Consider the following 56107-nt stretch of genomic DNA (forward strand, 5'->3'; position numbering starts at 1 on the left):
TGAAGGCGGTGCCGCGGATGTCGCGCATCTCGGACAGTTTTTCGCCCTTGGCGGCGCGGTGGGCGATTTCCACCAGCGCGCGCTCGGCGTTGCCGAATAGCAGGATGTCCGCCTTGGACGTGATCAGCACCGACTGGCGCACTTTGTCGCTCCAATAGTCGTAATGGGCGATGCGGCGCAAGCTGGCCTCGATCGAGCCTATCATCACGCCTATGCCCGGATAGGCCTCGCGGCAGCGCTGGGCATACACGGTGACGGCGCGGTCCGGGCGCTTGTTCGGCGCCGCATGCGGCGTGTAGGCGTCGTCCGAGCGCGGCTTGCGGTCCGCGGTGTAGCGGTTGATCATCGAGTCCATATTGCCGGCGGTGACGCCGAAGAACAGATTGGGCCGGCCCAGTTCGCGGAACGCGTCCGCGCTGTGCCAATCCGGCTGGGCGATGATGCCCACGCGGAAACCCTGCGCCTCCAGCAAGCGGCCCACCAGCGCCATGCCGAAGCTCGGATGGTCGATGTAGCAATCCCCGGTGACCAGGATGATGTCGCAGGAGTCCCAACCCAGTTGGTCCATCTCGGCGCGGGTCATCGGCAGGAACGGGGCGGTGCCGAAACGGCTGGCCCAGTACTTGCGGTAGGAATCGATCGGTTTGGCGGCTTGCGGAGTAGTCATGCGTTCACGTCTATTTCTGGCAGCCGGCCATTATGCCTCAATCCGGTAAAAAAATCTGCATAAACAATTGTTTATTGTCATGAATCGCCTGGCTGCTTGTAGGGGTTTTGCGAGTCGGGAATTTTCAGGCAAATCAAGGCGCTGACGAGGCTGTCCTGGCGGCGGGCTGCCTTTGTCATAGATTTGGGTGTACCCTTTCGCCTTTAATCGGCGCAAAGGGTCCGCGGCAAGGCTGCCATGGTTGCCGTCGTTGAGTATGGATAGGGGGAGTTTATGGTCGAGCGTATCGTCAGCGTGAGGGGCGGAGAGCAGGGCTTGGTGCAGAAACTGGAGGTGGGCGCCGTGCTGCATGTGCCGGATTTCGGCTTCAGTCTCAACGCTGCGGAACAGGCCTTGCTCAACCCGTCCATCGCCGATCCCAAGCGCAAGAACATCAGCCTGGAACCGGATAACGGCGCCCTGCACGGCGTGCAGGGCGGAGACGGCACTCAGCAAGCAGTGCGCGCCTTGATTTCGCGTTATCAGCAAGCGGCGGTGCAGTTGTTGGCGCAAGTGCTGCCGGAGTATCAGGGCAAGACGCGGGCCGCGCCCACCAGTCTGCGGCTGGTGCGGGTGGAAGACCGCAAAACGTCCTGGCGCAAGGATGATAGCCGTTTGCATGTGGATGCCTTCCCGTCCCGCCCCACCTATGGCGAGCGCATACTGCGCGTGTTCTGCAACATCAATCCGGCGGGCGAGCCGCGGGTGTGGCGGGTGGGCGAGCCGTTTGAGGACATGGCGAAGACAATGCTGCCGCGCGTGCCCAGGCAATGGCCCGGCTCGGCCGCGCTGCTGGCGGCGCTGAAAATCACCAAGCGCAAACGCAGCGCCTACGACCACATCATGCTGCACCTGCACGACGCGATGAAGGCCGACCTGGCGTACCAGCGCGATTGTCCGCAGCAAACCGTGCCGTTCGCGCCGGGCGGTGCCTGGATCTGCTTTTCCGACCATGCTTCGCACGCCGTGATGTCCGGGCAATTCATGCTGGAGCAGACCTTGTGGCTGCCGCTTGAGAAAATGGATGATCAGGGCAAGTCGCCGCTGCGGCAGTTGGAAAAGCTGACGGGGCGGGCGCTGGTTTGAGCGCACCACCTGTCCTTTAGGATGGGTTTGGTGAGGCGTCGTTTCATTGCAAAATACTGAAATTCTTTAGCCGGCGCTTCGCTGAAGCGCCGTTTTCATGGTTCCTCGTCGTTAGCCGATATAGAAATGGGTGCCCACGCATGAACTCCCCGCAAGCCACTCCCCATTCCACGCCGTCCTCGCAACGCTTGCCAAACTGGCGCTCGGCCGGGAAGGCGCCTAACGCCCCCATTCAGGGACGGTCAGTATTTTTGCTGCCGCTGGATCCGCCGCGGCATGGCGAGGCGCTGTTCAAGCTGTTTGCCAATGATGAGGCGCATTGGGCGCATCTGCCATACGGGCCGTTTGCCGATGAAGAAAGCTTCATGTCCTGGCTGGCGCTGACCGTATCCGCCGCCGATACCGCGCTTTATGCCGTGTTCAAGAAGGATTCCAACCAGGTGCTGGGTTTCCTGGGCTATCGGCAGATCGTTCAGGCGCACGGGACGGTGGAGATTGGGCATGTCAATTTTTCTCAGGCGCTGCGTCAAACCCGGATGGCGAGCGAGGCCATGTATTTATTGCTGAAAACCGCTTTTGAATTGGGCTATCGCCGCTGCGAATGGCGTTGCGACTCCCGCAACGCCGCGTCCGTCAAGGCCGCGCGCCGTTTGGGTTTTCAGTTTGAAGGCATGCTGCGCCAGGCCATGGTGGTGAAGGGGCGCAATCGAGATACGCTGCTGTTCTCGATGCTGGACGGCGAGTGGGATGGTCTTTGCCAGGCCTACGAGGCCTATTTGGCTGATGACAACTTCGATGCGGAAGGACGGCAGTTGCAGTCATTGGGCCGCTTTATGGCTGCGGAGCGCGCATTGGCGTGAGCGTGTGGAAGGGGCGCCGCCCGAGTCTATGGGTTTGAGCCCGCGAAGGCGGGCTTGGCCTGCAAATGACGCGAATCCGCCGGCTCGCGGAAAATGCTGGAAAAATCGGTTACAATGGCCGATTCGCTATCCTTACCCACAGCCAGAACATGAGCACGGAAAACAACGCGCCGGTTGTCAACAACTTCATTCGCAGCATCATCGACGAGGACTTGGCCACGGGCCGCCGCAGCTCGGTGGTGACGCGCTTCCCGCCGGAGCCGAACGGCTTCGCCCACATCGGCCATGCCAAGGCCATCTGCATCAACTTCGGCCTGGCTGAGGATTACCAAGGCCAGTGCAATCTGCGCATGGACGATACCAATCCGGAGAAAGAGTCGGACGAGTTCGTCGAGGCGTTCAAGCAAGACATCAGCTGGCTGGGCTTCAAGTGGAACGGCGAAGTCCGTTTCGCTTCGGACTATTTCGACCGTCTGTACGATTACGCCGTCGAACTGATCCAGGCCGGCAAAGCCTACGTGGATGACCTGTCCGCCGAGGAAATGCGCCAGTACCGCGGCAGCCTGACCGAGCCGGGCAAGAACAGCCCGTACCGCGACCGCACGCCGGAAGAGAACCTGGACCTGTTCACCCGGATGCGCAATGGCGAATTCCCGGACGGCAGCAAGACGCTGCGTCTGAAGATCGATATGGCTTCGCCCAACATCAATCTGCGCGATCCGGCCATCTACCGCATCCGCCGCGTGCATCATCACCGCACCGGCGACAAGTGGTGCATCTACCCGATGTACGACTACACCCATTGCATCTCCGACGCCATCGAGGGCATCACCCATTCGCTGTGCTCGCTGGAGTTCGAAGACCACCGCCCGCTGTACGACTGGGTGCTGGACAACATCAGCATCGATCACCATCCGCAGCAGATCGAATTCTCGCGTCTGGAGCTGTTGTACGCGCTGACTTCCAAGCGCAAGCTGCAGGCGCTGGTGAACGATGGCGTGGTGACGGGCTGGGACGATCCGCGCATGCCCACCATCGCCGGCATGCGCCGCCGCGGCTACAGCCCGGCCGGCATCAAGTTGTTCGCCCAGCGCATCGGCGTGTCGAAGAGCGAAAACATCATCGACATGACCATTCTGGAAGGCGCGGTGCGCGAGACGCTGGAAAACGACTCGCCGCGCGTGATGGCCGTGGTCAATCCGATCAAAGTGACGCTGACCAACTACGACGCCGCCGTCACCGCCAGCCGCAGCGCGCCGTTCCATCCGCATCATCCGGAGTTCGGCGAGCGCGACGTGCCGATCGCTCGCGAGATCTGGATCGAGCGCGACGACTTCGCCGAAGTGCCGCCGCCGAAGTGGCAGCGCCTGACCGCCGGCGGCGAAGTGCGCCTGCGCTACTCCTACGTGATCAAGTGCGAGGAAGTGGTCAAGGACGCCAATGGCGAGATCGTCGAGCTGAAGTGCTCGATCGACCACGATACCCTGGGCAAGAATCCGGAAGGCCGCAAGGTCAAGGGCGTGATCCATTGGGTATCGGCCGAGCACGCCATCCAGGCCGATGTGCGCTGGTATGATCGCCTGTTCACCGAGTCGCGCCCCGATGCGGTGCGCGGCGAGGATGGCGAATATGTCGACTTCCGCCAGTTCCTGAACCCGGAATCGTTGAAGCTGGTACCGGCCTATGTGGAGGCTTCGGTGCTGCAGGCCGCGCCGGAAACGCGCTTCCAGTTCGAGCGTTTGGGTTACTTCGTGACCGACCGTTACGAGCACCAGCCCGGCGTCAAGGCGGTGTTCAACCGCACCGTGGGCCTGAAGGACAGCTGGAAGTAGGCTGTTTGGCCATCCATCAATGGCGAACCTTCGGGTTCGCCATTTTTGCGTGCAAAGGCGGCTGTGCCGGCCGCCCGGAACAAGGAGAAAAAATGCACATCGCGCTCAAGTCCGTTTCCCTGTCGCTGCTGGCCGCGGGCCTGCTGACCGCCTGCACTACGCCGCCAGGCAAGAACAACTACCTCGACAAGACCTACAAGATCACCATCCTGCACACCAACGACCATCACGGCCGCTTCTGGCCCAACGCCGACGGCGAGTATGGCCTGGCGGCGCAGAAGACCGTGGTGGACAAGGTGCGCGCCGAGGTGAAGGCGGAGGGCGGCTACACCTTGTTGTTGTCCGGCGGCGACGTCAACACCGGCGTGCCGGAGTCCGACCTGCAGGACGCGGAGCCGGATTTTCGCGCGATGAGCCGCATCGGCTACGACGCGATGGCGGTGGGCAACCACGAGTTCGACAAGCCGGTGCCGGTGCTGATGAAGCAGCGCGGCTGGGCGAGCTTCCCCATGTTGTCGGCCAATATCTACCAGGACGGCCACCGGATGTTCGATCCCTACACCATCTTCAATCTGGGCGGGGTCAAGGTGGCGGTGCTGGGCCTGACCACGGACGATACGGCCAAGATGGTCAATCCGGCGCAAATCCAGGGCATCGAGTTCAAGAGCCCGATCGCGGAGGCTGCCAAACTGGTGCCGGAATTGCGCCAGAAGGCCGACATCGTCATCGCCGCCACCCATATGGGCCACTATCCGGACGGCCAGCACGGCGTCAACGCGCCGGGCGACGTGGAGATGGCGCGCGCGGTCAAGGGCATCGATCTGATCGTCGGCGGCCACAGCCAGAACCCGGTGTGCATGAAGGCGGAAAACGTGCGCGACGACGCCTATGTGCCGGGCCAGCCTTGCGCGCCGGACCGCCAGAACGGCGCCTGGATCGTGCAGGCGCACGAGTGGGGCAAGTATGTGGGCCGCGCGGATTTCGAATTCAACAACGGCAAGTTCAAGCTGGTGAAGTACCAGCTGATTCCGGTCAATCTGAAAAAAACCGCCGCCACGGCGGATGGCAAGACCGAAAAAGTACCGTATACCGAGCTGATTCCGGAGGACGGCAAGCTCCGGACCTTCCTCAAGGCTTACCAGGATAAAGGCCAGCAAGAACTGGGCGTCGAGGTAGGCGAGCTGTCCGCCAAGCTGGAGGGCGACCGCGCGGTGGTGCGCAGCCACCCCACCAATCTGGGCGTGTTCGTCGGCATGGCCATGATGGACAAGACCAAGGCCGACTTCGCGGTGATCAATTCCGGCGGCATCCGCGATTCGCTGCCGGCCGGTCCCGTCAGCTACCGCGACGTGCTCAAGGTATTCCCGTTCGGCAGCACGCTGGTGTATGTCGATCTGCCGGGCAGCGAGGCGCTGGATTACTTGAAAGCCGCTGCCAGGATGACGCCGGGCGCCGGCGCCTTCGCCCAGTTTGCCGGGGTGAGGCTGAAGGTAGAGCAGGGCGAGCTGCGGCAGGCGCTGATAGGCGGCCAGCCGATTGATCCGTCCAAGACCTACCGCATGGCGATCAACAGCTTCATGGCGGCGGGCGGCGACGGTTATCCCAAGCTGAACCAGCATCCGGGCTACGTCAACACCGGCTTTGTCGATGCCGAAATCCTGAAGGACTTTGTCGCCCAGCATTCTCCCATCCCGGCGGCTCGCTACGCGCCGGGCGACGCGGTGCAACGGCGTTAACCTCGGCTGTCGAGGCCGTTCATGCAGCCCCGCCTTGGCGGGGCTTTGTTTTTCCTGCCGATGGGTCTGTTTGCGTGTGTAGTGCCGACGCTACTTTTGCGCCGGTTTGCCGCCGGTCAAGGAAGCATTTCTTGTCGCGGCTAACCGGCTTGAGGCGACTCTCGCGCCGGTGGTATGGTGGTGGTGTTAGCAGCGTAGGCATGCTGTCTGGTTCTTGCGCTGCCCGGACTGTCCACTATTTCAGGTTGCGATCATGACCAAGCCAAGAGCCGTATATCTGCAATCCGGCGGACCCACCGCCGTTCTGAACGCTTCCGCCCAGGGCGCCATCGAGACCGCGCGCCGTCTGGGCCTGTCCCTGTATGCCGCCTTTGACGGGCTGGCAGGCCTGCTGGAAGGGCGCCTGTGCGATACCGACGGCGTGTCCGACACCGCCATCGCGCAATTGGCCTTCATGCCTGGCGGCAGCTTCGGCGTCAGCCGCCGCATGATAGGCACGTTCGAAGAAGCGCCGGAAGACTGGCTGCGCCTGCGCGACGTGCTGGCCAAGCACGACATCCACTATTTGCTGATCAATGGCGGCAACGGTTCGCTGGGTTGCGCCGAGCGGCTGGTCGATTTTGAAAAGCATACCGGCTATAAGCTGGGCGTGATCGGCGTGCCCAAAACCATTGACAACGACTTGGTCGGCACTGACAACAGCCCGGGCTACGGCTCGTCCGCCAAGTTCCTGGCCAGCGCCATGCGCGAGGTGGGCCTGGATATGACCAGCATGGGCTGGGGCCGCGTCTTCATCATGGAAACCATGGGCCGCCATACCGGCTGGCTGGCCGCCGCTTGCGCCGCGTCTTCGCGCAGCCCGCAGGAAGCGCCGCATCTCCTGTTGCTGCCGGAGGTGCCGTTCGACGAGCAGCGCTTCCTCGCCGCGCTGGATGCCAGTCTGGCGAAGTATGGCCAGTGCGCCATCTCGGTGGCCGAGGGCATCACCGGCAAGGACGGCCGTTTTGTCGCCGAGGCCAAGAAGTCGGAAACCTACGGCCACGAGCAACTAGGCGGCGCCGGGCACTGGCTGGCGCAGCTGATCCTGCGCGAGCGCGGCATTTCCGCCCACGTGGCGCAAGTGGATTATCTGCAGCGCGCCGGCGGCCACCTGGCTTCCACTACCGACGTCCGCCAGGCCTATGTGATGGGCGAGCGCGCGGTAGAGTGGCTGCTGGCCGGCAAGACCGGCTTGATGGCCGGCATCAAGCGCCTGAATGACCACCCTTACTGTTGGGACGTGGTCGAGGTGCCGCTGTCGGAAGTCGGCGACAAGGAAAAGCGGCTGCCGCCGGAATTCATCGGCGAGGATGGTTTCAGCGTCACCCAGGCCTTCCTCGATTACGTCAAGCCGCTGATGGAGGGCGAGCGCATCCCGCCGTTCAAGGACGGTCTGCCGGACTACCGCCCCATCGCCTGGCCCAAGGTATAAGGCAGTTTGATGTCGCCAACCGCCGGCTTTGCCGGCGGTTTTGCTTTGCGGCTGCAGCGCGCGCCGCGCATCTGTTACAATCACCCTCTTTTTGACCGATCACAATAGGTTTCAGACATGCTCAGCTTGTACAACACACTGACCCGCCAGAAGGAAGCGTTCAAACCCATCGAACCCGGCAAAGTGCGCATGTACGTCTGCGGCATGACCGTCTACGACCTCTGTCACATCGGCCACGCGCGCATGCTGGCCGCCTTCGACGTGATCTACCGTTGGCTGAAAGCCTCCGGCTACGACGTCACCTATGTGCGCAACATCACCGACATCGAAGACAAGATCATCAAGCGCGCGCTGGAGCGCGGCATCACGCCGGAGCAGCTGGTGGAAGAAACCATCGCCGACATGCACCAGGATGCCGCCGCGCTGGGCCTGCTGCCGCCGACCTACGAGCCGCGCGCCACGCATCATGTCGGCGGCATGGTCGCGCTGATCGAACAGCTGATCGCCAATGGCAAGGCCTACCCGGCCGCCAACGGCGACGTTTACTACGCCGTACGCGAGTTTGAAGGCTACGGCAAGCTGTCCGGCCGCACGTTGGACAAGCTGCGCGCCGGCGAGCGCGTGGAAGTGGACCCGAACAAGCGCGATCCGTTGGACTTCGTGTTGTGGAAGGCGGCCAAGCCGGGCGAGCCGTCGTGGGACAGCCCGTGGGGCAAGGGCCGTCCGGGCTGGCACATCGAGTGCTCGGTGATGAGCTGCCACCATCTGGGCGAGCATTTCGACATCCACGGCGGCGGCGAAGACCTGCAGTTCCCGCACCATGAAAACGAAATCGCCCAGTCCGAGGGCGCCCACGGCCATCAGTACGTCAATTACTGGCTGCACAACGGCTTCATCAATGTAGACGGCGAGAAGATGTCCAAAAGCCTGGGCAATTTCTTCACCATCCGCGACGTGTTGCAGCACTTCGACGGCGAAGTGATCCGCTTCTTCATCGTGCGCAGCCACTACCGCAGTCCGGTCAACTACACCGACAGCATCCTGAACGACGCCAAGCAGGGCTTGACCCGTCTGTATACCGCTCTGCGCGGCATCGAATTGCCGGCATCGCAGGGCATTGATTGGAACAACGCCTATGCCGCCCGCTTCAAGGCGGCGATGGACGATGACTTCAATTCTTCCGAGGCCGTGGCCGTGCTGTTTGATTTGGCCGGCGAGGTCAACAAGAGCCGCGATCCGCAACAGGCGCGACTGCTGAAGGATCTGGCCGGCGTGCTGGGCCTGCTGGCGCGCGATCCGGATGCTTTCCTGAAGGGCGGCGTCAGCGAGGGCGAACTCTCCGCCGAGCAAGTGGAGGCGCTGATCCAGGCCCGCAAGGATGCCCGCGCGGCCAAGAACTGGGCCGAGTCCGACCGCATCCGCGACGAGCTGACCGCCAAGGGCATTGTGCTGGAAGACAGCGCCGCCGGCACCACCTGGCGCCGCGCCTGACCGTTATTTGCCCCGCTTGGCTTGTCAAGGGCGGGCAAACGGCGGATAATGCCGCGTTTAGCAAGCAGTACAGGCAAAACCCCTGTACCCGATTAGAAAGGTAGAGAGATGAAAACCGATATTCACCCGAACTACAAAGAACTGTCCGTTACCTGCTCCTGCGGCAACCAGTTCGTGACCAAGTCCACCATGTCCAAGGACGCCTTCTCCATCGAAGTGTGCTCCAGCTGCCACCCGTTCTACACCGGCAAGCAAAAGATCGTGGACACCGCTGGTCGCGTGGACAAGTTCAACCAGAAGTTCGGCAGCTTCTTCAAGCGCTAATATCAGCGCTTGTCGTACGAAGTATCCGAAAGAGGCAGCTGCGGCTGCCTTTTTTTGTTTGCGGCCATCAAACCTTAGGGCTTGACCCATGAAGCTACTGCACATTGTCTACTTGTCCCACGGCGGCAAGAAGTATCACGACCAGACTCGCTTCTCCATATTGACCCTATTGCATCTGCTATTGCTTCAGCAGCGGAGCGATATCCGCATCGTGGTATACACCGATGACCCCGCCGCTGTGCCTGTACACGAGCTGATTCTGGTAAAACCGCTGACGGTTGGGCCGTTGCGCGAATTCAGGGGAGAATTCGATTATGTTCACCGTATCAAATTGATGGTGATGCAGCAGGCTTGCCGCGAGCTGGGCACGGCCTTGATGTATGTCGATTGCGATACCCGCTGGCTGAGCCTGCCAGACAAGGTGTTTGACGCGTTGCGCGCTGGTGGGACCTGCTGCATGCATGTTCGTGAGGGCGAGCTGAGCGACGCTTTCTTTCCGGCCTACCGTGCCGCGGTGCAGCAATACCAAGAAGCGCTGGCTCGGCGTGGCGTCTCCCAGCTGGATCCTCTGGAGATGTGGAACTCCGGCGTGATAGGCACGCCTGCCGGCGCAGACGATTTCTACGCCAGCGCGCTGGCGGTGAGCGACTATCTGCTTCCCAGGCTGTCTCCGCGCAATTGGACCGAACAGTTCGCGTTGTCGCTGGCGGCCTGCAGCCGCTACGCCATGATGGAACTGGGCGCGCCGCTGCATCATTACTGGAACTACAGTTATGAGGCGCCTATCTATCTGAACGAACTGTTTGGCGCGATGGATGCCGGCTGGCCGGTGGCTCGTCAGGCTGAGTACTGCTTCCGAGTGGAGTGGGACGAGCAGCGGCTGAAGCAATTGCAGGCTGCGCCTGAGCACAAGCAGCAGCGCCGCCGCAATAAGTGGCGTGGTTCCATCGCCAAACGCAAGATAGACCTGCGCGTTCTGCTAGCCCGCCTGAGTGGCAGGCTGACGAGCCGCTAACCAAAACGAGACATGCTGACTTATTCCGCTCAGGCCAGCCAGCTGGCCAAGCCGACCGAAAAACCCTGGGTGCTGCTCCTGCTGTGCTTCATCTGGCTGTGGCCGGGTATTCTGGGGCACGATCCGTGGAAGCCGGACGAGCCGTATGTGCTGGCGGTTGTCCAAGGCATGCTGAACAGCGGCAACTGGCTGCTGCCAACGCTGCAGGGCGCGCCTTATCTGGATAATCCGCCGCTTTACTATTGGCTGGCTGCGGGCTGCGTCAAGCTGTTTTCGCCATGGCTGCTGCCGGCGCATGACGCCGCCCGCCTGTCCACGCCGCTGTTGATGGCGCTGGCCTTGTTGCTGGCGGGCATGGCCGGCCGCGACCTGATTGGCCGCCGCCATGGCCGCAGCGTGGTGATGATCCTGATCGGCTGCTTGGGCCTGGTCGAATCCGGCCATCAACTGACGCCGGTCATTGTCAGTTTTACCGGTTTTGCCGCCGCCTTCTACGCCTTGTCGCTGACGCTTCGCTCGCCAGGCCTGGCCGGCGCGCTGCTCGGCGCGGCCAGTGTCGCCACCTTCCTGGGCGGTAGTCTCACGGACCTGATGCTGATCTGGCTGACCGCGCTGATGTTGCCGGCGTTCAGCGCCTGGCGCTGCAAGAACTATGCGCTGACGCTGCTGCTGGCGCTGATGGTGGCGCTGCCCGCCATCTTGGTATGGCCGATGTTGTTGTTGCGCGAGTACCCAACCGTCTTCGCCGATTGGTGGGCCAATTACTGCTTGGGTCAGACCAGCGGCTTCAAGCACATCAGGATGTTCCACGATTTCGGCTACTACACCGTCAACGTGTTGTGGTTCGCTTTCCCGGCTTGGCCGCTGGCCTTGTGGACCCTGTACCGCCAGCGTCAGCCGCTCGCGCCCAAGCTGCAGTTGCCGCTGCTGTTCGCCTTGATGATCGCGCTGTTGCTGACGCTGTCCGACCGAGCCAGCATTACCGACGCCATGCCGCTGCTATTGCCGCTGTCCATCCTGGCGGCAGTGGAGTTGGATACGCTGCGCCGCGGCGCGGCGGCCTTCCTGAATTGGTTCGCGCTGATGACCTTCGGCCTGTTCGGTCTTTTGGTATGGCTGGGTTGGGCGGCGATGAACTACGGCTGGCCGGCCGGCTTGGCCGGACGCGCCCAGTATTTCAGTCCGTTCTACCAGCCGCATGTGTCATGGTGGCATGCGGTGGGCGCGCTGGTCGCCACGCTGGTCTGGCTGTGGGCGCTGACCCGGCCCCATTTGCGCGGCCGCCAGGCCATCACCAACTGGGCCGCTGGCCTGACGCTGCTGTGGGGTCTGGGCATGACTTTGTGGCTGCCCTGGTTTGACGCCGCCAAGAGTTACCGCCCGGTGGTGCAGAGCATGTTGCGCAAGCTGCCGGCTGGCGGGGTGTCGTGCGTCGCCACGGAGAGCCATAATAGCTTGGCCCTGATCAGCTGGCGCTACTACGCCGGTATGGATCTGCTGCCTTTCCCGGCAGGCGAAACGCCGCCGTGCGATTACTGGCTGGTCGTCCGGGACAAGCAGCAAGGCATGGCCGAGCCGGGGTGGCAGGTGTTATGGACCGGCCACCGTCCGCGTGAGGAGAATATGACTTTTGCGTTGCTGCAGCGCCTGCCGACGGCGGAACCGCCCAAGTAAGAGTCTGTTTATGATCGTTTTACGGGCAGTTGGCCTGCCGGCCGGGCTGCCCTACTGGACCTTTTTCTGCCGGCATATGGCTTTGTCAAACGTCACTGACTGCGAGTGACACTGCGGCGGGCCGTTTTTCGCGCCCGGCATCCGGCAGGAGATGGCCGCTGCCGCAAAAAGAGCCTGGGCAGGCTCTAAAAACCGCCATTGCAATGAAAGCCGCTCCGGATGCATGCCGGAGCGGCTTTTTTTCATCGGGATGGACGGCTAGGCGGCTATCCCGGCTTCGGCTGATCCGGCGGCGCATGTCCGGCATAGCGTCGCATGCCTTCCACCAGCGCGTCGAACGCGGCCTTGCAGGCGCGGTTGTGACGCAGGTCCTCATGCATGGTGATCCAGGTTTCCATCCGCAGCGCGTAGCGCTCGGGCAGGATGCGCCGCAAGCCGTCGCGCCGGGCCAGCGGGAGCTGGCAGAAGCCGATGCCGGCGCCGGCTCGCAGCAACGCCAGCTGAGCCAGATCGCTGTCGCTTCGCAGGCTGAATCCTTCCCGCGATAGGCCGGGCATCCGCTTGGCCGCCTCTCTTTGAAAGGCAGTGGGCTGGTCGAAACCGATCAGGCTGTGCCTGTCCAGATCTTCCACGGCGGCCGGTTCGCCATGCTCAGCCAGATAGCCCGGCGCGGCGAACAGGCCGACCTCGATGACGCCGACCGGGCGGGCGATCAGCTGCGCCTGCTGCGGAGGCGTCATGCGCACGGCGATGTCCGCCTCCCGCTGCAGCAGATCCTGCGCGCGGTTGCTCAGTACCAGTTCTATCGCCAGCGCGGGATGGCTGCGGCGCAGCTCGGCCAGCATCGGCGGCAGCACCTCGGCGCCCACCACCTCGCTGGCGGAGATCCTCACCACGCCGCGCGGCGAGTCCCCCTGGCTGGAGGCCATGCGCTCCAGCGCCGCCGCATGGCTGGCCATGGCTTCGGCATGCGGGCGCAGCGCCCGCGCCGCATCCGTCGGCAGCAGCCCGCCCTGAGAGCGGGTGAACAGCGAGATGCCCAGCGCGGCTTCCAGCGCGTCGATATGGCGGCCTAGCGTGGGTTGGGCCTGGCCCAGCGCGCGCGCCGCCGCGGATAGCGATCCCTCCCGCAGCACGGCGAGGAAGGAGCGGTAAAGTTGCCAGTCTATCGTCGTTTCCATGCATAAATGTATGGAATACATGCCATTTTAGTCAATTCCGTATTGATCGATGCCGCCATAAGATGGACTCACTGATACGAACCAAGGAGCAAAATCATGACGACGCGACAAACGGCACTGGTGGTGGGAGCGGCAGGCGGCATAGGCGGGGAGGTGGCGCGCCAGCTGCGCGATGCAGGCTGGGAGGTGCGCGGCCTGGTGCGCAGCCTGGAGCAGCCCGTGCAGATGCGCGATGGCATCGTCTGGATCCGGGGCGACGCGATGCGGCCGGACGACGTGGCGAAGGCGGCCGAGGGGTGCGCGGTGATCGTCCATGCGGTGAATCCTCCCGGCTACAAACGTTGGGCCGAGCTGGTGCTGCCGATGCTGGACAGCACCATCGCCGCGGCGAAGCGCGAGGGAGCCGCCATCGTGCTGCCGGGAACGGTGTACAACTACGGGCCGGAAGCCTTCCCTATCCTCAGGGAAAACTCGCCGCAGCACCCGCTGACGCACAAGGGCGCGATCCGGGTGGAAATGGAAGCCCGGCTGCGCGCCCACGCGGCCGGCGGCGGCAGGGTGTTGATCGTGCGCGCCGGGGATTTTTTCGGCCCCAGGGCTGGCAACAATTGGTTCTCGCAAGGCTTGATCCAGCCCGGCAAGGCGATCCGCCGCATCCAGAACCCGGCCGCGCCCGGCGTTGGGCATCAATGGGCCTACCTGCCGGACGTGGCGCGCAACATGGTCGAGCTGCTGTCGCGGCGCGAATCGTTGGAACCGTTCGCCGTTTTTCATCTGGGCGGCCATTGGGATGCGGACGGCACGCAAATGGCGCAGGCCATCCGCCGCGCGCTGCAACGGCATGGGGTCAATGCCAAGGTGGGCGCTTTCCCTTGGTGGCTGATCCGGCTGATCGCGCCGTTCAATACCACGCTGCGGGAAATGATGGAAATGCGCTACCTGTGGCGCAAGCCGGTGCGGATGGACAATGGCAAGCTGCTCGGCGTGTTGGGGAGGGAAAGGGTGACGCCGTTGGACGAGGCTGTGGAGGCGACGCTGAAGGGCTTGGGCTGCCTTCCGGGGTGACTGCGCGAGGCGGCGGCACCTGTGGCGGACATTAATCGAAGGTGGATCATGTCCGCCCAGGAACCGTGTTTAGAGCCGCTAAACCTGAGCCAAGGCGAGCCGACGCAGACGTGCTTGAGTACGGCAAGGAGGAGCAATGCAGGATCAGGGGTTTTGTTCACGGCTCTTATGATCAAAAACCGGCGTGTGGCTCCAAAAAATCAACCGTATCTCGCTTTGGCGGGCCGCTTCTTCATTCTTCTTGCAAGACCGCGAGAATATGGGCCTTTTGCTCATCGGAAACCGGCAGGACCGAGATCAGTTTTTCCTTGGCGACGCCTGGAATGTGCTGGGCGATATTGCCGATGTCGAAAGGCAGGGCGGGATTGTCCGGGTTTTGCATCAGATGCCGCGCGCAGTCGATGGCGATTTGCGCGATATGCGTGCGCGGCTTGTCTACTCCCCGGATAAGCTGGCTGATCATTTGCGGTAGTTGCCAGACATCCGCCAGTTGCAGGGTCAGTTGCCGGAACGTGAATCCCGCGGTGTTCAACTGGGCAAGGCCTGTTCTGCTGGCGCGCCCGGCTTCGAACTCCGCGATAGCCTCTATCGGCAATTCCGGCGCGAAATGCCAGAGCAGCAACTCGCCTGTTTCGGAAAGGAGCGTGGCCAGGGAAATTTCTTCGGGAGAGGTGTCTGAGCGGAAATTCGACCACGCCCGGGCGATGCCGGACGCCATGACGGCGGTTGAAACCGCGTTTCTCCAGCCTGGGTGATCCACTTCCACCACCGGGCTATGGGCGATCAGAGTATACAATTCATCGCTGCCCAGCTGGAGGATGGTCGCCAGCGGGGTGGTGGTTTCTTTGCCTAGCCGTCTGGAACGATGCCGTTCGGCCTCTATCAGTAATTTGAGGGCCAGATACGGATCGTCTTGCACCCTTTCGGCGAGTTCTTTGGGCGCGAATTCCGGCGCGTCCTGGCCTTGGGATTTCAGCGACTGGAAAAAATCACGGGTCGCGGAGAGCACAGGTATATCCCTGTCTTTCAGATAAGCCGCCCAATGTTCCATACCCCAGCTGCGCTGGTACCGACTCAACATGTTTATCCGCTCCGAAAACCGCCGCTTTCCGCTTTCTTGTACTGCTGGTGAATATTGTGGGTATTTCTGCGCCTGTTGCGACTCGGAAATTACCTTGCCCTTCTTTTCATGATAATTCAGTTCGCCGCACTTATGGGCGGAAACCTCCGTATATTGTGTCGAAGCGGTCATCGCCATGCTGTTTTCAGGTTTTGGAATCTGGCGTTTTTGGGGGCGATATATCCGTTGCCCGCGTAAAAAAACGAGGACAAAAGTCCTCGTTTGTTCAGACCGATTTGAAAGGCTTACTCGCCCAGCTCCTTCAGATTCTCGAACAGCTTCAAGGCCTCCGGATTGGCCAGCGCGCTGACATTGCTGACCGGGCGGCCGTGGATGATGTTCTTGACCGCCAGTTCCACGATCTTGCCGCTGACGGTCTTGGGGATGTCTGCCACGGCGATGATGCGGGCGGGGACGTGGCGGGGGCTGGCGCCGTTTTTGATTTGCGTCTTGACGCGGCTGATCAGGTCTTCGTCCAGCGCCACGCCGTCGCGCAGTTTGACAAACAACACCACGCGTTCATCGTCCTGCCATAACTGGCCCACGGCCAGGCTTTCCAGGATTTCCGGAAAGGCTTCCACCTGGCGGTAGATCTCGGCGGTGCCGATGCGCACGCCGCCGGGATTCAGCACCGCGTCGGAGCGGCCGTAGATGATCACGCCGCCATGGGCGGTGATTTCGGCGTAGTCGCCGTGGCACCAGATGCCGGGGAAGCGGCCGAAGTAGGCTTGGTGGTATTTTTCGCTGCTTGGATCGTTCCAGAAGCCTATCGGCATGGACGGGAAGGGCTTGGTGCAGACCAGCTCGCCTTTTTCCTGCCAGATCGGCCGGCCCAGTTCGTCGAAGATGTCCACCGCCATGCCCAGGCCGCGGCATTGCAGCTCGCCGCGGTAAACCGGCAGCGTGGGGGCGCCCAGGGCGAAGCAGGAGACGATGTCGGTGCCGCCGGAGATGGAAGCCAGGTTCAGGTCCGGCTTGATGTTGGCGTAAACCCAGTCGTAGCTTTCCGCCACCAGCGGCGAGCCGGTGGAGAACAGCGAGCGCAGCCGAGGCAGCTGCCAGTCGCGCGCCGGCACGATGCTGGTCTTGCGCAGGCTGTCTATGTATTTGGCCGAGGTGCCGAAATGGGTGAAGCCATGCTCGGCGGCGTAGTCCCACTGCACGCGGCCCTCGTCGGCAAACGGCGAGCCGTCGTACAGCATCAGCGCCGCGCCGGAGGCCAGGCCGCTCATCAGCCAGTTCCACATCATCCAGCCGCAGGTGGTGAAATAGAAGAAGTGGTCGCCGGCGTGGATGTCGGCATGCAGCTGGTGTTCTTTCATGTGCTGCAGCAGAGTGCCGCCCGCGCCGTGCACGATGCATTTTGGCTTGCCGGTGGTGCCGCTGGAGTACAGGATGAACAGCGGGTGGTTGAACGGCAGCCGTTCGTATTCCACCGGGCGGGCGTCGTACGCCGCCAGGAAATGCGCCAGCGTTTGCGCCTTGGGCACCGAGGCGGCGAAGTTTTCGCCATCGCCGATATACGGCACCACCACCACGCGGGCGACGCTGGGGAGCTGTTCGGCCAGCTGGATCATTTTGCCGCGGATGTCCACCGCCTTGCCGTTGTACCAGTAGCCGTCGGGGCAGAACAGCAGCTTGGGTTCGGTCTGGCCGAAGCGGTCCAGCGCGCCGTCCAGGCCGAAGTCCGGCGAGCCGCTGGTCCACACCGCGCCGAGGCTGCTGGCCGCCAGCATGGCCGCCAGGGTTTCCGGCATATTCGGCATGAAGCCGGCGACGCGGTCGCCCGGCTGGATGCCGCTCGCGCGCATGGCCTGCTGCAGGCGCGAGACCAGCTGGTTAAGCTCGCGCCAGGTGAGCTTGGTTTCGATCTTGTCTTCTCCGCGGAACACCACGGCCAGCGCATCGTCGTTGCGGCGCAGCAGGTTTTCCGCGTAATTGAGCCGCGCCTCTGGGAAGAAGCGGGCGGCGCGGATATCCTCGCCGTGGACCAAGGCCGTGCTCCCCTTGTCGCCGATCACGCCGCAGTAGTCCCAGACCAGCGACCAGAAGCGGCCGGGATCGTCCACGCTGGCGCGCCACAGGCTGTGGTAGTCGGGCAGGGGGCGGCCCCAGGCGGTTTCGGCCAGGCGGGTGAAGGCGGTAAGGTGGCAGCCCGCCAGCCGCTCGGCCGACGGGGTCCAGATCGGGGTGTTGCTTGCTTGCATGGTTTCTCCTGTGGCGCGGCCCGTCATTATTGATTTTGAGGTGGATGGGCGTGCCGGTTTGTTCAGCCCTGGCGGCCGAGCGCGTGCGCCAGCTTGGAGGCGGGGGCTTTGCCCAGCGCGTCGGCAATATACCAGGCAGCGTTCACCAGTTTAGTCAGATCGATGCCAGTGTGGTAGCCCTCGCCATGCAGCAGGTAAACCACGTCTTCCGTCGCGACGTTGCCGGAAGCGCCTTTGGCGTAGGGGCAGCCGCCCAGGCCGGCGACGGAGGCGTCGAATACCCGCAGGCCTGAGTCCAGCGCCGCGCGGATATTCGCGATGGCCATGCCATAGGTGTCGTGGAAATGGCCGGCCAGCTGTTTGGCCGGCAAGGCGTCGAGCACCGCGTCCAGCATCTCGCGCACCGAGGCCGGCGTGCCCACGCCTATGGTATCGCCCAGCGAAATCTCATAGCAGCCCAGATCGGACAGGGCCTTGGCCACGTCCGCCACTTTTTGCGGCGCGATCTTGCCTTCATACGGGCAACCCACCACGCAGGAAACATAACCGCGCACCTTGATGCCGGCGTCCAGCGCGCGCCGCGTCACGCTTTCAAAGCGCTGCAGGCTTTCTGCGATGCTGGCGTTGATGTTTTTCTGGCTGAAGCTCTCGCTGGCGGCGCCGAATACGGCGATTTCCCTGACGCCGGCTTCCAGCGCCGCGTCCAGGCCCTTGTCGTTGGGCACCAGCACCGGGTAGGCGATGGGGCCGTCCAAGTCCAGTCCGGCCAGCACTTCGGCGCTGCCGGCCATTTGCGGCACCCACTTGGGCGACACGAAGGCGCCGGCCTCTATGCTGAGCAGGCCGCTGTCCGCCAGGCGGCGGATCAGTTTCAGCTTGACGGCGGTGTCCAGCGGCTGCTTTTCGTTCTGCAGCCCATCGCGAGGCCCGACTTCAACGATTTTGACGCTTTGCATGGTTTTCCTTCAGCATTTGGGCTGGATGGGGATGTAGATGTCCATCTGCAGTTGCGGCTGGCCCGGCGCGCAGCGACCGTCGTAGCGCTCAAAAGCGTCCCGGGGAGCGTGCTCCCACTCTGCCGATTCGGGCAGCCATTGCTGATGGATATGCTGCCAGGTCTGGGCGATGGCCGCGCCGAACGCCGCGGCGCTTTCCACGGGCGGCGTGGCGAACACCGCATATTTTCCGGCGGGGATGGCGCGGCGTTCGCATCCGTCCGGCGCGCGTGACGCGCGGTCTTCCATGGCGATCATGTAGCGGAAACCGGTCTGGGAGGGGGCAAAATCGTACACCACGCCGTATTCCGCTGCGTGCGGCCGCCCGAGCGCAGCCAATAGCGGTTGGCGCAGCCGTTCGGCGTAGTCGTTCCAAAAGGCGGGGATCTGCCGCAGATTGTCGCCACTTTGCAAGCTGACTGGCCGGCTGTAGCCGGCCAGCTCCAGTCCGGGATGGTTGATGATCAGCGGCTCCATGTCGTTAATATTGGCCGGCATCCTGCTGCTTCTCCTTACCAGGTTTTATCGAGGTCTTGCGCGTAGAAACGCATGGCTTGTTCATAGCGGCGGATGTCTTCGTCGCCGCTGGTCTGAGCGAGCAGTTTCAGCAAGGACTCCACCGCCAGCTTGCTTTTGCCAAGGTTGTATCTGACCATCGCCAGGAAGGTTTGCAGCGCCTTGTCCTCGGGAAAGTGATGCAGTCCTTCCAGCAGGGCCTGCTCGGCCTCGCGGTACTGGCCCAGCGCGCGGTAGCTGCTGCCCAGTCCCAGCCAGGCGCTGGCGGCGTCGTGGCCGCTGAGGCCCAGCTCCAGCGCCTGCAGATAATGCGGGATGGCGGCGGCTTCTTCGCCGCGTCCATCGTGCAGGCTGGCGGCCAGATAATGCAGATCGGCATGCTGCGGTTGCTGGCGCAGCAGCTCCTGAGCCTGTTGCAGCGCTTGCTCCGGCTGGCCGTTGTGCTGCAGTTTGCGGATGTTTTCCAAGGCGATGTGCATAGCGCGTCCTTTTGCTGGTTTTATGACTTGGTCATTCTGCGGCAAAGTCGACCAGTTCGTCACCATCGTTGACTTGTTCCCCTGCGGCGAAATAAAAGTCCTGAACGATGCCGTCGCCAGGGGCGGTGATGGTGTGTTCCATCTTCATCGCTTCCAGGATCAACAGCGGCGAACCCTTGGCCACCTTCTTGCCGATCTCGGCCAATAGCGCCACCACCCGGCCCGGCATCGGCGCCTTAAGGTGGGTTTCGCCGTGCACGCCGGTTTCGGTGTAGGCATAGGGATCGACCAGCTCGACGGTCAGACGTTCGCCGCCGTCGAACAAGGCGCGCTGCGCGCCGTGGCGCACCACGGTGGCCTTGATGCTGATGCCGTCCAGCACGGCTTCCAGCTGCGTGTCCCTCAGGCTGGCGCGGGCGGGGAACGAGGTGCCGCCGACATGGACAATGAAGCCGTCGCCATGGTGCTGCAAGGACGCCTCGTAGTTTTGATCATTCAATAGGAAAGTGAAGCGGCGGGTCAGCGCGCCGTTCAACCTCCAGCCGGCGGGGGCGGGGTAGTCATGCTTGTGGCGCAAGGCTTCGGCCAGCGCCAGCAAGGCCAGCTGTCTGGCGGAAGGCGCGGCGGGCGGCGGCAGCAGCGCGTCGTGGTGGCGCGCGATCAGGCCGGTGTCGACCTGGCCGCTGGCGAAGCTGGGGTGGTTCACGATGCGGCGCAGGAAAGTCACATTGCTGGACAGGCCGACGATCTGGTACTGCGCCAGCGCGGCGTCCATCTGCCTGAGCGCGGCCTCGCGAGTCTCGCCCCAGACGATCAGCTTGGCGATCATCGGATCGTAGAACGGCGAGATGGCATCGCCTTGCTCGACGCCGGTGTCGATGCGCACATGGGCGGACTCTACGGGCGTGGCCAGGTGGACCAGGGTGCCGGTAGACGGCAGGAAGCCTTTGTCGGGGTCTTCGGCGTAGATGCGCGCCTCGATGGCGTGGCCGCGGATGGCCAACTGGTCTTGTTTCAGCGGCAGTTCTCCGCCCGCCGCCACCGTTAGCTGCCAAGCCACTAGGTCTTGGCCGGTGATCATTTCGGTCACCGGGTGCTCCACCTGCAGCCGGGTGTTCATTTCCATGAAGTAGAACTTGCCGGAGTCCACGTCCATGATGAACTCGACGGTGCCGGCGCCGACATAGCCGACCGTGCGCGCGGCGGCCACCGCCGCCTGGCCCATGGCCTCGCGGGTGGCCTGCGGCAGGTGCGGTGCCGGCGCTTCTTCCAATACTTTCTGGTGGCGGCGCTGCACCGAGCAGTCGCGCTCGAACAGGTAGACGCAGCCGCCGTGTTGGTCGGCGAAGACTTGAATTTCCACGTGGCGCGGCCGGGTCAGGTATTTTTCGATCAATACCTTGTCGTCGCCGAAGCTGGCGCTCGCCTCGCGTTGGCAGGAGGCGAGGGCTGCGGCGAAGTCTTCGCTCTTCTCGACAATGCGCATGCCCTTGCCGCCGCCGCCGGCGCTGGCCTTGATCAGCACCGGGTAGCCGATGGCGTCGGCCTGCTGCTGCAGCAGCGCCGGGTCTTGCTCGTCGCCGTGGTAGCCGGGCACCAGCGGCACGCCGGCTTTTTCCATCAGCGCCTTGGCGGCGGACTTGCTGCCCATGGCGGCGATGGCGGAAGCCGGCGGGCCGATGAAGGCGATGCCGGCGGCTTCGCAGGCTGCGGCGAAGTCCTCGTTCTCGGACAAAAAGCCGTAGCCGGGATGCACCGCCTGGGCGCCGCTCTGTTGGGCGATAGCCAGGATCAGGTCGGCGCGCAGATAGGATTCGGCAGCCGGCGCGGGGCCAAGGCGGTAAGCCTCGTCGGCCAGTTTGACGAAGCGGGCGCTGGCGTCGGCGTCCGAGTAGACGGCGACCGTGGCGATGCCCAGGGCCTTGGCGGTCTTGATGACGCGGCAGGCGATTTCGCCGCGGTTGGCGATCAGTATCTTATTGAACATGGCGGTCTCCTGCGGCGAAACCGCCCCGGCGCTGGCGCGCCGGCAGACGATTTTGCTTCGCAGCTGCGCAGCCTTGCGGCTGCTGGTCGCCGCGGTTGGCGACCAGGATTTTATTGAACATGATTTTCAACCTGGTTTTTGCCACGAAAACCACGAAACGACACGGACGATCTGCAGCTGCCTGTGGGACGGGTCGGTGTGCCATTTTTTGTGTTCTTTCGTGGATTTCGTGGCTAAAAGTTCATAGCCAGTTAGGTGGGCGTTTCTCGAAGAACGACGCCAGCCCCTCGCGGGCTTCGTCGCCGGCACGGATGGCGGCGATGCGGCCGGCCGTGCGTTCCAGCAGCTGGTCGTCCCACGGCGAGCCTTCGCGCAGTTCGGCCAGCAGCAGCTTGGCTTCGCGCAGCGCGCCGGGCGCGCCCTTGGCCAGTTCTTCGGCGATTTCGGCCACGCGCGCGTCCAGCAGCTCGTCGCTGACCAGCTCGTGGATCAGGCCCAGCTTCAGCGCGGTGCCGGCGGTGATGCGCTCGGCCGACAGGAAGTAGCGGCGCGCCTGGCGCGGGCCGATGGCGTCGGCGACGTAGGGGCCGATGGTGGCCGGTATCAGACCCAGCCGCACTTCGGTCAGCGCGAACTTGGCTGCATCGGTGGCGATGGCGATGTCGCAGACCGCCGCCAGGCCGGTGCCCCCGGCCATGGCCGCGCCATGGATGCGGGCGATCACCGGCTTGGCGCTGCGGTAGATGGCCTTCAGCATGGCCGCCAGCTTTTGCGCATCGGCCAGGTTTTCGGCCTCGCTGTAGCCGGCGGCGCGGCGCATCCAGTCCAGGTCGGCCCCGGCGCAGAAGCTCTTGCCGCGGCCGGCCAGCACGATCACGCGCACGGCCTCGTCGCGATTCAGCTTGCGTATCGCCTCGGTCAGTTCTGCGATCAGCACTTCGTTCAGCGCATTGTGCAGTTCCGGACGGTTCATCCAGATGGTGGCAACCTTGCCGGTGTGTTCGATTTGCAGCGTGGTGTAGCTCATCGGAAAACCTCATATCGGCCACGAAAACCACGAATGACACGAAAATGGGCCTGACGATTCTGGAGGTTATTTTCGTGTGGTTTTGTGGATTTCGTGGCTACTGTCCTATTACATGCGGAACACGCCGAAGCGGGTGGGTTCGATCGGCGCGGACAGCGCGGCGTCCAGCGCCAGCGCCAGCACGTCGCGGGTCTGGGCCGGGTCGATCACGCCGTCGTCCCACAAGCGGGCGCTGGCGTAGTAGGGGTGGCCCTGCTCTTCGTACTGCTGGCGCACTGGCGCTTTCAGCGCTTCCTCTTGTTCTGGCGTGAAGGCGTCGCCCAGCTGTTCCTTCTTCACCTGGGCCAGCACGCCGGCGGCTTGTTCGCCGCCCATCACCGAGATGCGGCTGTTCGGCCACATCCAAAGGAAACGCGGCGAGTAGGCGCGGCCGCACATGCCGTAGTTGCCGGCGCCGAAGCTGCCGCCTATCAGCACGGTGAACTTGGGCACCTTGGCGCAGGCCACAGCGGTTACCAGCTTGGCGCCGTCCTTGGCGATGCCGCCGTTCTCGTACTTCTTGCCCACCATGAAGCCGGTGATGTTCTGCAGGAAGATCAGCGGGATGCCGCGCTGGCAGCACAGCTCGACGAAGTGCGCGCCCTTGAGTGCGGACTCGGAGAACAAGATGCCGTTATTGGCGAGGATGCCGACGCGGTACCCATTTAAACGGGCGTAGCCCGTTATTAGAGTATTTCCGTAGTTCTGCTTGAATTCGTCGAAGTCCGAATCGTCCACCAGCCGGGCGATAATCTCGCGCACGTCGAACGGCTTTTTCGGATCGGCCGGGATCACGCCGTAGATTTCCTCCGCTGCGTAGCGCGGCGGCTTGGGCTCGGCGCGGTCCAGTTCGCCTTGTTTCTTCCAGTTCAGGTCCGACACGATGCGGCGGGCGATGGCCAGCGCATGGGCGTCGTTTTGGGCCAGGTGATCGGCGACGCCGGAAACTTTGGTATGCACATCGCCGCCGCCCAGTTCTTCGGCGCTGACCACCTCGCCGGTGGCGGCCTTTACCAGCGGCGGGCCGCCCAGAAAGATGGTGCCCTGTTCCTTGACGATGACGGTTTCGTCAGACATCGCCGGCACGTAGGCGCCGCCGGCGGTGCAGCTGCCCATCACTACGGCGATCTGCGGAATGCCGGCGGCGGACAGATTGGCCTGGTTGTAGAAGATGCGGCCGAAGTGTTCCTTGTCCGGGAACACCTCGTCCTGCAGCGGCAGGAAGGCGCCGCCGGAGTCCACCAGGTAGACGCAGGGCAGGCGGTTGTCGCGGGCGATTTCCTGCGCGCGCAGATGCTTCTTCACCGTCATCGGGTAATAGGTGCCGCCCTTGACGGTGGCGTCATTGGCGATGATCAGGCAGTCGACGCCGGAAATGCGGCCGATGCCGGCTATCATGCCCGCGCCGGGCGCGTCGCCGCCGTACATGCCGTAAGCGGCCAGCTGAGACAGCTCCAGAAACGGCGCGCCGGGATCGAGCAACAGGTCGATGCGCTCGCGCGGCAGCAGCTTGCCGCGCGCGGTGTGCTTGGCGCGGGCTTTTTCGCCGCCGCCCAAGGCCGCTTGGGCGACTTTCTGTTTCAGATCGTCGACCAGCGCGCGCATCTTGTCGGCGTTGGCGACGAAGTCCGCGGCGCGCGGCGACAGCTTGGATTCGAGAATGGGCATGTTCTTTTACCTTGTCATTCGGCGTCGACAAACCACACGGCTGCAATCAGGCCATCGGCGTTGACATCGTAGATGGCGACCGCGCGCAGGTGGTTCTCGCCGTCCAGCGTCACGTCCTCGTGGTCGATGACGCGGCAGCCTTGCACGATGCGGTGCAGCAGCGCGGCGTGCAGCCGGGGCAGATGGAAGCGCTTGCTGGCGTAGTGGTCGGCCAGCGCCGCGCGGCCGGAGAGGCTCAGCGTCATGGACGGCAGGCGATAGACCTTGACGTCCTCGGCGTAGCAGGCGGCGAAGGCGGCCAGGTCACGGGCGTTGTAGGCGTCCAGCTGGGCCTGGACGATGCGTTCGGCGGCGTTGTCGGAAGAAAGCACAGGCATTTTTAAACCTCTGTTTTGCCACGAATCCCACGAAAAACACGAAAACGACGCTGTCGATAGATGGAAAGCGGAGGATGCTCGTTTTTCTTTTCGTGTTCTTTGGTGGGTTTCGTGGCTGTTTTATAAGGTTTTATCGGGTCTCAGCCATCAACTCGCGGCCGATGAGCCAGCGGCGGATCTCGCTGGTGCCGGCGCCGATCTCGTACAGTTTGGCGTCGCGCAGCAGGCGGCCGGTGGCGTATTCGTTAATGTAGCCGTTGCCGCCCAGGCACTGGATGGCGTCCAGCGCCAGCTGGGTGGCGTTCTCGGCGGCGTAGAGGATGGCGCCGGCGGCGTCCTTGCGCGTCTGGCGGCCAGTCTCGCCGCGGTCCAGCGCCTGGCCCACGGCGTAGACGTAGGCTCGGCTGGCGGACAGCTTGACGTACATGTCGGCCAGCTTGCCCTGCATCAGCTGGAAGTCGCCTATCGGCTGGCCGAACTGGGTGCGGTCGTTCAGGTAGGGCACCACGATGTCCAGGCTGGCCTGCATGATGCCCAGCGGGCCGGCTGCCAGCACCGAACGCTCGTAGTCCAGGCCGCTCATCAGCACTTTCACGCCATTACCTTCGCCGCCCAGCACGTTTTCGTCCGGCACAAAACAGTTGTCGAAGAAGATGGGGTAGGTGTTGGAGCCGCGCATGCCCAGCTTGTCCAGCTTGCTGCCGTGGCTGAAGCCGCTAAAGCTCTTTTCGATGATGAAGGCGGTGATGCCCTTGGGGCCGGCGTTGACGTCGGTCTTGGCGTAGACCACCAGGGTGTCGGCGTCGCCGCCATTGGTGATCCACATCTTGCTGCCGTTCAGCAGGTAGCCGCCGTCGGTCTTGTCGGCCTTCAGCTTCATGCTGACCACGTCGGAGCCGGCATTTGGTTCGGACATCGCCAGCGCGCCGACATGTTCGCCGGAGACCAGCTTGGGCAGATACTTGGCGCGCTGCGCGTCGTTGCCGTTTTTGTAGATCTGGTTGACGCACAGATTGGAGTGCGCGCCGTAAGACAGGCCCACCGAGGCGCTGGCGCGGCTGATCTCTTCCATCGCGATCATGTGGGCGAGATAGCCCATGTCCACGCCGCCGTACTGCTCGCTTACGGTGATGCCCAAGAGGCCCAGCTCGCCGAACTTTCGCCACAGATCGGCCGGGAACAGATTGTCCTGGTCGATGGCGGCGGCGCGCGGGGCGATTTCGCGCTCGGCGAAGTCGCGCACCGATTCGCGCAGGAGGTCGTAAGTCTCGCCGAAGGCGAAGCGCAGGCTGCTGTACATGGGGTTTCTCCTCGTTTGTGCGTGCGGCGCGGCTGGCGGCGCCTGATGAACACATCATCGCTTACGTTTACGTAAGCGTCAATATGTCGATATGATGGCCGCCGCAAAGGGCGGCCGGGCGCTTATTCGCGGTTGACTACGTGGCGCAGGCAGCGGTCTTCGCTGATCAGCATGTCTTTCATGGGCAGCGGTAGGATGCGCAGCTTGCTGAGCTGCTCGCGGCTGAACCAGTCGAATTCCAGACGCGAGCCGCCGTCTTCGATAAGGAAGGGCGCGGCGCGGTTAGGCAGCGCGGAGTCGGCGGCCAGATAGGTCTGGAAATACAGGCCCAGCTCATGGTTGCGCTTGCCGCCCGTGGTGAAGAAGTTTTCTATCAGCATGACCATCTCGCCGCAATGCATGGTTTCGCCAAGCTCCTCCAGCATTTCCCGTTCCACCGTTTTGGGTGCTTCCTCATCAGGTTCAACGCGGCCGCCGGGCAAGGTCCAGAAGTCGTCGCAGATCAGGCGGTGCAGCAGCACCTTGCCTTCATGCTCGATGATGGCGGCGGCGCGCAGATTGAAACGGGTGCCGGCTATGTCGACGCTGATCATGCGATATCTCCTTGGCATTTTGGGCGGGCGCGCAGCATAGCGCTTTCTCCCGTCATGGACAAGGGCGGGTATCATGGCCGGCTATTGATAGAGAAAGAAACCACCATGACGATCTGGGTAGACGCCGACGCCTGTCCCAAGGTGATACGGGAAGTGCTGTTCCGCGCGGCGCAGCGCACCGGCGTGGAGCTGGTCTTGGTCGCCAACCAGCTGCTGACGGTGCCGAAGGCGCCGAATATCCGCGCGCTGCAAGTGCCCAAGGGCTTCGACGTGGCCGACAACGAAATCGCCCGCCGCATAGAGCCGACGGATCTGCTGATCACCGGCGACATCCCGCTGGCGTCCGAGGCGCTGGCCAAAGGCGCGCAGGCGCTGAACTGGCGCGGGGATGCGTTTTCCAAGGAAACCATCGCCGCGCAGCTGACGATGCGCGACTTCATGGACAATCTGCGCGCCAGCGGCATCCAGACCGAAGGCCCGCCGCCGTTGAGCCAGGCGGATCGCCAGGCCTTTGCCCGGCAGCTGGATATCTGGCTGGCCAAGCGCAAAATTTAAGAAAAGCCTGTTTTTCTCACATGATCAAAAGCGGCGCTTGAAGACACGGCTCAGTTGGCTGGAGCAGGCCATTGTGATCGTCCGGCCAGCCTGGCGGGTAGGCTGGATAGGTGAGCCAAAAGCATAGCGAGTCGCAATCGGGAGCGGGGCTCCAAAGATAGATGCCGCTTTCTCTGAAATAGCAGAGCGGGCTTTCTGCTATGCGGCCGATAATTTCCAGTTGCTGATAAAAATAAGGCGCCGACAGTATTTCCAGCGGCGAAATCTGTTCTTCATACGCGTAGTGGCGGATGCGGCCTTCAATCGAGTCGAACGCTGCGAATTGCAGCTCGGGATCGTGCGATGGCGTGCTTTGCGCCAGCGCTAGCAGCCGTTGCCATTCCGAAGGCGCAAGTTGATTGCTGATGTGCTGTGAGACGCCTTGGATAAAGTCTTCAAAGAAACATTGCAGCCTGGGAATGTGCATTCTGGTCATGTCTGCCTCAATGCGGTGATGAAAGAGGGCGATATGACCATTATACTTTTCTCCCCAATGCCAGCTAGGGGAGAAAATCGCCTTATTTATTTTAAATTCTCATGATACAATCAGCGATTTTTTGACAGGCCTCCATTCGGCAAGCTGAGGCGCGCTGGCATTGATGATCACGCCGATGACGACAATGCATGAGAAGAAGACTTTTTGCATGGTTATTATCTCTCCTAGTACAAAATGGGAAAATAACAAGGCGAAGGCTGGAACCAGCAGGTAGCTGGGGGCGCTCAATATCAATTGATTATTGCTTAGCAGTAGGGTCCACAATCCATATCCCACCAATGTCGTAATGTATCCCTGGAAGGCGATGGCTAGCCAGGCTTGCTTGTCGATCTGTTCAATGGTGTGGATGATGGTCATGCCATTGCTCAAGTTGATCAGCAATAAAAGCAGGGCAGACACCAGGCTGCCCCACGCGACAAAGCTGATCGGGCGTTCGGTGCGGGAAAGCCTTACCGCAAGATTGGCGAAAGTCCAGCTAAAAGCGGAACCTAAGACCAGGGCAATCCCAGCGGTATTGATGCCTCCTTCTTTTATCCTGGAAATAGAGTAAATTCCCGCGGATGCGATCAGGCATCCAATAATATTGAACTTATTCCATTTTTCCTTGAGAACCATTATTCCGCCAATGGCGGTGAAGAGAGAGCCGGCTTGCATGATGACCGACGAGATGCCGGTATCGATGCCGGTTTTCAATCCCTTGAAAAACAGAAAAAGACCCAGAGAAAAAGCCAGGCCATACAGCAAGACATAAGGAAAATCGGCGCGCTTGACGCGCAAGAACAAGCAGGCGGGCAGCGCTGCGAACATGACGCGCAGCATTGCTGTCTCAGCGGGGTCAATTTTGATCCCGCTGATTTTTGCCGCAACGTAATTAAAGCCGAAGATGCTGGTGGACAGCAGGATGATAAGAATCGTTTTACTGTTTTTCATATCACTCCACCAGCAGGTTGTATGTCATGTGGTCTTTGAATATCGCGCGTGATATGACTGACTGGTAGCCCATTTTTCTGGCGGTATCAATCAGGTTTTGTTGGTTCAATGCGCCAAATTTATCTTTTAAAGACTCTATTCTATTTTCAACCGTGCGCGTGGACAGGTCGTAGATGGAGGCGATGCGCTTGACAGGCACGCCACGGAGCAGCAGCGTCAGGACCGATAATTCATTTTCGTTAAGCGGAATTTTGAGTTCCTTGGACTCCAGCAGCTGCGCATAGGAAGCCGCAACTAGTTTTTCCACTTTGAAAGCCGGTTCGATACCCCATAGAATGTCGCTCCAGAAGGTGGTGTCGCAAGTCAAATCCTCGCCAGTGAATAAAATAAGCGGATCTTTGCCGTTGAGCAGGGCGGGGTACTTGCGGAACTTGTAGGCGCGCGGATCGCCGTTGCGATGGGGGTGGATGCTTCCCATGATGATCTTTTTTTTCTGGAGCAGCACCATTTGATCTTGTTCATACATGAGCTGGGACAGAACGGAAATGCCATTGGGCATGTCCCCAGACTTCTTGCCAATGATTTGTTCCCGCGGCAAACCATGGAAGTCTGCATAGCTGGCGTTAACGTACAGGAAATTGTGTTGGAGGTCTTTGGCGCCAGCCATTTGTCCAACGCTTTCCAGTTGATCGATGAAGATCTCCAGCTCCGCAAAACTCTTGAATGAATAGATGGGGTGCATGTTTGTCTCGATTAATATGATTCAGATAAGTACAAATAAATATAATATACATTATACATATCCTAATCGTATGCGAGGCTTATGGGAAGACAGTAAACAAAGCCGATGGAAATGAGGGGACAGTTTCCCTTGCTGGCCAAGGTTCCAAGACCAGGTCTTGCAGGGATGGGGCGTCATCAACGTAAAAAGCCCCCGATGTCGGGGGCTTTGTCGTTGCGGGCGGGAGATCAGGCTTTGCCCAGATGCGGCTCGGCGTGGAAGTTTTCTTCTGCGGCCTTCGCTGCGCCTGGCTGGCGGATGATCAGCGAGAACAACAGGGAGACGATCAGCAGCGCCAGGATCAGGTGGAAGGTGGCGAGGAAGCCGCCGAACAGCGAGGCCACGATGGAGCCGACGATGCTGCCGATGCCGAAGCCCAGGTAGATCACGCCGTAGTTCTTGGTCAGGTTGTTCAGGCCGAAGAAATCGCTGACCAGCGACGGGTACACGGTGATGGTGCCGCCGAAGCTGAAGGCGATGCAGGCGATGGCTGCGAAGAACAGCGTGGCGTTCAGCGGCGCGAACAGCAGGGTCAGCATGCCGGCCAGGGCGGCGATCTGGGCAAGGGTGATGACGCGGATGCGCGGCATCTTGTCGGACAGGATGCCCAGCACCAGGCGGCCGGACAGATTGGCCACGGCGATGACGGCGACGGCATTGGCGGCGGTCAGCGCCGGCAGGTGGACGAAGCTCTCGCCGATGTCCTTGGCCACGCCGATCACATACAGGCCGCTCATGCATACGGTCAGGAACATCATGGCCAGCATCCAGTATTGCGGTTGGCGCATGGATTCGGCCAGGGTGAAGTCGCGGCTGCCCTGGGTTTGCGCGGCAGCTGCTTGCTTGGGCGCGTCTGTCATCAGCAGCGCGCCGGCCAGCACCATGGCCATGGCGATCAGCCCCCACAGCTTGAAAGTGGCTTCCAGGCTGAAGCGGGACAACAGCGCCAGATTGATGAACTTGAAGCCCAGGCTGCCCAGGCCATAGGCGCCGATGGCGCAGGCCGAGATCAGGCCCTTGCGTTCCGGAAACCACTTGACGCAGTTGGACAGCGTCATCAGGTAGCCGGCGCCGTCGGCAAAGCCGACCAGCAGGCCGGCGCACAGATAGAGCATCACCAGATTGCTGGCTTGGGAGGTCAGATAGAAGCCCAGCCCCAGCAGCAAGCCGGCGCCGATGGCGACCTTGCGCACGCCGAAGCGCTCCTGCAGCTTGCCAGCCAGGGAAGAGGCGACAGCCAGGGCCAGGCTCAGCAGGCCGAAGGCGAAAGCCACCTGGCTGACCGGTTCGGAGAGTTTATGCGACAGCTGGGCGTTGAACAGGCTCCAGGTGTAGACGGAGCCCAGGGCGAACTGGGTGAGAACGGTGCCGGCCAGGGTACGGTAGCGGATGGAATTGAGAGAGGCATTCATGGCGCTGCTCGCTTAAAGTCATTACTGTTGGCATGACTATAAGCCTGCGCTTATGGATGCGGCGCAGTCCGGGAATGAAATGCAGACGATGGGGAATGAAATGCAATCGGGGGGGCATCAATCACAATGCGGCTGAATGGGCGATGCTACTGAAGCGTTAAAGTCTTGATACGGAGGGAGGATGGATTTTCAGTTCGAGTTTGACCGCAACGGGGTGGATGGCAGTCGACCGTTGCTTTATTTATGGGATGTGGGCGGCCGTCTTTACATTGGGAAGGCGAGCCGAGGAAGTCAACGACCATTGAAGCATTACGCGCGAAACGTCCGTCGTTTGCTGGCAGGCCAGCCGTATCGTCGAGGCAAGCCGAATGGTTTTAGGAAAGTGCATCTAGCCATGCAGGCTGCCGTATTGCAGTCGCAACGGATCAGGCTGGTGCTATTGAAAAACGTCGAGCTTGCACGAATTAATGAAGAAGAACTGACAGCAACTAAACAGTATGGTTGTGAGTTGAATGAGTAATGGCTGCGGGGTTGTTTGTTGACTCAATGGCCTAGCGCTAGAGATGCATCAACTGCCTGAACGCCTTGATATTGCTGCGGCTGACCGGGATTTCCGCCTTCAGGTCATATAGCTTGATGATGTAGGTGCTGTTCAGCCACGGCGCGATTTCGCGAATCTTGTGGATGTTGACGCAATACGAGCGGTGGCAGCGGAAGAAGCTGTCGGCCGGCAGTCGCGATACGAATTCGCTGATGCTCATCGCCATCACATAGCGGTCGTGCGCGGTATAGACCAGGGTCACTTTTTCGTCCGCCTCGACGTAATAGATGTCGTCGCAGGGCGTGACGATGATGCTGTCGCCTTTGGCCAGGTTGACGGTGCGGCTGACCGGCGCGGATTCGGGGAGGGCGGCGGCGATGTGCGGCGCCGTGGCCGGCGGCGCCTGTTCCAGCGCTTCCAGCTTGGCCAGCAGGCTGATGATGCGCGTCTCGTTATACGGCTTGAGGATGTAGTCGAAGGCTTCCACTTCAAACGCCTCCACCGCGAACTCCTTATAGGCGGTGACGAAGACGATGCGCGGCGGCTTGGACGTTTTGTGCAGGTTCTTGGCCAAGAGCAGGCCGTCGATGGATGGGATGTTGATGTCCAGAAACACCACGTCCACTGCCTGTTCCTGAAGGAACTTGAACGCTTCCAACCCGTCCTCGACGCTGGCGGCGATCTCGATGGCGCTGTGTTCCTGTATCAGATAGGCCAGCTCCTGACGCGCCAGGTATTCGTCTTCCACAATCAGCGCCTTCATGAGGCTTCCTCCAGCGGCAGCTCAAAACTCACTTCGGTGCCCGGTTCCAGCCGGGTAAGCCGCAGGCCCTCGCCATACAGCAGCTTGATGCGCTCGTTGACGTTGGACAGGCCTATGCTGCGGCTTTCCACTTTGCCTCTGGCGATGCCGTCTATCACTTCCTGGCTGATGCCGTAGCCGGTATCGCGTACCGACACGTGGATGCGTTCGTCCCGTTTTTTCACCACGATGCGCACCTCGCCAGGCTCCTTGCGCGGCTGGATGCCGTGCAGGATGGCGTTTTCCACCAGCGGCTGCAGCAGCAGGCTGGGCACGCGCGCATGGACCTCGTCCACGTCGAATACGACGGACAGCTTGCTGCCGAAGCGCGCCTGTTCGATCGCCACGTAGTCTTGCACCTGCTTCAGCTCCTCCTGGATGTCGATCAGGGTATCGCCTAGCGACAGGTTGTAGCGCAGGTAGTCGGCCAGTTTGGCGATCAGCTGCCGCGCCTCGGTCGGCTGGATGCGGATCAGCGACGAGATGGCGTTCAGCGCGTTGAACAGGAAGTGCGGGTTGATCTTGCTTTGCAGCGCGGTGAATTCCGCCTTGCGCGCCATCTCCTGCAACTGCTTGATGCGCGAGGCTTCCATCTGGGTGGAGATCAGTTGCGACAGGCCCACCGCCAGTTCGCGCAGCGAGCCGGTGATGCCGCCGCTCTGGCGGAAGAAAATCTTCAGCGTGCCGGTGACGCGGCCGTTTTCGCGCAGCGGAATGATGATGACAGAGTGGAAGTCCGCCACTCGGTACTGGCGCAGATCGTTCTCGATGATGATCTGATCCGTGCGCACTGCGCGGCGGGTGATTTCGCCGATGGCCGAGTGATCGGCCGGCTCGTAGTAGTCCTTGCCCAGCCCCACATAGGCCAGCACGTCGCGGGTATCGGTGATGGCCACCGCGTCGGCGCCGATGTGGTTGCGGATCACCGTGCACACCTCCACCAGCGCCTCGCGATCCACGTTCTGGAAGTACGGCATGGTGCGGTTGGCGATGGTCAGCGCCAGCTTGGCCTGGCGCGCGGCCAACAGCTCCTTCTCGTCGTCCAGGTCCTGCACCAGCCGGATGATCAGGCCGATGCAGACGGTGCCGGTGATCATCGGATAGGCGATATGGCTGACGATGGCGTGGCCTACTTGCGGCTCGGTGAACCATAGAATCAAGGCCATGGTCAGGCTTTCGCAGGCGACGCCGGCGGCGATGCCGTACAGCCACAGCCGCTTGCGGCCGGCGCGGAAATGAATGAAGGTGGACAGCAGGCCGGCGCAGATGCTGGAAATCAGGCAGGGCAGCGAGGTATAGCCGTGGATGTCTATCAGATAGCGGTGCAGGCCGGAGACAATGCCGGCCGGGATGCCCACCCACGGGCCGAACAGAATGCCGCCGGCCAGGATGGCGATGGTGCGGACATTGACCAGCGAGCCGTCCACCGGAATGCCGGTATAGGTGCTGAACACGGCAAACAGGCAGAACAGCAGCGAGACGCCAGCCAGTTCCGCCGGGCTGTGCTTCTGCTGGCGCAGCAGGTCCTGGAACGGCCGGATGCGGGTGAGGAAGAACAGCGCCATCAGCATCAGCGCGGCGCGTTCAAAAACCGCCAGTAGCAGCATATTGGGATTGTCTATCATTCGGGGCCTGGCCGCGCGCGGCGGCGGGATGGGAGCCAAAATAGTTGACAGTATTTTAAGGCATGGTTGGGCCTGGGTCAGACATTTGCGCGATAAAAGACCGCTGACATGCCGAGGCGTCCTGTCGCTACAGGCGGATTTCCAGCTTGTCCGTTCCTTCTGCCGGGTAGGCGCAGCACAGCAGGATCTCGCCCGGCGCGGTTTGATAGTCCGGCAGCTGCAGATAGGTGGCCTGGCCCGCCAGCAGCGCGGCGCGGCAGCTGCCGCAGGTGCCGCCGCGGCAGCTGAAGTCCGGGTTCAGGCCGCAGGCTTCCGCCAGCTCCAGCAGGCTGCCCAGGCCGGGTTGCCATGCCGCGTCCAGCTCGGCATCGCTGAAGCGGACCGCGACGGCGTGGTCGGCCATCGGCGGCAGGATTGGCTCGGCGCGGCCGATTCTTTGCAGCCCGGCCGGGCCGAAGGCCTCGGCGTGGATGCGGCTGTCTGCCACGCCAGCGTCAATCAGCTGATCATACAGGGCCTGCATGAAGCCGGCTGGGCCGCACAGGTAGAAGTCTCCGGCCAAGTCCGCGCCAAACCGGCGCAATAGCTTGATGTCGACGCGTCCGGCGTGCTGGTAGTCCTGGCCCAGGCGACGGTTTGTTTCCGGCTGGCTTGCCGCCTTGACGATGCGCAGCCTGCCGGGCGCGCGGGCTTGCAAGGTTTCCAGCTCAACGTCGAACGCGCGTTCGGCCACGGTCTTGGTGGCGTAGACGAGCAGCGTGGGCGGCATCGCGGCGGCTTGTTCCGTCAACTGGTGCAGCATGGCCAGCAGCGGCGTGATGCCGATGCCGCCGGCCAGCAGCGTGATGGGCCTTTCCAGGCTGGATAGGGTGAAGTCGCCGCGCGGCGGCAACGCCTCCACGATGTCGCCCGGCGCCAGCTGGTGCAGCCTGGCGGACGCCTTGCCCTGGCGCTTGACGCTGATGCGATAGCCGCCGGTCTGCGAAAGCGTGTAGTTGCGCAAGCGCGCGCCGTCCACGCCCATCACCTTCAGGCTCAGGTGCTGGCCAGGCAGGAAGGGCGGCGGGGGCGAGCCGTCTGCCGGTTCCAGATAGATCGACCGCACGATATTGCTCTCGTCCTCCACATGGCTGACGCGCAGCGGCAGCCATTGCCGGGCGGGGGCGGGCTGCGGCCAGGCGCCGGTGGCCAGGGCGAACGGCGAATATTCGCGCAGCGTCCAGCGCAGCGCCAGGGCGTTGCGGCGGCGGACCACCCGCTCGATCCGGAAAGACCACAGCCGCTCGGCGCCGTGGAAAACGGACGCGGCGTCGCCATCCCGCACCTCGGCGCGGCCGGCCAGCTGCAGCGTGTCGCCGCTGGAGAAGTCGATGAACAAGAGGCCGGCGCGCGGATGGCGCAGCAGATTGCCCAGAGTGTTGAAGTAGCCGTTGCCCGGAAAATCCGGGATGGTCAGCGTGTCGCCGTCGACTCTGACGAAGCCGGGCTTGCCGCCGCGATGCGATACATCGACCTGCCAGCCGGGTTGGCTATCGTCGCCGGGGTAGGCGCTGGCGACGAAGAAGGTGTCGGCGGAGGCGATGGCGGCGCGGGCGTCCTCGTCCAGCTCATCCATCCATTCCACCGTGCCCACGATGCGCGGCCCCGGTTCGCGGGCAAATTCAAACTCGCGCAACTGGATGTACTTGGGGCAGTTGCCGAATGACTGGCGCACCGCCAGCGCGCAACCGGCCTTGTCCAGCGCGATCAGTTGGCCGTTCATGCGGTTGCGGCGGCGCGTGTGCAGTTCGATGCCGAGCAGGCCCACCGCCGCGCCGGGACGCAGGCAATCACGCAGCGGGTCGGCCGGGCTAGGCAGGGCGGCGAGACGCAATTCGCACGGATCGGGCGAATCGACAAAACCGGGCGCGCCCTCCACCACGCCCGCCCACGGCCTGCCGGCATCGTCCAGCGCCGCCAGCACCACGAAAGGGAGCTGGCGGAAGAAGGCGCGATGTTGATCCGGCATGTGGTCGCGGACATTGCGCGGCCCGACCACGGCCATTTGCTCCAGGCTGCCGGCGCGGCGCTGCATTTCCAGTTCGCCGGAATGCCAGGGCTGCGGGTGGGAACGATGCTCGCTCATGGGACGCTCCGTGGGGCGGTCAGTTGTTTTCGGGTTCCAGCGCGGCCAGCAGTTCGGCCAGGCGTTTCTGTAGCGCATCCACGCTGCGCGCCGGCAGCGCGGACAGAATGGCGTGCTCGTTGGCGACATGCGCCTCCACCGCGCGCTCGATCAGCGCGAAGCCCGCGTCGCTGAGTCTGACCAGCGTGCTGCGCGCGTCCTGGCTGCAGGCTTCGCGCACGATCCAGCCCTTGCCTTCCAGGACTTTCAGCCGATGCGTCATGGTGCCGGAGGTGACCATCATCGTCGAGAACAATTCGGTGGGCGCTAGCCGATATGGCGCGCCGGCGCGGCGCAGGGTGGCCAGCATATCGAACTCCCAGGCGCTGAGGCCATATTGCTGGAATACCACATCCAGCCTGTGCTCCAGCAGCGCCGCGCAGCGGCCCAGCCTGCCGATCAGCCCCATGGGGCTGACGTCCAGATCGGGCCGCTCTCTGGCCCATTGTTCCAGAATGCGGTCCACCGCGTCGCCGTTTTCGCTTTTCGTCATATGAAATCTGTCTTGAGTTCAAGATTGATTTGCCTTGAATTCGAGATAAATGTTATCTTGAATTCAAGCTAAATATGCTTCGATTATAAACGCGAACGAAAGGATTGCCCATGACGGCGAAAACAGGAATCGGCCAGTGGCGGGATGTGTTGTTGACCGCGCTCACGCCAGTGATCTGGGGTTCGACTTATATCGTCACCACCGAGCTGCTGCCGCCGGATCGGCCGTTCACCGCGGCCTTGCTGCGCGTGCTGCCGGCCGGACTCTTGCTGGTGATGATGGGCGGCTGGCGTCCGCGGACAGGGGAGTGGGGCAAGCTGCTGATGTTGTCCGCGCTGAATATCGGCGCGTTCCAGGCGCTGTTGTTCGTAGCCGCCTATCGCCTGCCGGGCGGGCTGGCGGCGGTTGTCGGCGCTTGCCAGCCCTTGCTGGTGATGACGCTGGCCTGGCGGCTGGACAGCCGGCGTCCGGCTGCGATGGCGCTGTGGGCCAGCCTGGCCGGCGTGGCCGGCATGGCCTTGCTGCTGCTGTCGCCAAGCTCGCGCTGGGATGGGCTGGGCATGTTGGCGGCCTTTGGCGGCGCGGTGGTGATGGCTTGCGGCACCTATCTGACGCGGCGCTGGAAACTGTCGGCGCCGGTCACCGCGCTGACCGGCTGGCAGCTGTCGCTGGGTGGACTGATGCTGTTGCCTCTGGCCCTGGCCATCGATCCGCCTCTGCCGCGTCTGGGTTGGGTGCAATTTGCCGGCTATGGCTATCTGACCCTGTTTGGCGCGCTGCTGGCCTATCTTTTGTGGTTCCGCGGCATTGCGCGGCTGTCGCCGGTGGCGGTGTCGTCGCTGGGCCTGCTCAGCCCAATGACGGCCGTGGTGTTGGGCTGGGCCTTGCTGGGCCAGTCGCTTTCCGCGCAGTCCCTGCTGGGCATGGCGGTGGTGTTGGGCAGCGTGCTGGCGGTGCAACGCAGCATGATAGCGCCGCCTGCTCCCAAAGAGGACGTCGCCGTTCGCGTCAATTGATCCGCGCCATCAGCAGCGCGTCGCCAAAGCGGCCGTCGATGTGGATGGCGTCGCGCAAATGGCCTTCCTGCTGGAAGCCATGGCGGCGGTACAGCTGAATCGCGCGGCGGTTGTCGGCGTGCACCGTCAGCTCCACGCGATGAAAGCCGCGTTTGGCGGCGAGCGCCAGTGTTTGCTCCAGCAGCCAACCGCCCAGGCCCAGACCGCGATGCGCCGGCAGCATGCCCATGCCTAAGGTGCCGCGGTGGCGGTGAATGGGCCACTCGTGGGGTGAAACATCGCACCAGCCCACCACCTGATCGCCGTACAGCAGCAACAGGTGCGGGGCATTCGCCGCCAGTTGCCGCGCCACATATTGCGCCGACAGCGGCTGCGAAATTTCCAGAAACGATAGGTAGCGGCGTTCGCGCGCCACGCTGTCGGTCACGCGCCAGAAGTCTTCAGCCCGATCGGCGGTCAGCGCTTGCAGCGAGTAAGGCGTGGTATAGGGGCTGGGCATGCGGCATCTCCAATGCAGATTTGTTTATTTTGTCTGCTTTGAAATGACGATGCAATTTTATTGAAGTCAGGCGACCGCGCCGTCGCTGGCGATCACCTTGCGGCAGTGCGCTTCCAGCGTGCCGATTTCGTCCAATACGGCGTCGATGTCGCGTCGCTGCTCTTCCAGTTGGCGGCGGCGCGCCAGCAGCAGGTCCAGCAGTTTTTGCGACTGGCTGGCCTCGTCGCGCGCCAGCTGGTACATGTCTATGATCTCGCGGATCTCGGCCAAGGACAGGCCGATGCGCTTGCCGCGCAGGATCAGCTTGAGCCGGGCGCGGTCGCGCCGGGTGAACAGGCGCTGGCGGCCATCGCGTTGCGGCTCGATCAGGCCTTGTTCTTCGTAGAAACGTATGGTGCGCAGCGTGACATCGAATTCGCGCGCCAGGTCGGAGATGGTGAAAAATTCGGCTTGGTTCATAAAGTCTTCCTTGAGGCGGCGATTGTAGCGTTTTTCCCAACGCCGCAGCGCAAAGCTTGATTTACGTTTACGTAATCGTCAATCTGTCATTCGCAAACGACTTCAACGGGAGTGCTTGATGCCGCAGTTCAGCTATGCCAACGGCGCTGCCGCGCAGCCGCTGCTGGGACAGACCATAGGACGTTTTTTCGACGAGGCCTGCCAACGCCATGGCGACAGATTGGCGCTGCGCGTGCGGCATCAAGATATCCGCTGGAGCTATGCCGAACTGAAGCGACAGGTGGACAGCCTGGCCTGCGGGCTGCGCCGTTTGGGGCTGCAGCCTGGCGAACGGGTGGGCATCTGGTCGCAGAACCGGGCCGAATGGGTACTGATGCAATTCGCCGCCGCCAAGGCGGGGCTGGTGCTGGTCAACATCAATCCCGGCTATCGCCGCGCCGAACTGGAATATGCTCTGAACAAGGTGCAGTGCCGCGCGCTGGTGTTGTCGCCCAGCTTCAAGAGCAGCGATTACGTCGCCATGATCCGTGATCTGGCGCCGGAGCTGGACCACTGCCAGCCCGGCGAACTGAGCGCGGCTAGGCTGCCGGATCTGCGTTGGGTGGTGCGGATGGGGCAGCAGGCATTGCCCGGCATGCTGGCTTTTTCCCAGTTGCTGGCCGCGCCGTCGGAGCAAGAACTGGCCGAATTGCGGGCTTTGGGCGATACGCTGCAGTTCGACGAGGCGGTGAATATCCAGTTCACGTCCGGCACCACCGGCTACCCCAAGGGCGCGACGCTGTCTCACCACAATATCCTGAACAACGCCTGGTTCGTCGGCGCGGCGATGAAACTGCGGCCGGAGGACAGGCTGTGCATTCCGGTGCCGCTTTATCATTGCTTCGGCATGGTGATGGGCAGCCTGTGCTGCGTCTGCCACGGCGCGGCCATGGTGTTCCCGGGCGAGGGCTTTGATGCCGAGGCGGTGCTGGAGACGGTGGAGCAGGAGCGCTGCACCGCCTTGCATGGCGTGCCGACCATGTTCATTTCCCTGCTCGATCATCCGCGCTTCGGCGAATTCGACCTGACCAGCCTGCGCACCGGCATCATGGCGGGCAGCCCGTGCCCGGTGGAGGTGATGCGCCGGGTGATAGAGCGGATGCACATGGCCGAGGTGACCATTTGCTACGGCATGACGGAAACCAGTCCGGTCAGCCTGCAGAGTGCCACCGACACGCCGCTGGCGCAGCGCGTCAGCACGGTGGGCTGCGCTCATCCGCATGTCGAGGTGAAGATCGTTGATGCCGAAGGCCGCATCGTGCCGCGCGGCGTCAGCGGCGAGCTGTGCGTGCGCGGCTATTCGGTGATGCTGGGTTATTGGGGCGACGAGGAGATGACGCGCGCCGCCATCGATGCCGCCGGCTGGATGCATAGCGGCGATTTGGCCGCGATGAACGAGGATGGCTCGGTCAATATCGTGGGCCGGGTCAAGGACATGGTGATCCGCGGCGGCGAGAACGTCTATCCGCGCGAGATAGAGGAGTTCCTGTACCGCCATCCCAAGATCCAGGAGGTGCAGGTGATAGGCGTGCCGGATGTCCGCTATGGCGAGGAGCTATGCGCCTGGATCCGCCTGCGCGATGGCGAGCAGGCCAGCGCCGAGGAGATTCGCGCTTTTTGCCAGGGGCAGATCGCGCATTACAAGATTCCGCGTTACATCGAGTTTGTGGACAGCTTCCCGATGACGGTCACCGGCAAGATACAGAAGTACTTGATGCGGCGGCAGATGCTGGAGAAGCTGGGGCTGGCGGATGTGAAAACCGCATGATATCGGACAAGCGATGACAGCAAAATGCGCCGCCAGGGCCACGCTTTTGGCTTACAATGCCGCCAAACCGATTCACCTTGAGGAATGACACCATGACCGTGACCGAATTCAACGATGCAGACCTGACCCGTCTTGAAACGCTGCTGACGCCGTTGTCCGCCAGCGGCAGCACCATGCGCCCGGACGAAGTGCAGGGCTTCTTCGCCGCGCTGGCCAGCGGTCCGGACAAGGTGGACGCCGCGTTCTGGCTGCCGGAAGTGCTGGGCGACGCGCCGGCCTTTGAAAACGCGGCGGACGAAACCGAACTGAAGGCCCTGCTGCAGAAGCTGTTCGACAGCATCCGCGACACGCTGGCCGAAGGCGACGAGCTGGACATGATCCTGTACGCCGAAGAAGGCAGCGAGGAAGAAGGCGAGCCGGACTACTGGCCGTGGGCCAACGCCTACCTGTACGCGCTGGATCTGGTCGACACCGACTGGTTCGAAGTGGCGGAAGAGGACGAAGGCTTTGAGAGCCTGATGATGCCGATGCTGGTGCTGGGCGGCGCCTTTGAGGACGAGGACGGCGGCGAAGACCTGCTGACTTTCACCGATGAGGAAGTCGAAGGCTACAAGGAAGAACTGACCGACGCCCTGGTGGCCGTGTTCGGCTACTGGCGCGCCAAGGAACAGGCGCCGACCACCGTTCGCCGCGAAGGCGACAAAGTGGGCCGCAACGACCTGTGCCCGTGCGGCAGCGGCAAGAAGTACAAGGCCTGCTGCGGCGCCAACTAAACCTGATCGGTTGGCTAGGTTCAGAAAGCGGACGCGAGTCCGCTTTCAGGCTGCTTGCCCAGGGGCATGGATGCGACTCTAGAGGACCCGGCAAAGCCGGGCCTCTCCGTATAAGTGTTTGCTTCCGCAGCCTGTCCTTTTGAGTCCCCATCCCCCCGCCCTTGCCCTGCAAGGGAGCCTCGCTTCGCGAGATGGCGTGGAAAGCGGACGCGAGTCCGCTTTTTTCATGGGCCTGGCCTGGGTGGTGATATGCTTGATGGGTTGTATGTCGCGCCGTCCGGGAGCCAGCCATGACCACCGCCATTCGCTTCGATCACCATAACGCCACCCGCATCTGCTTTGGCGCCGGCCGTTTGTCCGCGCTGGGCGGCCTGCTGCCGGAACACGCGCGCATCCTGCTGCTGTATGGCGGCGGTTCGATCAAGCGCAACGGCATCTATGAGCAGTTATGCCAGACGCTGGCCGGCCATGACTGGAACGAGTTTGGCGGCGTGACGCCGAACCCGGCGGTGGAGGTGCTGAACGACGCGTTGACGCAAATCCGCGCGACGCGGCGCGATTTCATTCTGGCGGTGGGCGGCGGTTCGGTGATAGACGGCGCCAAATATCTGGCCGCGGCCGCGCATTACGATGGCGATAGCTGGGATCTGGTCAGCAGCAAGGCGCCAGTGGCGGCGGCGCTGCCGATGGGCGTGGTGCTGACACTGGCGGCCACGGGCTCGGAGGCCAACGGCACGGCCGTGATTTCGCGCTTGTCCAGCCAGGACAAGCTGACTTTCCGCTCGCCGCTGCTGCAACCGCGCTTCGCGGTGCTGGATCCGGACACGCTGGGCACGCTGCCGGATCGGCAGCTGGCCAATGGCGTAGTGGATGCCTTCGTCCATGCCAGCGAGCAATACCTGACGTACCCGGTAGGCGCCTTGGTGCAGGATGGCTGCGCCGAGGCCGTATTGCGCGCCCTGCGCCAACTGGCGCAGCGTTTCGATGAGCGGCATGCGCTGGACTGGCGGCAGAACATGATGTGGGCGGCCAATCAGGCCCTGTCCGGCAGCATTGGCCTGGGTGTGCCGCAGGATTGGGCCACACATCGCATCGGCCGCGTGCTCACCGCCTTGTACGGCATAGACCACGGTCGCACGCTGTCCATCGTGCAACCCGCGCTGCTGCGCGAGGCGGTGGCGGAAAAGGCCGCCAAACTGCGTCAGATGGGCGAGCGGGTGTTCGACGCGCCCGGCTCGGTGCCGGAGCAGGTGATCGAGCGCATGGTTCAGCTCTATCGCCAGCTGGACATGCCGGTGACGCTGGCCGATGCCGGCGTGGCTGATGCCGATGCCGCCAATCAGGTGATGGATTTGCTGCGCCGCGATGGCGCGATACGGTTGGGCGAAAACGGCATCCTGGATGAGGGGCGCGTGGCGCGCATCGTGCGCGCGTTTTGCGCTTAGCGCCGCTAACACATCCCCTGATCCTGCGTAGCGCCTCAATGCCATGCTATTTGCACTGGCGGGGTTATTCTTGTCCGCGCGGCGCATCGCCGCAATCAAATTTGTTTCAAATCAAGAGAGGCCCGACTGCTGCGGCGTGACAAACGATAAGCCTGTAAATTAGCAATGGTTAATTTACATTAAGGATCAGGTCATGGAACTGCTGCTTGGCCTTATCGTCACCATTTTGGTAGGACGCTATATTTTCAAGGGTTATTCCGCCACTGGGGTCTTGCTGGTCGGCGGTCTGTTTCTGTTGCTGGTTTCCGTGTTGCTGGGGCATAACATTCTGCCCAAGAATGTGGCGAGCACGGGTCATCCTTTTGCCGACATTCCGGAATACGTCAAGTCGTTGCTCAGCAATCGCGCTGCCGATCTGGGCCTGATGGTGATGGCCCTGTGCGGCTTTGCCAGTTACACCACGCATATCGGCGCCAACGACATGGTGGTCAAGCTGGCGTCGCGTCCCCTGAGCAAGATCCGTTCGCCGTATGTGCTGATGGTGGCGGCGTATTTTGTCGCCTGCGTGCTGTCGCTGGCGGTGTCCTCGGCCACCGGCCTGGGCGTGTTGCTGATGGCCACGCTGTTTCCCTTGATGGTGAATATGGGCATCAGCCGCGGCGCCGCAGCGGCGATTTGCGCCTCGCCGGCGGCGGTGATCCTGTCGCCCACTTCCGGCGATGTGGTGATCGCGGCCCAGGCTTCGCAGATGCCTTTGATCGATTTTGCCTTCAAGACCACGCTGCCCATCTCCATCGCGGCCATCCTGTGCATGGGTGTCACGCATTTCTTCTGGCAACGCTATCTGGACCGCAAGGCCGGCGTGGAGCTGAGCCGCCAGGATGTGAAGGAGATCCAGACCCAGGCGCCGGCGTTTTATGCGCTGCTGCCGTTCACTCCCATCGTCGGCGTGCTGGTGTTCAACGGCAAGATCGCGCCGGAGCTGCACATCGTTACCATCCTGATCATCTGCATTCTGCTGACGTCTTGCCTCGAATTCATCCGCTATCGCCATGCCAAACCGGTATTCGCCGGCCTGGACACGGTCTACAAGGGCATGGGCGACGCGTTCACCAGCGTGGTCATGCTGATCGTCGCTGCCGGCGTGTTTGCGCAGGGGCTGTCCACGCTGGGTTTCATCAGTCAGCTGATCGCGTTGGCGCAGTCATTCGGCTCCGGCGCGGTGGTGCTGATGCTGGTATTGGTGGCGATCACCACTATCGCCGCGCTGACCACCGGTTCCGGCAATGCGCCGTTCTACGCTTTTGTCGAGCTGATTCCCAAACTGGCGGCGCAGTCCGGCATCAATCCGGCCTTTCTGGCCATCCCCATGCTGCAGGCGTCCAATCTGGGGCGCACGGTGTCGCCGGTGTCCGGCGTGGTGGTGGCCTGCTCCGGCATGAGCCAGGTGTCGCCGTTCGAGATCGTCAAGCGCACTTCGTTGCCGATAGTGGTGGGGCTGGCGGTGGTGATCGCCGGCACTTGCGTGCTGGTGCCGGCCTGATGGCTAGGGGCTGTTGACGTTTGGTGGGTGGATCGCGTTTGCGCCGATTTGGGCCGGAAGCAAGGCGCACAGTCCGCCGCATAGTCATTCTATGCAAGGGCTGGGAAACGTGGCTTCCGGCCCAAAGCGGCCAAACCCGCAGGGCCGGGCGCCTTTCGCGCCGACTCTTCGTTGTTCCGCGCTGGCAGAGAATGACTATGCGGCGCGCGAAACGCCTCGATTCGTCGCAAAATGCATCCCGGCGCGACCGCTCACCAAACGTCAACAGCCCCTAGGGTTCAGGCTATGCCGAATCGCTCATCCAGCAGCTTGCTGGTCAACTGATGCAAGCCTTGCAACTGGGCTTGGGTGGCAGGGGGCAGGGCATTCAATTGGATCAGCACCTGGCAGGTTTCCTGCAAGCCGCGGTCCAATCCCTGGCGCGCCAGCGGCGCGAAGGCGAGGCCGGCTTCGCGGGCGGAGAACTGCGGATGGCGCTGACAGTAGCGCTCGAACAGCATGGCGATGCCCAGCAGCAGATGCTGGCTGTGGCTGGTGCCGGGCAAATCCCCCTCCGGCCGCGGCCCCGGGTCGTGATCGAGTCCAGCCAGATGCGCCACTTGATCCATTGTCGCGCTGTACAGCAACTCTGCGGCCTGATGGCCGTGGCTCAAGCCGATGTCGGCGCTATCGTCCTGTTCTGGCTGTTGTTCGCCATGGCCGCCGGCGCGCCATTCCACGCTGCCGACGCGGTTGCCCTGGCGCGGATGCACCGGGCTGATCGGAGAGATGATGATATCGTCGTCGATGGCCATGGCAGGGACTCCGCCGCTTCAGCCGATCAGCTGCCGCTGCTCTGGCCGGAAGCGGCTTGCGTTTTGCTGCTGTCCTGATATTGCGACAGGAAATTATTAAAGCCTTGCTCTACCAGGTTGTAGGTTTTCTGAGCGTTGGCCGAGACATCGCCGTTGAATACGTTCAGGTTTTTCAGGATATCCGTGGCTTCCTGATAACCCTGCTCAAAACCCTGGCGCACAAGTTTGATGAAGCTCTGCGCCTGATCGGTCGTGTTCTGGTCCGGATGCTGCTGCTGATACAGGCCAAACAAACCCAGCGCGCCGTCGAGGATGCGTTTGGATGTGGCGTCCGGCGAAGTGTCTTCGTCGCTGGCGCTATTGCTGTCGCCGCTGCTGTCCTGTTGCTGGATCGAAATGCTCAGCTGCGTGCTGCTGACCTGGAGACTGGCGCTGCCTTGGTTTCCGCTCTGGTTGTTGCCATTGGCGAAGTCGGCGTTCAGAACCTGGTTGATGTTGGTGATGGAGGCCTTGAACAGCAGAGATTGCGACTGTTTTCCGCTGCTGATGGATACGCTGAGCGATTCCACCAGCAGCTGATTCAGTTGGTTGCGTGCGGTCTGGGCGCTGTAGGCGCTGTTTTGCGTTTGCGACGCGCCGCCGGCTTGGCCGGTTTGGCTGGGCTGGTTGTTGTTCAATGACGAGATTGACATCACGGACTCCTGTCGGCGCATGGTTGCCGCTTGGCGCACGCTGAGGGTGGAGGGGAATAACTTTAGTATGACTTTATTTCGGCCGCGGAATGGAAAACTTGTGGCTTGGCGGGATGGCTTAAGTAGTTTTGCGATGAAAACGCAACAGGCCGCTCCCTCGCGGTGAGCGGCCTGTCATGGGTGCGCTAGGGGCTGTTGACGTTTGGTGAGTGGATCGCGTTTGAGCCGATTTGGGCCGGAAGCAAGGCGCACAGTCCGACGCATAGTCATTCTATGCAAGGACTGGGCAACGCGGCCTCCGGCCCAAAGCGGCCAAACCCGCAGGGCCGGGCGCCTTTCGCGCCGACTCTTCGTTGTTCCGCGCTGGCAGAGAATGACTATGCGGCGCGCGAAACGCCTCGATTCGTCGCAAAACGCATCCCGGCGCGACCGCCCATCAAACGTCAACAGCCCCTAGGCCCGTTTTAGAAAGCGAAGTGCTCGTCTTCCAATGCCATCAGCGGCTTGGCGCCGGATTTGATGCTGGCCTTCAGCGCTTCCACTTCCGGCAGCAGTTTGGCGTAGTAGAAGCGGGCAGTGGCGATCTTCGCTTGGTAGAAGGCGTCGTCGCCGTTGCCGAGCTTGGCGTAGGAGACTTCCGCCATGCGCGCCCACAGCCAGGCGTAGGTCAGGTGGCCCACCAGGCGCAGGTAGTCGGTGGCGGCGGCGCCGGCCTCATCTTTGTCCGACAGGCTGGCCATGCCGATGCCCATGGTGATTTCTCCTACTTCCTTCATCAGCTTGGACAGCGGGCCGACAAATTCGCCCAACTGCGCATGGCCTTCGTACTGCTGGCAGAACTTGTGGATCAGCTTGGTGAATTTGCGCAGCTTGGCGCCCTGGTCCAGCAATACTTTGCGGCCCAGCAGGTCGATCGCCTGGATGCCGTTGGTGCCTTCGTAGATTTGCGAGATGCGGCAGTCGCGCACCAGTTGCTCCATGCCCCATTCGCGGATGAAGCCGTGGCCGCCGAACACTTGCACGCCCAGGTTGGCGGCGGTGTAGCCGTTATCGGTCATGAAGGCCTTGGCCACCGGCGTCAGCAGCGCCACCAGGTCGGCGGCGTCGGCGCGGGCGGCGGCGTCCGGGTGCTTGTCCTCGATGTCCAGTTGCAGCGCCAGCAGGGCGGCCAAGGCGCGGCCGGCCTCGGTGTAGGCCTTCTGCGTCAGCAGCATGCGGCGCACGTCGGGGTGGACGATGATGGGATCGGCGGCCTTGTCCGGACATTTGGCGCCGTTCAGCGCGCGCATCTGCAGGCGTTCGCGGGCGTAGGCCAGCGCGCCCTGGAACGAGGCTTCGCCTATGCCCAGGCCCTGCATGCCGCAGCCGAGGCGGGCGGCGTTCATCATGGTGAACATGCAGGCCAGGCCCTTGTTCGGCTCGCCGATCAGCCAGCCTTGCGCGCCGTCCAGATTGATCACCGCGGTGGCATTGGCCTTGATGCCCATCTTGTGCTCCAGGCTGCCGCAGGAAACGGCATTGCGCACGCCCTTGTCCAGGAACTTCGGCACGATGAACAGAGAGATGCCCTTCACGTCCTTGGGCGCGTCCGGCAGGCGGGCCAGCACCAGGTGGATGATGTTGTCGGACAGGTCATGTTCGCCAGCGGAGATGAAGATCTTGGTGCCGGTGATGCGGTAGCTGCCATCGTCATTCGGCTCGGCCCTGGCTTTGAGCAGGCCGAGGTCGGTGCCGCAGTGCGGCTCGGTCAGGCACATGGTGCCGGTCCAGCTGCCGTCCACTAGTTTGGGCAGGTACTGCGCTTTTTGTTGTTCAGTGCCGTGGGCGTGAATGGCAGAATACGCGCCATGGGACAGGCCGGGGTACATCGACCAGGCCACATTGGCGGAGCACTGCATTTCCATGATGGGGAAGGCCATGCTCTTGGGCATGCCCTGGCCGCCGTAAGCGGGATCGCAATCCAGCGCCGGGAAACCCAGCTCGCAATACTGCTTGTAGGCTTCCTTGAAGCCGGCCGGCGTGGTGACGGACTTGGTGGCGCTGTCGAATTGGCAACCTTCCTCATCGCCCAAACGGTTCAACGGAGCGAGTTCGGATTCACAGAACTGGGCGGCCTGCTCCAAGTAGGCCTGGAAGATGTCCTGCGTCGCCTCTTCATAACCTGGCAACGTGGGGATGATGTCCTGTACCTTGATCAGTTCGTTGAGAACGAAATCAAAGTCGCGCAGCGGGGCTTGGTAAGCAGGCATTCGGTTTCTCCAGTTCGGTTGGTGCGGCCTGGTGCGTGCCAGGGCGATGCGTTTTATGATGCCCCTGATCTGAGGCGTGGTTTCATTCAAACGCTTGTTTAAATTATTCCCATGCTTTTGACAACCAAATTGCGCGCGAGTGCCCGGTAAACTGTGGCTTAACGGCAACGTGATGATTTGAATGCTGAATGACATTATTGAAACGAAAAATCCGCGCGTTTTCCGAGTGCCGGCATGAATGGTTCGCCCATCCCGCCTTGCGCTGGCTGGCGCCGTATCTGGACCATCCGGCGCTCTGGGCCTTCAACCGCCGCAAGGTGGCGATGGGCGTGGCGGTGGGTTTGTACTCGGGCGTGATGCCCGGCTTTACGCAGAAGGCCACCGCGCTGGCGCTGACCCTGCTGTTGCGGGTCAATCTGCCGGCGGCGATGGTGGTCTCGCTATACAGCAATCCCTTCACCGTGCTGCCCTTGTACTACTTGGCATATCGTTATGGCCGCTGCTTACTGGGCGAGACCGGGCCGGCTACAATGACTGCGCCGCCAAGCTTTTTTGGACTGGGGCCGATGGCCTGGCTGGGGCGGATGCTGGCTTGGCTGGCGGAGCTGGGCTGGCCCTTGCTGGTGGGCATGCCTGCCCTGGGGCTGACCTTGGGCGCGGCGGGCTATCTGGCCACGCGCGTCGTATGGCGCTGGGCGGTGGTCAGCGCATGGAACAATAGAAAGGCGAAATGTGAATCTGCTTGAGAAACAACTGTCTTCGGAACGGGTCTACCAAGGGGGCTTCCTGTCGGTGCACAAGGACATGGTGGAACTGCCCGACGGCAGGCAGGCGCCGCGCGAATATATCGTCCATCCCGGCGCGGTGGCCATACTGGCGCTGACGCCGCGGCAGGAGCTGGTGCTGGAGCGGCAATTCCGCTACCCGGCAGGCCGCGAGTTCATCGAGATTCCCGCCGGCAAAATCGATCCGGGCGAAGCGCCGGAAATCACCGCGCGTCGGGAATTATTGGAAGAAACCGGCTATCGTTCCGACAAATGGATATATTTGGGTACGGCCCACCCATGTATTGGTTATTCCAATGAAAAGATCAGCTACTATCTGGCACAAGACCTTGCGCTCAGCGAGCGGCAATTGGATGAGGGCGAGTTTCTGGAAGTGCTGACCCGACCGCTCGACGCAGCCATGGAAATGGTGTTGACCGGCGAAATCTGCGACAGCAAGTCGATTGTCGGCCTGCACTGGCTGGCGGCCTATCTGAGCGGGAGGATGCGAGGTGTCCCGATTTGACGCGTACTACGATCGCCGGCGCGGCCGGCGCATCAGCATGGGGTGCAAGGCGCGCATCAAGTGCCTGACCAACGGGCAGACCTTCTACGGCGAGTGCGTTGATCTGTCTGTGGATGGCATGGCCTTGCGCTCGGTCTTCGTGCCGCAATACGGCGAACGCTTGAACGTGATCGTGCTGGTGCCCGGGGTGGGCGGCGCGCCGGGCAAGCCGTTTGAGGCCGAGGTGGAGGTCAAACGCTGCAACGAGGTACAGCGTGGAACGATTTATGAGATTGGCGTCCGCATTGTTTTGCGTAAAAGCTGACAAACTATTGTTTTAAATAAATATATGGAAATTATTCCAGTTGAAATTACAAGCTTTTACTAAGCTTCATTTGTTGTTACAAAAATCTGAATTTAAAAAACGCTTATCGATTCAATAGCTTTTCTGTTTTACGGCTTCCCGCAAGATCGAGAAACCGCACATACCTGTTTTTTCCGGCCATTCCGTGCTGCTATGCTATACCCAAAAAAAGAACCGGAGACAAAGTCAGTACTCTAATTCAGCAAGGGGGACGACGAAGGCGACTCAGCCCTAGCCGCAACCACCTGCTACCAGCCAGGAGAGAGTCATGCACCCGGATATCTTCAGCCACTACGCAGTGCGCTACGATAAAACCCGCGAAGAAGAGTACACCATTCAGGAGTACCTGGAACTGTGCAAACAGGACCCGGGCGCCTACGCCACTGCCGCAGAACGCATGCTGGCAGCCATCGGGGAGCCGGAGTTGGTGGACACCCGCCACGATTCGCGGCTGTCACGCATTTTTTCCAACAAGGTCATCAAGGTCTATCCCGCCTTCCGCGACTTCTACGGCACCGAGGAAGTCATCGAGCAGGTGGTGGCGTATTTCCGCCACGCGGCTCAAGGCCTGGAAGAGAAGAAGCAGATTCTCTATCTGTTGGGGCCGGTAGGCGGCGGCAAGTCGTCCATCGCCGAGAAGTTGAAGGAGCTGATGGAGCTGGTGCCGTTCTATAGCCTGAAGGGCAGCCCGGTCAACGAGTCTCCGCTGGCCCTGTTCAACTATGACGAAGACGGCGCCATCCTGGAAGAACAGTACGGCATTCCGCGCCGTTACCTCAAAGGCATCCCCAGCCCATGGGCGGTGAAGCGCCTGCACGAGTTCAATGGCGACATCGGCCAGTTCCGCGTGGTCAAGCGCTACCCATCGGTGCTGAAGCAGATCGCCGTGGCCAAGACCGAACCGGGCGACGAGAACAACCAGGACATCAGCTCGCTGGTGGGTAAGGTCGATATCCGCAAGCTGGAAAAATACGCTCAGGACGATCCGGACGCTTACAGCTACTCCGGCGGTTTGTGCCTGGCTAACCAGGGCTTGCTGGAATTCGTCGAAATGTTCAAGGCGCCGATCAAGGTGCTGCACCCGCTGCTGACCGCTACCCAGGAAGGCAACTTCAAGGGCACGGAAGGTTTCGGCGCGATTCCGTTCGAGGGCATCATCCTGGCCCACTCCAACGAGAGCGAGTGGAAACAGTTCCGCAACAACAAGAACAACGAAGCCTTCCTCGACCGGATCTATATCGTCAAGGTGCCGTATTGCCTGCGCGTGACCGAGGAAATCAAGATCTACGACAAGCTGATCCGCAACTCTTCGCTGGGCAAGGCACCTTGCGCGCCCGGCACCTTGAAGATGATGGCCCAGTTCGCCGTGCTGTCGCGGCTGAAGGAGCCGGAAAACTCCAGCCTGTACAGCAAGATGCAGGTGTACGACGGCGATAACCTGAAAGACACGGATCCCAAGGCCAAGTCGCTGCAGGAATACCGCGACTACGCCGGCGTGGACGAGGGGATGGCGGGTCTGTCCACTCGCTTCGCCTACAAGATTCTGTCCAAGGTGTTCAACTTCGATCATAGCGAAGTGGCCGCTAACCCGGTGCATCTGCTGTACGTGATCGAGCAGCAGGTGGAGCGCGAGCAGTTCCCGGCCGAGACGGAACAGAAATACCTGACTTTCCTGAAGGAATATCTGGCGCCGAAATATGTCGAGTTCATCGGCAAGGAAATCCAGACCGCTTATCTGGAAAGTTATTCCGAATATGGCCAGAACATTTTCGACCGCTACGTGACTTTCGCCGATTACTGGATCCAGGATCAGGAATACCGCGATCAGGATACCGGCGAGATTTTCGACCGCACGTCGTTGAATGCCGAGCTGGAAAAGATCGAGAAACCTGCCGGGATTTCCAATCCCAAGGACTTCCGCAACGAGATCGTCAACTTCGTGCTGCGGGCCCGCGCCAACAATGGCGGCAAGAATCCGACCTGGACCAGCTACGAGAAGCTGCGCACGGTGATCGAGAAGAAGATGTTCTCCAACACCGAAGAGCTGCTTCCGGTCATTTCCTTCAATGCCAAGGCCAGTGCCGAGGATGCCAAGAAACACGAGGACTTCGTCAACCGCATGGTGGAAAAGGGTTACACCGCCAAGCAGGTGCGTCTGTTGTGCGAATGGTATCTGCGTGTGCGTAAGTCATCCTAAGCCGCCAGGCCCCCGCCGCTTGCGGCGGGGGCGGGAGGCGCCGGGCCGGGGCGGCCAGGCGACGAGGAGATACAACCGCGCGCGGGGTTGGACGGCAGGTTTCCAGGCGGGGCCTGCCGGCCGCGATTGCGCGCTAGAGAGGTGGCCATGTCCCACATCATAGACAGACGCCTCAACGGCAAGAACAAGTCGGCGGTCAATCGCGAACGCTTTCTTCGCCGTTTCAAGGCGCAAATCAAGGAAGCCGTCTCCAAGGCGATCAAGGGGCGGAGCATCACCGATATCGAAAGCGGGGAAAAGGTATCCATTCCGGTCAAGGATATTTCTGAACCGCATTTCCATCACGGCAAGGGCGGCGTTTGGGAAAACGTCCATCCCGGCAACGAGGAGTTCATCAAGGGCGACCGCATCCCCAGGCCGCAGGGCGGAGCGGGCGGCGGCGGCAGCAAGGCCAGCCAGGACGGCGAGGGCGAGGACGATTTCGTGTTCCAGCTGTCGCGCGAAGAGTTCATGAATGTGTTCTTCGACGATCTGGCCCTGCCCAACCTGATCAAGACCCAGTTGATGGGGATTGAAGAGCTGAAGACGGTGCGCGCCGGCTATACCAACGATGGCACGCCGGCCAATATCAATATTGTCCGCTCCTTGCGCGGCGCGCTGGCGCGCCGGGTGGCGATGTCTGCGCCGACGCTGGCCAGCCTGGATGACGCCGAGGAAGAGCTCGACACGCTGATCGAATCCGATGACGACAACGCCATCGAGGTGCGCGAGAAACGGCAGAAAATCCACCAGATGCGGGAGCGCTTGGCCTGCATTCCGTGGATAGACCCGTTCGACCTGCGCTACAACAACCGGGTGAAGCAGCCCAAGCCGACCAGCCAGGCGGTGATGTTCTGCATCATGGACGTGTCCGGCTCGATGGACGAGCAAAAGAAGGACATGGCCAAGCGCTTCTTCATCCTGCTGTACATGTTCCTGCAGCGGAATTACGAGAAGATCGAAGTGGTGTTCATCCGCCACCATACCAGCGCGGTGGAGGTCAATGAGCAGGACTTCTTCCACTCGCGCGAGAGCGGCGGCACCGTGGTGTCGTCGGCGCTGAACCTGATGAGCGACATCGTCAAGAAGCGCTACGCCAGCAGCGAATGGAACATCTACGCCGCCCAGGCCTCGGACGGCGACAACTGGGACAGCGATTCGGCCAATTGCGGCCGCATCCTGGAGGACGAGCTGCTGCCGTACTGCCAGTACTTCGCCTACATCGAAATCACCGAGGGCGAGCCGCAGAACCTGTGGTACGAGTACCTGAAGGTCAAGGCGCAATGCCCGCAGTTCGCCATGCAGAAGATCCGCTCGGCGTCGGACATCTATCCCGTATTCCGCGAACTGTTCAAGCGCCAGCCGGCGGGAAGGAGTGGCGCATGAAGCGGGAAAAGAAGGGGGAAAGCATGAAACCGATTTCCACCGGATCCGAATGGACCTTCGAATTGGTCGGCGAATACGACCGCGCCATCCGCGAGATCGCGGTAGACGAATTCAAGCTGGATGTTTACCCCAACCAGCTGGAAATCATCACGGCCGAGCAGATGATGGATGCGTACGCCTCAGTGGGCATGCCGGTCAATTACCACCACTGGAGCTATGGCAAACACTTCGTCTCCACGGAGAAAAGCTACAAGCGCGGCCAGATGGGGCTGGCCTATGAGATCGTGATCAACTCCAACCCCTGCATCGCCTATCTGATGGAAGAAAACTCCATGACGATGCAGGCGCTGGTGATCGCCCACGCCGCCTACGGCCACAACAGTTTCTTCAAGGGCAACTACCTGTTCCGTTCCTGGACCGACGCCTCCGCCATCATCGACTACCTGGTGTTCGCCAAGAGCTACATCATGAAGTGCGAAGAGCGCTATGGCATCGACGAGGTGGAAGAGTTGCTGGACTCCTGCCACGCGCTGATGAACTATGGCGTGGATCGCTACAAGCGGCCGCAGAAGTTGTCGCTGGCGCAGGAGCAGGCGCGGCAGGAAGAGCGCGAGCAGTATCTGCAGATGCAGGTCAACGACTTGTGGCGCACCATTCCCAAGCGCGACAAGGACGATTCCGGCAAGTCCGCGCCTCGCTTCCCGACGGAACCGCAGGAGAACCTGCTGTATTTCATCGAGAAATCCGCGCCGCTGCTGGAGCCTTGGCAGCGCGAGGTGGTGCGCATCGTGCGCAAGGTGGCGCAGTATTTCTACCCGCAGCGGCAGACTCAGGTGATGAACGAGGGTTGGGCCACCTTCTGGCATTACACCATCATGAATCGCCTGTACGACAAGGGCATGATCACCGACGGCGCCATGCTGGAGTTCCTGCAGAGCCACACCAATGTGGTGACGCAGCCGCCGGTGACGGCGCGCTGGTACAGCGGGATCAACCCTTATGCCTTGGGTTTCTCGATGTATCAGGACATCAAGCGGATCTGTCAGGCGCCGACCGACGAAGACCGGGCCTGGTTCCCGGATCTGGCCGGCACGGATTGGCGCGAGTCCCTGGAGTTCGCGATGCGCAATTTCAAGGACGAGAGCTTCATCTCGCAGTACCTGTCGCCCAAGTTGATTCGCGACTTCCGCTTGTTTGCGATCCGTGACGACGACAGGGACGACAAGCTGGAAATTTCGTGCATCCACGACGAAGAAGGCTACCGCGAAATCCGCAACCGGCTGGCCGATCAGTACAACCTGGGTTCGCGCGAGCCGAATATCCAGGTCTGGTCGGTCAATGTGCGCGGCGACCGCAGCCTGACGCTGCGCCACACCATGCATAACCGCCGCCCGCTGGAAGAGCAGAGCGCGCAGGAGGTGTTGAAGCATGTGTGCCGGCTGTGGGGCTTCGATGTCCGTCTGGAAAGCGTGGACGGCAATGGCGAAGTCAAGCAGCTGTTCGAGGTGCAGGCCAACAAGGACCCGGCGATGATCTGAAGCGCTTGGGCGTGACAGGCGGCGCCGCAAGGCGCCCGGCAATAGAGGCAGGCAACGCGCGCGTTGCCTGTTTTCATGACGCCATAGCTGCTTTCAAGCCAGCGCTGAGGGCGGGCTGGGAATCGCCTCGCTCAGGCGGTGCCGCCCACCGGGGAGAGCCGGCAATGCGAGCGGTCCTCGAAGCTGCCATTGGGCAGGCCCCAGGCGTGGGCGTAGTGCATCTGGCCGTTGGCCTCTATGCGGATGGTGATTTCCTGGCGGAACTGCTCGCTCAGGCTGCGCGGGCCGCTGGCGAATACCACTTCCAGCACGCCGTTGCCGCTCTCGGCCAGGCGAATGGCGGGATGAGGCAAAACGAAGGGCAGTTCGTCCATCACCGGCCACAAACACAGGGTGCCGTCCGGCTGGTAGCCGAGCAGGGTGGTTTCCCGGTGCAGGACTTCGCCATCGGTGCCGTTGGCGGTGTAGTGAAGCAGCAAGGCCCTCTGGCCGGGCAGCGCTTGCCAGTGCAGGCAACCGGTGAAGGTCTGGTCATCGTGATTGATGCCCTCGCCACAAAACTGATTGGGCAGCGATTGCAGAGCGGCAAGCAGAGGCATGGCTAACCTTCCGGTTGCATGGAGGAGGTAGTCAGGATGGCAGGTTTGACAGCCGCGCGCAATACGTCTTAGGGCCGCTAACACAACCCCTGATCCTGCGTTGTGCCTTCTTGCCGCATGACTTGTACTGTCTGCGTCGGCGCGCCTCGGCTCAGGTGTTCTTCAGCGGCTCTCAGCCCCTGGGAGCGTGGCCTGACAGGGGGATGAAGGCGCGCCACGGCTGGTCAGGATGCGTCAGTTCGGCCAGCCGCACGCCGTAAACTTGCTCCAGCCTTTCGAGCTGCATCATTTCGGCGGTGTTGCCATGCCCGGCGGCGCGGCCGTCATTCAGCAGCAGTACTTGGTCGGCATGGCGCAAGGCGAGATTGAGATCGTGCACGACGGCCAAGACGCCGATTTGCAGCTGGCGGCACAGCGCGCGGGCCTCGGTCATCAAGGCGTCGGACAGCGCGAAATCCAGCGCCGCAGTCGGCTCGTCCAGCAGCAGATAGCGCTGCGACTGATCGGACAGTAAAAGCTGGCACAGCGCGCGGGCCAGCTGCAAGCGCTGCTTTTCGCCGCCGGACAGCTGCGACAGCCGGCGCTTGCGCAGCGCCGTCGCATGAGTCAAGGCCAGTGCCTGATCGATGGCGGCATGGCTTTGCGCGCGTCCGGAGGCGGCGAGCGGGTAGGCGCCGGCCGCGACCAGTTGCTCCGCGGTCCAGTCTTCCGGCATGGGCGGGGCCTGCTCCATGACGGCGCGCCGCGCCGCCAGCTGGCGCTTGCTCAATGTCGACAATGGCTGGCCATCCAGCAGGATGTCGCCTTGGTCGGGCCGCCACAGGCCGGAGAGCAGTTTCAGCAAGGAGCTT

The 56107-nt window shown here is 62.2% G+C and carries 52 protein-coding genes (2 of these 52 only partly in view); 23 read left to right on the forward strand and 29 right to left on the reverse strand.

Annotated elements, in window-relative coordinates; genetic code table 11:
• Nucleotides 1–667 carry the 5' end (the start) of a YgiQ family radical SAM protein gene (locus tag C2134_RS08945; protein ID WP_103319341.1) on the reverse strand. It extends 1601 nt beyond the left edge of the window, so the window shows 667 of its 2268 coding nt (coding positions 1–667); it begins with the start codon at nucleotides 665–667; its stop codon lies off the left edge, out of view.
• Between the two features lie 273 nt (nucleotides 668–940).
• Here C2134_RS08945 and kdoO point away from each other — a divergent pair, with 273 nt between their 5' ends.
• The 9 genes from kdoO (at nucleotide 941) to C2134_RS08990 (ending at nucleotide 12195) form a co-directional block, all read left to right on the forward strand.
• Nucleotides 941–1792: a Kdo hydroxylase KdoO gene (kdoO, locus tag C2134_RS08950; protein ID WP_103319343.1), complete on the forward strand. Its 852-nt coding sequence runs from the start codon at nucleotides 941–943 to the stop codon at nucleotides 1790–1792.
• 140 nt (nucleotides 1793–1932) lie between these two features.
• Nucleotides 1933–2652, forward strand: a complete 720-nt coding sequence (locus C2134_RS08955; protein ID WP_103319344.1) for a GNAT family N-acetyltransferase — start codon at nucleotides 1933–1935, stop codon at nucleotides 2650–2652.
• A gap of 149 nt (nucleotides 2653–2801) precedes the next feature.
• Nucleotides 2802–4484, forward strand: coding sequence for a glutamine--tRNA ligase/YqeY domain fusion protein (locus C2134_RS08960; RefSeq protein ID WP_103319346.1), 1683 nt, complete (start codon nucleotides 2802–2804; stop codon nucleotides 4482–4484).
• Between the two features lie 92 nt (nucleotides 4485–4576).
• A complete protein-coding gene (gene ushA, locus C2134_RS08965; RefSeq protein WP_103319348.1) occupies nucleotides 4577–6220 on the forward strand; it encodes a bifunctional UDP-sugar hydrolase/5'-nucleotidase UshA in 1644 nt (547 codons plus the stop codon).
• A gap of 253 nt (nucleotides 6221–6473) precedes the next feature.
• On the forward strand, nucleotides 6474–7691 hold the full coding sequence (locus C2134_RS08970) for a 6-phosphofructokinase (RefSeq protein WP_103319350.1): 1218 nt from the start codon (nucleotides 6474–6476) through the stop codon (nucleotides 7689–7691).
• 117 nt (nucleotides 7692–7808) lie between these two features.
• Nucleotides 7809–9182 (forward strand): cysteine--tRNA ligase, encoded by a 1374-nt coding sequence (gene cysS, locus C2134_RS08975; protein ID WP_103319352.1) that lies wholly within the window; start codon nucleotides 7809–7811, stop codon nucleotides 9180–9182.
• A 108-nt stretch (nucleotides 9183–9290) separates the two neighbouring features.
• Nucleotides 9291–9506, forward strand: coding sequence for a 50S ribosomal protein L31 (gene rpmE, locus C2134_RS08980; RefSeq protein ID WP_043624491.1), 216 nt, complete (start codon nucleotides 9291–9293; stop codon nucleotides 9504–9506).
• Between the two features lie 88 nt (nucleotides 9507–9594).
• Nucleotides 9595–10521: a hypothetical protein gene (locus C2134_RS08985; protein ID WP_103319354.1), complete on the forward strand. Its 927-nt coding sequence runs from the start codon at nucleotides 9595–9597 to the stop codon at nucleotides 10519–10521.
• A 12-nt stretch (nucleotides 10522–10533) separates the two neighbouring features.
• Nucleotides 10534–12195, forward strand: a complete 1662-nt coding sequence (locus tag C2134_RS08990; protein WP_103319356.1) for an ArnT family glycosyltransferase — start codon at nucleotides 10534–10536, stop codon at nucleotides 12193–12195.
• Between the two features lie 266 nt (nucleotides 12196–12461).
• Here the strand turns inward: C2134_RS08990 and C2134_RS08995 are convergent, their stop codons facing one another.
• Nucleotides 12462–13376: a LysR family transcriptional regulator gene (locus tag C2134_RS08995; RefSeq protein WP_103319358.1), complete on the reverse strand. Its 915-nt coding sequence runs from the start codon at nucleotides 13374–13376 to the stop codon at nucleotides 12462–12464.
• A 96-nt stretch (nucleotides 13377–13472) separates the two neighbouring features.
• Between C2134_RS08995 and C2134_RS09000 the strand changes: the two genes are divergently transcribed.
• Complete coding sequence (locus C2134_RS09000) at nucleotides 13473–14441, forward strand: NAD-dependent epimerase/dehydratase family protein (RefSeq protein ID WP_103319360.1); 969 nt, start codon at nucleotides 13473–13475, stop codon at nucleotides 14439–14441.
• 232 nt (nucleotides 14442–14673) lie between these two features.
• Here C2134_RS09000 and C2134_RS09005 read toward each other — a convergent pair whose 3' ends face one another.
• The 12 genes from C2134_RS09005 to C2134_RS09055 all read right to left on the reverse strand — a co-directional run bounded on the left by C2134_RS09005 (nucleotide 14674) and on the right by C2134_RS09055 (nucleotide 26749).
• On the reverse strand, nucleotides 14674–15699 hold the full coding sequence (locus tag C2134_RS09005) for an HDOD domain-containing protein (RefSeq protein WP_103319362.1): 1026 nt from the start codon (nucleotides 15697–15699) through the stop codon (nucleotides 14674–14676).
• A 107-nt stretch (nucleotides 15700–15806) separates the two neighbouring features.
• A complete protein-coding gene (locus C2134_RS09010; protein ID WP_103319363.1) occupies nucleotides 15807–17768 on the reverse strand; it encodes an acetoacetate--CoA ligase in 1962 nt (653 codons plus the stop codon).
• Nucleotides 17769–17830: 62 nt separating this feature from the next.
• Nucleotides 17831–18724 (reverse strand): hydroxymethylglutaryl-CoA lyase, encoded by an 894-nt coding sequence (locus C2134_RS09015; protein WP_103319365.1) that lies wholly within the window; start codon nucleotides 18722–18724, stop codon nucleotides 17831–17833.
• Between the two features lie 9 nt (nucleotides 18725–18733).
• On the reverse strand, nucleotides 18734–19261 hold the full coding sequence (locus tag C2134_RS09020; RefSeq protein ID WP_233196398.1) for a GyrI-like domain-containing protein: 528 nt from the start codon (nucleotides 19259–19261) through the stop codon (nucleotides 18734–18736).
• 14 nt (nucleotides 19262–19275) lie between these two features.
• A complete protein-coding gene (locus C2134_RS09025; RefSeq protein ID WP_103319367.1) occupies nucleotides 19276–19758 on the reverse strand; it encodes a tetratricopeptide repeat protein in 483 nt (160 codons plus the stop codon).
• A 31-nt stretch (nucleotides 19759–19789) separates the two neighbouring features.
• Entirely contained in the window at nucleotides 19790–21745 is a 1956-nt protein-coding gene (locus tag C2134_RS09030) for an acetyl/propionyl/methylcrotonyl-CoA carboxylase subunit alpha (RefSeq protein ID WP_103319369.1), read from the reverse strand.
• Nucleotides 21735–21875, reverse strand: coding sequence for a hypothetical protein (locus C2134_RS21515; protein ID WP_158248732.1), 141 nt, complete (start codon nucleotides 21873–21875; stop codon nucleotides 21735–21737). The genes C2134_RS09030 and C2134_RS21515 overlap by 11 nt, the downstream gene beginning before the upstream one ends.
• 111 nt (nucleotides 21876–21986) lie before the next feature.
• Nucleotides 21987–22772 (reverse strand): enoyl-CoA hydratase/isomerase family protein, encoded by a 786-nt coding sequence (locus tag C2134_RS09035; RefSeq protein ID WP_103319371.1) that lies wholly within the window; start codon nucleotides 22770–22772, stop codon nucleotides 21987–21989.
• 108 nt (nucleotides 22773–22880) lie between these two features.
• Nucleotides 22881–24479, reverse strand: coding sequence for a carboxyl transferase domain-containing protein (locus C2134_RS09040; protein WP_103319373.1), 1599 nt, complete (start codon nucleotides 24477–24479; stop codon nucleotides 22881–22883).
• A gap of 14 nt (nucleotides 24480–24493) precedes the next feature.
• Complete coding sequence (locus C2134_RS09045; RefSeq protein WP_103319375.1) at nucleotides 24494–24856, reverse strand: nuclear transport factor 2 family protein; 363 nt, start codon at nucleotides 24854–24856, stop codon at nucleotides 24494–24496.
• 130 nt (nucleotides 24857–24986) lie between these two features.
• Nucleotides 24987–26156 carry an isovaleryl-CoA dehydrogenase gene (locus tag C2134_RS09050; RefSeq protein WP_103319377.1) on the reverse strand — a complete coding sequence of 390 codons (1170 nt, stop codon included), beginning with the start codon at nucleotides 26154–26156 and terminating at the stop codon, nucleotides 24987–24989.
• A 122-nt stretch (nucleotides 26157–26278) separates the two neighbouring features.
• A complete protein-coding gene (locus C2134_RS09055; protein WP_158248733.1) occupies nucleotides 26279–26749 on the reverse strand; it encodes an NUDIX hydrolase in 471 nt (156 codons plus the stop codon).
• Between the two features lie 105 nt (nucleotides 26750–26854).
• Here C2134_RS09055 and C2134_RS09060 point away from each other — a divergent pair, with 105 nt between their 5' ends.
• Nucleotides 26855–27304, forward strand: a complete 450-nt coding sequence (locus tag C2134_RS09060; RefSeq protein ID WP_103319460.1) for a YaiI/YqxD family protein — start codon at nucleotides 26855–26857, stop codon at nucleotides 27302–27304.
• Nucleotides 27305–27320: 16 nt separating this feature from the next.
• Here the strand turns inward: C2134_RS09060 and C2134_RS09065 are convergent, their stop codons facing one another.
• From C2134_RS09065 to C2134_RS09080, 4 genes are all read right to left on the reverse strand, one after another.
• On the reverse strand, nucleotides 27321–27779 hold the full coding sequence (locus tag C2134_RS09065) for a hypothetical protein (protein ID WP_146042117.1): 459 nt from the start codon (nucleotides 27777–27779) through the stop codon (nucleotides 27321–27323).
• Nucleotides 27780–27878: 99 nt separating this feature from the next.
• Nucleotides 27879–28769, reverse strand: a complete 891-nt coding sequence (locus tag C2134_RS09070) for a DMT family transporter (RefSeq protein WP_103319383.1) — start codon at nucleotides 28767–28769, stop codon at nucleotides 27879–27881.
• 1 nt (nucleotide 28770) lies between these two features.
• Entirely contained in the window at nucleotides 28771–29511 is a 741-nt protein-coding gene (locus tag C2134_RS09075) for a helix-turn-helix transcriptional regulator (RefSeq protein ID WP_103319385.1), read from the reverse strand.
• Nucleotides 29512–29738: 227 nt separating this feature from the next.
• Nucleotides 29739–30962 carry an L-lactate MFS transporter gene (locus C2134_RS09080; RefSeq protein ID WP_103319387.1) on the reverse strand — a complete coding sequence of 408 codons (1224 nt, stop codon included), beginning with the start codon at nucleotides 30960–30962 and terminating at the stop codon, nucleotides 29739–29741.
• Nucleotides 30963–31143: 181 nt separating this feature from the next.
• Between C2134_RS09080 and C2134_RS21180 the strand changes: the two genes are divergently transcribed.
• The gene (locus C2134_RS21180; RefSeq protein ID WP_146042118.1) at nucleotides 31144–31482 is read left to right on the forward strand and encodes a hypothetical protein; all 339 of its coding nucleotides are present in this window, start codon (nucleotides 31144–31146) and stop codon (nucleotides 31480–31482) included.
• Between the two features lie 37 nt (nucleotides 31483–31519).
• Here C2134_RS21180 and C2134_RS09085 read toward each other — a convergent pair whose 3' ends face one another.
• The 4 genes from C2134_RS09085 to C2134_RS09100 all read right to left on the reverse strand — a co-directional run bounded on the left by C2134_RS09085 (nucleotide 31520) and on the right by C2134_RS09100 (nucleotide 36587).
• A complete protein-coding gene (locus C2134_RS09085; RefSeq protein WP_103319389.1) occupies nucleotides 31520–32266 on the reverse strand; it encodes a LytR/AlgR family response regulator transcription factor in 747 nt (248 codons plus the stop codon).
• The gene (locus C2134_RS09090) at nucleotides 32263–33930 is read right to left on the reverse strand and encodes a sensor histidine kinase (RefSeq protein ID WP_103319391.1); all 1668 of its coding nucleotides are present in this window, start codon (nucleotides 33928–33930) and stop codon (nucleotides 32263–32265) included. The genes C2134_RS09085 and C2134_RS09090 overlap by 4 nt, the downstream gene beginning before the upstream one ends.
• A 127-nt stretch (nucleotides 33931–34057) precedes the next feature.
• Entirely contained in the window at nucleotides 34058–36055 is a 1998-nt protein-coding gene (locus C2134_RS09095) for a pyridoxamine 5'-phosphate oxidase family protein (protein ID WP_103319393.1), read from the reverse strand.
• Nucleotides 36056–36074: 19 nt separating this feature from the next.
• Nucleotides 36075–36587: a MarR family winged helix-turn-helix transcriptional regulator gene (locus C2134_RS09100; protein ID WP_103319394.1), complete on the reverse strand. Its 513-nt coding sequence runs from the start codon at nucleotides 36585–36587 to the stop codon at nucleotides 36075–36077.
• Between the two features lie 110 nt (nucleotides 36588–36697).
• On the opposite strand from C2134_RS09100, the gene C2134_RS09105 reads away from it, so the two are divergent.
• Nucleotides 36698–37603: an EamA family transporter gene (locus tag C2134_RS09105; protein ID WP_103319396.1), complete on the forward strand. Its 906-nt coding sequence runs from the start codon at nucleotides 36698–36700 to the stop codon at nucleotides 37601–37603.
• On the opposite strand, the gene C2134_RS09110 is transcribed toward C2134_RS09105, so the two are convergent.
• Together C2134_RS09110 and C2134_RS09115 are read right to left on the reverse strand one after the other, a co-directional pair.
• Nucleotides 37596–38102 (reverse strand): GNAT family N-acetyltransferase, encoded by a 507-nt coding sequence (locus C2134_RS09110; RefSeq protein ID WP_103319399.1) that lies wholly within the window; start codon nucleotides 38100–38102, stop codon nucleotides 37596–37598. The genes C2134_RS09105 and C2134_RS09110 overlap by 8 nt on opposite strands.
• A gap of 66 nt (nucleotides 38103–38168) precedes the next feature.
• Entirely contained in the window at nucleotides 38169–38561 is a 393-nt protein-coding gene (locus C2134_RS09115; protein ID WP_103319401.1) for a MerR family transcriptional regulator, read from the reverse strand.
• 118 nt (nucleotides 38562–38679) lie between these two features.
• Between C2134_RS09115 and C2134_RS09120 the strand changes: the two genes are divergently transcribed.
• From C2134_RS09120 to dcuC, 4 genes are all read left to right on the forward strand, one after another.
• The gene (locus tag C2134_RS09120; RefSeq protein WP_103319403.1) at nucleotides 38680–40368 is read left to right on the forward strand and encodes an AMP-binding protein; all 1689 of its coding nucleotides are present in this window, start codon (nucleotides 38680–38682) and stop codon (nucleotides 40366–40368) included.
• Nucleotides 40369–40460: 92 nt separating this feature from the next.
• Complete coding sequence (locus tag C2134_RS09125) at nucleotides 40461–41141, forward strand: YecA family protein (protein ID WP_103319405.1); 681 nt, start codon at nucleotides 40461–40463, stop codon at nucleotides 41139–41141.
• Nucleotides 41142–41431: 290 nt separating this feature from the next.
• Nucleotides 41432–42586, forward strand: coding sequence for an iron-containing alcohol dehydrogenase (locus C2134_RS09130; protein ID WP_103319408.1), 1155 nt, complete (start codon nucleotides 41432–41434; stop codon nucleotides 42584–42586).
• A 193-nt stretch (nucleotides 42587–42779) separates the two neighbouring features.
• Nucleotides 42780–44129 (forward strand): anaerobic C4-dicarboxylate transporter DcuC, encoded by a 1350-nt coding sequence (gene dcuC / locus C2134_RS09135; RefSeq protein ID WP_103319410.1) that lies wholly within the window; start codon nucleotides 42780–42782, stop codon nucleotides 44127–44129.
• Nucleotides 44130–44407: 278 nt separating this feature from the next.
• On the opposite strand, the gene C2134_RS09140 is transcribed toward dcuC, so the two are convergent.
• From C2134_RS09140 to C2134_RS09150, 3 genes are all read right to left on the reverse strand, one after another.
• Nucleotides 44408–44923 carry a DUF5610 domain-containing protein gene (locus C2134_RS09140; protein WP_103319412.1) on the reverse strand — a complete coding sequence of 172 codons (516 nt, stop codon included), beginning with the start codon at nucleotides 44921–44923 and terminating at the stop codon, nucleotides 44408–44410.
• A 26-nt stretch (nucleotides 44924–44949) separates the two neighbouring features.
• Nucleotides 44950–45615, reverse strand: a complete 666-nt coding sequence (locus C2134_RS09145; RefSeq protein ID WP_146042119.1) for a DUF5610 domain-containing protein — start codon at nucleotides 45613–45615, stop codon at nucleotides 44950–44952.
• A 464-nt stretch (nucleotides 45616–46079) separates the two neighbouring features.
• On the reverse strand, nucleotides 46080–47864 hold the full coding sequence (locus tag C2134_RS09150; protein ID WP_103319416.1) for an acyl-CoA dehydrogenase C-terminal domain-containing protein: 1785 nt from the start codon (nucleotides 47862–47864) through the stop codon (nucleotides 46080–46082).
• Nucleotides 47865–48052: 188 nt separating this feature from the next.
• Here C2134_RS09150 and C2134_RS09155 point away from each other — a divergent pair, with 188 nt between their 5' ends.
• The 6 genes from C2134_RS09155 to C2134_RS09180 all read left to right on the forward strand — a co-directional run bounded on the left by C2134_RS09155 (nucleotide 48053) and on the right by C2134_RS09180 (nucleotide 54657).
• Nucleotides 48053–48610, forward strand: coding sequence for a DUF2062 domain-containing protein (locus C2134_RS09155; RefSeq protein ID WP_043628393.1), 558 nt, complete (start codon nucleotides 48053–48055; stop codon nucleotides 48608–48610).
• The gene (locus C2134_RS09160) at nucleotides 48597–49154 is read left to right on the forward strand and encodes an NUDIX domain-containing protein (RefSeq protein WP_103319418.1); all 558 of its coding nucleotides are present in this window, start codon (nucleotides 48597–48599) and stop codon (nucleotides 49152–49154) included. The genes C2134_RS09155 and C2134_RS09160 overlap by 14 nt, the downstream gene beginning before the upstream one ends.
• Nucleotides 49141–49458, forward strand: coding sequence for a PilZ domain-containing protein (locus C2134_RS09165; RefSeq protein WP_103319420.1), 318 nt, complete (start codon nucleotides 49141–49143; stop codon nucleotides 49456–49458). The genes C2134_RS09160 and C2134_RS09165 overlap by 14 nt, the downstream gene beginning before the upstream one ends.
• 307 nt (nucleotides 49459–49765) lie before the next feature.
• Entirely contained in the window at nucleotides 49766–51694 is a 1929-nt protein-coding gene (locus tag C2134_RS09170; protein ID WP_103319422.1) for a PrkA family serine protein kinase, read from the forward strand.
• Nucleotides 51695–51841: 147 nt separating this feature from the next.
• Entirely contained in the window at nucleotides 51842–53119 is a 1278-nt protein-coding gene (locus C2134_RS09175) for a YeaH/YhbH family protein (RefSeq protein WP_103319462.1), read from the forward strand.
• On the forward strand, nucleotides 53116–54657 hold the full coding sequence (locus C2134_RS09180) for a SpoVR family protein (RefSeq protein WP_233196399.1): 1542 nt from the start codon (nucleotides 53116–53118) through the stop codon (nucleotides 54655–54657). The genes C2134_RS09175 and C2134_RS09180 overlap by 4 nt, the downstream gene beginning before the upstream one ends.
• A gap of 131 nt (nucleotides 54658–54788) precedes the next feature.
• Here the strand turns inward: C2134_RS09180 and C2134_RS09185 are convergent, their stop codons facing one another.
• Both C2134_RS09185 and C2134_RS09190 read right to left on the reverse strand, forming a co-directional pair.
• Nucleotides 54789–55256, reverse strand: coding sequence for a hypothetical protein (locus C2134_RS09185; RefSeq protein WP_103319424.1), 468 nt, complete (start codon nucleotides 55254–55256; stop codon nucleotides 54789–54791).
• A 172-nt stretch (nucleotides 55257–55428) separates the two neighbouring features.
• Nucleotides 55429–56107, reverse strand: partial view of an ATP-binding cassette domain-containing protein gene (locus C2134_RS09190; RefSeq protein ID WP_103319426.1) — the 3' portion only. 119 nt of this gene lie beyond the right edge of the window; the window shows 679 of its 798 coding nt (coding positions 120–798); its start codon lies off the right edge, out of view; the stop codon is at nucleotides 55429–55431.

Origin of the sequence: Chromobacterium sinusclupearum (genome assembly GCF_002902845.1) — a bacterium.
GTDB lineage: Bacteria > Pseudomonadota > Gammaproteobacteria > Burkholderiales > Chromobacteriaceae > Chromobacterium > Chromobacterium sinusclupearum.

What these genes read in the sequence shown, in the direction of transcription:
- C2134_RS09005 (WP_103319362.1), bottom strand. Translation starts at nt 15,699, where the DNA reads ATGGCGATGACCGCTTCGACACAATATACGGAGGTTTCCGCCCATAAG.
- C2134_RS09170 (WP_103319422.1), top strand. Translation starts at nt 49,766, where the DNA reads ATGCACCCGGATATCTTCAGCCACTACGCAGTGCGCTACGATAAAACC.
- C2134_RS09140 (WP_103319412.1), bottom strand. Translation starts at nt 44,923, where the DNA reads ATGGCCATCGACGACGATATCATCATCTCTCCGATCAGCCCGGTGCAT.
- C2134_RS09025 (WP_103319367.1), bottom strand. Translation starts at nt 19,758, where the DNA reads ATGCACATCGCCTTGGAAAACATCCGCAAACTGCAGCACAACGGCCAG.
- C2134_RS09090 (WP_103319391.1), bottom strand. Translation starts at nt 33,930, where the DNA reads ATGATAGACAATCCCAATATGCTGCTACTGGCGGTTTTTGAACGCGCC.
- cysS (WP_103319352.1), top strand. Translation starts at nt 7,809, where the DNA reads ATGCTCAGCTTGTACAACACACTGACCCGCCAGAAGGAAGCGTTCAAA.
- C2134_RS09085 (WP_103319389.1), bottom strand. Translation starts at nt 32,266, where the DNA reads ATGAAGGCGCTGATTGTGGAAGACGAATACCTGGCGCGTCAGGAGCTG.
- C2134_RS09030 (WP_103319369.1), bottom strand. Translation starts at nt 21,745, where the DNA reads ATGTTCAATAAGATACTGATCGCCAACCGCGGCGAAATCGCCTGCCGC.
- C2134_RS09070 (WP_103319383.1), bottom strand. Translation starts at nt 28,769, where the DNA reads ATGAAAAACAGTAAAACGATTCTTATCATCCTGCTGTCCACCAGCATC.
- C2134_RS09185 (WP_103319424.1), bottom strand. Translation starts at nt 55,256, where the DNA reads ATGCCTCTGCTTGCCGCTCTGCAATCGCTGCCCAATCAGTTTTGTGGC.
- C2134_RS09075 (WP_103319385.1), bottom strand. Translation starts at nt 29,511, where the DNA reads ATGCACCCCATCTATTCATTCAAGAGTTTTGCGGAGCTGGAGATCTTC.
- C2134_RS09100 (WP_103319394.1), bottom strand. Translation starts at nt 36,587, where the DNA reads ATGACGAAAAGCGAAAACGGCGACGCGGTGGACCGCATTCTGGAACAA.
- C2134_RS09110 (WP_103319399.1), bottom strand. Translation starts at nt 38,102, where the DNA reads ATGCCCAGCCCCTATACCACGCCTTACTCGCTGCAAGCGCTGACCGCC.
- C2134_RS09035 (WP_103319371.1), bottom strand. Translation starts at nt 22,772, where the DNA reads ATGAGCTACACCACGCTGCAAATCGAACACACCGGCAAGGTTGCCACC.
- C2134_RS09060 (WP_103319460.1), top strand. Translation starts at nt 26,855, where the DNA reads ATGACGATCTGGGTAGACGCCGACGCCTGTCCCAAGGTGATACGGGAA.
- C2134_RS09080 (WP_103319387.1), bottom strand. Translation starts at nt 30,962, where the DNA reads ATGAATGCCTCTCTCAATTCCATCCGCTACCGTACCCTGGCCGGCACC.
- C2134_RS09175 (WP_103319462.1), top strand. Translation starts at nt 51,842, where the DNA reads ATGTCCCACATCATAGACAGACGCCTCAACGGCAAGAACAAGTCGGCG.
- C2134_RS09045 (WP_103319375.1), bottom strand. Translation starts at nt 24,856, where the DNA reads ATGCCTGTGCTTTCTTCCGACAACGCCGCCGAACGCATCGTCCAGGCC.
- C2134_RS09050 (WP_103319377.1), bottom strand. Translation starts at nt 26,156, where the DNA reads ATGTACAGCAGCCTGCGCTTCGCCTTCGGCGAGACTTACGACCTCCTG.
- C2134_RS09015 (WP_103319365.1), bottom strand. Translation starts at nt 18,724, where the DNA reads ATGCAAAGCGTCAAAATCGTTGAAGTCGGGCCTCGCGATGGGCTGCAG.
- C2134_RS09180 (WP_233196399.1), top strand. Translation starts at nt 53,116, where the DNA reads ATGAAGCGGGAAAAGAAGGGGGAAAGCATGAAACCGATTTCCACCGGA.
- C2134_RS09040 (WP_103319373.1), bottom strand. Translation starts at nt 24,479, where the DNA reads ATGCCCATTCTCGAATCCAAGCTGTCGCCGCGCGCCGCGGACTTCGTC.
- C2134_RS09020 (WP_233196398.1), bottom strand. Translation starts at nt 19,261, where the DNA reads ATGCCGGCCAATATTAACGACATGGAGCCGCTGATCATCAACCATCCC.
- C2134_RS09150 (WP_103319416.1), bottom strand. Translation starts at nt 47,864, where the DNA reads ATGCCTGCTTACCAAGCCCCGCTGCGCGACTTTGATTTCGTTCTCAAC.
- C2134_RS08960 (WP_103319346.1), top strand. Translation starts at nt 2,802, where the DNA reads ATGAGCACGGAAAACAACGCGCCGGTTGTCAACAACTTCATTCGCAGC.
- C2134_RS09105 (WP_103319396.1), top strand. Translation starts at nt 36,698, where the DNA reads ATGACGGCGAAAACAGGAATCGGCCAGTGGCGGGATGTGTTGTTGACC.
- kdoO (WP_103319343.1), top strand. Translation starts at nt 941, where the DNA reads ATGGTCGAGCGTATCGTCAGCGTGAGGGGCGGAGAGCAGGGCTTGGTG.
- rpmE (WP_043624491.1), top strand. Translation starts at nt 9,291, where the DNA reads ATGAAAACCGATATTCACCCGAACTACAAAGAACTGTCCGTTACCTGC.
- C2134_RS08995 (WP_103319358.1), bottom strand. Translation starts at nt 13,376, where the DNA reads ATGGAAACGACGATAGACTGGCAACTTTACCGCTCCTTCCTCGCCGTG.
- C2134_RS09125 (WP_103319405.1), top strand. Translation starts at nt 40,461, where the DNA reads ATGACCGTGACCGAATTCAACGATGCAGACCTGACCCGTCTTGAAACG.
- C2134_RS09120 (WP_103319403.1), top strand. Translation starts at nt 38,680, where the DNA reads ATGCCGCAGTTCAGCTATGCCAACGGCGCTGCCGCGCAGCCGCTGCTG.
- C2134_RS08970 (WP_103319350.1), top strand. Translation starts at nt 6,474, where the DNA reads ATGACCAAGCCAAGAGCCGTATATCTGCAATCCGGCGGACCCACCGCC.
- C2134_RS09055 (WP_158248733.1), bottom strand. Translation starts at nt 26,749, where the DNA reads ATGATCAGCGTCGACATAGCCGGCACCCGTTTCAATCTGCGCGCCGCC.
- C2134_RS09130 (WP_103319408.1), top strand. Translation starts at nt 41,432, where the DNA reads ATGACCACCGCCATTCGCTTCGATCACCATAACGCCACCCGCATCTGC.
- C2134_RS09065 (WP_146042117.1), bottom strand. Translation starts at nt 27,779, where the DNA reads ATGACCAGAATGCACATTCCCAGGCTGCAATGTTTCTTTGAAGACTTT.
- C2134_RS09145 (WP_146042119.1), bottom strand. Translation starts at nt 45,615, where the DNA reads ATGTCAATCTCGTCATTGAACAACAACCAGCCCAGCCAAACCGGCCAA.
- dcuC (WP_103319410.1), top strand. Translation starts at nt 42,780, where the DNA reads ATGGAACTGCTGCTTGGCCTTATCGTCACCATTTTGGTAGGACGCTAT.
- C2134_RS09095 (WP_103319393.1), bottom strand. Translation starts at nt 36,055, where the DNA reads ATGAGCGAGCATCGTTCCCACCCGCAGCCCTGGCATTCCGGCGAACTG.
- C2134_RS09115 (WP_103319401.1), bottom strand. Translation starts at nt 38,561, where the DNA reads ATGAACCAAGCCGAATTTTTCACCATCTCCGACCTGGCGCGCGAATTC.
- C2134_RS09155 (WP_043628393.1), top strand. Translation starts at nt 48,053, where the DNA reads ATGACATTATTGAAACGAAAAATCCGCGCGTTTTCCGAGTGCCGGCAT.
- C2134_RS21180 (WP_146042118.1), top strand. Translation starts at nt 31,144, where the DNA reads ATGGATTTTCAGTTCGAGTTTGACCGCAACGGGGTGGATGGCAGTCGA.
- C2134_RS08955 (WP_103319344.1), top strand. Translation starts at nt 1,933, where the DNA reads ATGAACTCCCCGCAAGCCACTCCCCATTCCACGCCGTCCTCGCAACGC.
- ushA (WP_103319348.1), top strand. Translation starts at nt 4,577, where the DNA reads ATGCACATCGCGCTCAAGTCCGTTTCCCTGTCGCTGCTGGCCGCGGGC.
- C2134_RS08990 (WP_103319356.1), top strand. Translation starts at nt 10,534, where the DNA reads ATGCTGACTTATTCCGCTCAGGCCAGCCAGCTGGCCAAGCCGACCGAA.
- C2134_RS09000 (WP_103319360.1), top strand. Translation starts at nt 13,473, where the DNA reads ATGACGACGCGACAAACGGCACTGGTGGTGGGAGCGGCAGGCGGCATA.
- C2134_RS08985 (WP_103319354.1), top strand. Translation starts at nt 9,595, where the DNA reads ATGAAGCTACTGCACATTGTCTACTTGTCCCACGGCGGCAAGAAGTAT.
- C2134_RS09010 (WP_103319363.1), bottom strand. Translation starts at nt 17,768, where the DNA reads ATGCAAGCAAGCAACACCCCGATCTGGACCCCGTCGGCCGAGCGGCTG.